Here is a 57,671-nt window from a genome sequence, read left to right on the forward strand (position 1 = left end):
ACGGGGCATTCCGGGCCCAGACACGTTGTCGCAGGTCAGGACGTTGGCGGGGAGAAACCCACGGCAGAGTGACGGGGTCTGCGGGTCTTGACAACCGGGGGGCCGCCGTGGTGGCGCCGGATGTCGGCGGTGCCCCGCGGCCGGCCGGGGAGCGCCGACATGCACTGTCGCGTGCGGGTTCTCGGGCCGCGTCGCGGACCGTTCCGGGACGCTGGCGTCACGTGCCGTCCACCGCGGGTCCACCCGCCGGGTCCCGGTCAACCCCCGGCCGGTCACCGCGGCTCCGCGACCGGGCGGGCGCACCACCGCCCACCGGCCGCAGTCCGGCCGCCGGACGACGGAGCCACCCGGTCCGACCGGTCGACCGTGGGTCCGTGTCGCGTCGGCCGGCGCGCCGACGGCCGCGCCGCCGGGATACCCTGCACAGGGTGGGCCGCACCGCTGTCCGGTGTCGCGTCCGTCGCGGGGCCGGTTCCAGCCGGAGCACCCGCCGCACCACCGGGGCACACCACTCCGCCGCACCATCCCTGCAGCACCGAGAACCGCACCGAACGCCCAGAAGGGGGACCGTCGTGGCCCGCAACGCACGGCTCGCGCGCCTGCGTCTGATTCCCGCCGTCGGCGTCGCCGGCGCCGTCCTGGCCCTGAGCGGCTGCGGCGCCGGTCAGATCGCCCAGACCGCCCAGCAGGTCGCCGCCATCGACGGCGCGAACGGCACCGCCGGCGAGGTGGCGGTCCGTGACGTCCGTCTCGCTCCGACCGAGTCGTACCGCTACGAGCCCGGCGCCGACATTCCGGTCAAGCTCTGGCTGAGCAACACCTCGCTCAACCCCGACGAGCTCACCGGAGTCACCACGGAAGCGGCCGAGGAGGTCGTCGTCGAAGGCGACACCGACATCCAGCCCCAGACCCTGCGCGAGGTCAACTCCGAGACCGACACGACCATCGTCGTCACCGGTCTGCGCGACGAGCTGCCCTACGGCAAATCGATCCCGATGACGTTCAGCTTCGCCTCCGGCGGCACCATCTCGGTCAACGTGCCGATCGAGATCCCGGAGCAGCGCAGCACCGAGCCGCGGGAGACCGTCAACATCCTCCCCGAGGAGCACAGCGACATCTGGTTCGGCGAGGGTCACGAAGGCGAAGCGGGCCACGAGGGCACCGAAGAGGGCCACTGAGCGTCTTCTTCCGTCAGGAGGAGCGTCATGACCACCGATCACGACGGGCCGGCTAGCCCCTATTCCGCGATGGCCGACACCTTGCGCGTCGCCACCGAGAACGCCGCCGCCCTGTGGCGTCTCGGCGCCGAGACCCTGGCCGTGCAGGCTGACGCGATCCGACGTCAGCAGGTGCCGGATCCGGTTCCCGGCGTGGAGCAGTACTTCGACCTGCTGCGGCAGGCCACCGAGGCCAACCAGCAGCTCGCCGCCCAGTGGGTGGCGGCTGTCCGGTCGATGACCGGGCTGCTGGTGCCGGGTGCAACGGTGATCCCTGGCGGTGCCGCGGGGCGGCACGTCCCCACCGCGCCGGACGGTGGCGCGGCGTACGGCAGTGCTGCCGCCCCTGGCGGCGCGGACGGTGCCGGCGACGCAGACCGTGTGAGTGGCGCGGGCGATGCCGACGGCGCGGGCGCTACCGGCGACGCAGACGCTGCCGGCGACACAGACGCTGCTCTCGGCGCAGGCGGTGCCGGCGGCGCAGACCGTGCCGGTCGGGACACCGCCGACGGGAACGCGAAGATTTCCGACGACGAACCCGCCACCACGGTGATGGTGCCCGAGGCACCCGCGCCGGCGGTCGTCGCCGCCGGGCAGAGCCTCGCACCGACCGGCACCTCCGGCGAGCTGGTGCCGGCCGCCCCGGCGACGGTCGACCTTCCGGCCCGCGGCACCGTCGACGTCCCCGCTCCCGGCACGATCGATCGCACCGCCGCTTCCACCGCCCCGGCGAAGCGCCGTCGGCGGGCACCGGCCCGCGCACCGCGGGCCGACGGCAATGCCGGGGACAGCGGTGAGCGCTCCGCCGCCGACGGCGGCACGGCCGACGCCGGTGCCGACGATCCCCGGACCGCGTACGTCCGGATGGGCAAGGCCGCGATCAGCGCCCGGTTGGCCGAGCGCGGACTGCCCCGGAGTGGCACGCTCGCCCAACTGGTCAACCGGCTGGTCGCCGCCGAGGCCTCCGATGCCGACTCAGCGCCGTCGGACCACTCAGGACCCGTGGGCCCCTCCACATCCTGAGGCCCGTCATCGCTCGGACTTCCCGATCCTGGGACGCCCCGGCCGGCCGCGGAATCCGGGCGGGCGACGCCACCGGCTGACAGGTGTGGTGGCGGTGATGCCCCGCCCTGCGGGGCGCGACCGACCGGCGGCCCGCCCGAACGTCTGTACCCATCCGCTCCGCGCGCCTGCGGAGACACTGTCGGTGCCGCCCTCTACCGTGCAGGACATGGCTACCAGCTCGACGAACCCCCGCGCCGCCCGACCCACGTTCCGCTGTTCCGAGTGCGGTGCGGCGGCGGCGAAATGGCACGGCCGCTGCCCCGAGTGTCAGGCCTGGGGCAGCCTCGCCGAGGCGTCCCCGGTGGCCGGCAGCCTGCGCAAGGTCAGCGCCGGACCGACCAGCGGCGCGGCGCAGTCGATGCCCGACATCGACGCGACCGCCGTGCAGATGCGCGCCAGCGGGATCCGGGAGCTCGACCGGGTCCTGGGCGGCGGGCTGGTGCCCGGTTCGGTGACGCTACTCGCCGGTGAGCCGGGCGTCGGCAAGTCCACACTGCTGCTCGCCGCCGCGCAGGCGTGGGCCGCGGCCGGCCACGGACGCGCCCTGATCATCACCGGCGAGGAATCCGCGGCCCAGGTCCGGCTCCGTGCCGAGCGGATCGGCGCGATGCACCCCGCGGTCTTCCTGGCCGCGGAGACGGAACTGTCGGCGGCGTTGTCCCACATCGAGACCGTGGCGCCGACGTTCCTCATCGTCGACTCCGTGCAGACGGTGGCGGCGGCCGAGGTCGACGGCAGCAGCGGCGGGGTGACACAGATCCGGGCGGTCGCGTCCGCGCTGATCGCCGTGGCCAAGGCCCGCGGCATCGCCACCTTCCTCGTCGGACACGTCACCAAGGAAGGTGGCATCGCCGGTCCCCGGGTGCTCGAGCACCTCGTCGACGTGGTGCTGCACTTCGAGGGCGACCGGCAGTCCAGCCTCCGGTTGGTCCGCGGGGTGAAGAACCGCTTCGGGCCGTCCGACGAGGTCGGCTGCTTCCAGATGGTCGGGGCCGGCATCCTGTCCCTCGACGATCCGTCCGGGTTGTTCCTGTCCGCCCGGCGGCCGCACATCCCCGGCACCTGTTCGACCATCGCGATGGAGGGCCGGCGACCGCTGCCGGTGGAGATCCAGACCCTGGTCACACCGCGGTCCAAGGACGGCTACGGCCAGCGTTCGGCCGTCGGGCTGGCCGCCCCCCGGGTGGATCTCGTGTTGGCGGTGCTGCAGCGCTGGGGCGGCGTCGCGGTCAACACCTACGACGTGATGGCCGCCACGGTCGGTGGTGCCAAGCTGATCGAACCGTCCGCCGACCTCGCCCTCGGGATGGCGGTGTGGTCCTCGGCCCGCGACATCCCGCTCTCCCCGGGGCTGGTGGTGCTGGGCGAACTCGGGCTCTCCGCCGACGTGCGGCCGGTGGCTGGCCTCGACCGGCGGCTGGTGGAGGCACGCCGGCTGGGCTTCGACCACGCCATCGTGCCCGCGGGTACGGCGGTCGAGCGTCCCCTCGGCATGCGGGTGGATCAGGTCTCCGACCTCGGGGAGGCGTTGCGCGCCCAGGGCAACGACGCCGGAGTGGTGCACTGGCTGCGGGAGAAACGCGCCCGCTGACCGGACGGGGTACGCCGACCATCGGACCCGCCGACCCCGGCACGGTGCGCCCGCCGCGGTGCGCCCCCGTACGGTGCGGCCTCAGCACGGTGCTTCCGCCGCCGCCGCAGGGCCCGCCCGACGCAGGCCGCACGAGCGGCGTCGCTCCGGTCGGCCCGGCGGCCGGGCGGCGTACGCGCGACGCCGGCCCCCGGCGTGACCACCCGGTGCACCTCGGCGCGGATCCGGCCGGGACCGTCCGGAGGCCGGCCGCCGGGGTGGGAGCCCCTAGACTGACACCGCGTCGGCCGGACCATCTCGGGGTGAGGTGGCACGGCACGCATGACCAGACACCGATCCGGCCGGTGTCTTTCCGCCGGAGGGACCGGCCGTGACCGCGGACGTGCCCGACGACCGGACCCGGCGCGGTGAGCAACCGTCGACCGGACCGCTGACGAGTGGACGAAAGGGGTGGGGGTGGCCGAGCGAGCGTCCAGCCCGGCGTTGCGATCGGTGCTGAGCCGGTTGGCACCCGGCACCGACCTGCGTGAAGGGCTGGAGCGGATCCTGCGGGGCCGCACCGGTGCGCTCATCGTGCTCGGCTTCGACAAGCCCGTCGAGGACATCTGCGACGGCGGCTTCCAGATCAACATCGACTTCTCGCCGACGCGCGTGCGGGAGCTGTCCAAGATGGACGGCGCCGTCATCCTCAACGACAGTGCCAGCCGCATCCTGCGTGCCAACGTCCAGCTGATGCCCGACCCCGCCATCCCGACGGCCGAGTCCGGCACCCGACACCGCACCGCCGAACGCACCGCACTGCAGACCGGTCTCCCGGTGATCTCGGTCAGCCACTCGATGTCGATCATCAGCCTGTACTACGACGGCATCCGTTACGTGCTGGCCGATCCGTCGACCATCCTGGCCCGGGCGAACCAGGCGCTGGCGACCCTGCAGCGTTACCGGGCCCGGCTCGACGAGGTGGCCCAGCAGCTCTCGGCGCTGGAGATCGAGGACTTCACCACATTGCGGGACGTCACCACCGTGGTGCAGCGGCTGTTGATGGTGCGCCGCATCGCCAACGAGATCGCCAGCGACGTCGCTGAACTCGGCACCGACGGGCGCCTCCCCGCACTGCAGCTGGACGAGTTGACCAGCACCATCGAGGACACCCGGGTGCTGCTGGTCCGCGACTACCTGCCCGACGGCCTCGACCGGTCGGAGACCGACGTGCTCGACGCCCTCGAGGAGATCGACGAGACCGCCCTGCTCGACCTGCACTCCATCGCCCGTGACCTCGGGTACGCCATCAACCCGGACGTCCTGGACATGCACGTCAGCCCGCGTGGGTACCGGCTGCTCGCCGCGATCCCCCGGGTGCCGCAGGCCATCCAGGACCGCCTCATCGCCCACTTCCACAACCTGCAGGGGCTGCTCGCTGCTACCGCCGGCGACCTGCAGGAGGTCGAGGGCGTCGGCGAGGCGCGGGCGCGGGTGGTCCGCGAGGGCCTGTCCCGGGTGGCCGAGTCCTCGATCGTCGACCGGTACGGCGCCACCCTCTGACAGTGCTCCGAGCGGCGTCGGGCGGCTGAACCCACGCCTTCGAACCTGACGCCCACGGTCGATTGAACCGTCGACGGCTCAGCGACGTGTCACCCGGTGGGTGCCACCGGCACCCGGACGGGACACAGCCGCCTCTGCATCTCCACAGCTGTTTCCCCGGACCACCACCACCACGACTGGATACCCTGGCTGTCCATGGTCGCCCTGGCCGGCCACCGAGTCGACCGCCGAACCATCCGCCAGGCAGCACCGCACCGCCGCAGTCCGCACCACCGGACATCCAGCATCGCCTCAGCACCGGGTCGTCAGACCACCCCGCCACCACCGCACCCGCACCACACCGCCGCACTACCAGCACCGCACCACCGCGCTCCCAGCAGCACCGGACCGCCGCAGTCCCACCACCGCACCAGCTCCGCACCGCCGCAGTCCGACCACCGCACCAGCTCCGCACCGCCGCGCCACCAGCACCGCACTTCCCGCACCACGAGCACCGCACGCCGCACCGTCCGCCTGCCGGGGCTCCGCTCCGTCCGCGGTCACCGCTCACCACCAGGCCCTGCTCGCACCGACCCCGTGTCCGCACCCCCGATGGGAATCCCGATGACCCAGACCGAACCCCGCCCCGCCACCGGCGCCGAGACCACCGACCACGGCTGCGCCTGCGCCGCTCCGTGCGGCTCCCGCGGCCGCTCCGTCACCCGCCGCACCGCGATCGGGGCGGGGGTCGTCGCCGGCGCCGCTTTCGTGACCGCCTGTGGCAGCAGCGACCCGGGCACGGCCACCCTCACCTCGAGCTCCAGCACCTCGTCCACCACCTCGTCCGCGACCGCGCCCGGAAGCTCGTCGCCGTCGAGCACCGCCGCCGGCACCACGGCCGGCACCACCGCGGAGGCGTCGAGCACCGGCAGCGCCGCCCCGGCCCCGTCGGGCACCGAGATCGCCAAGCTGGCCGACGTCCCCTCCGGCGGTTCGCTGATCGTGGAGAACGGTGGCGACAAGATCGCCCTGGCCCGCAACGCCGACGGCTCCGTGGTCGCGCACTCGGCCATCTGCACCCACCAGGGCTGCGCGGTGAACGCCGACGGCGCCGTCCTCGCCTGCCCGTGCCACGGGTCCACCTTCGACGCCTTCAGCGGCGCCGCCACCAAGGGTCCGGCCACCGCCGCGCTCGAAACGCTTTCCGTCGAGGTCAGCGGCGACGCCGTCTACCTCACCGCCTGAGCCCGCCCGCCCCCGGACCCGGCGTCGACGCCCGGGTCCGCGGCGGCGCTCCGCCCCGTGCCGGCGGTCTCCGCGGAGCTGCACGTCACGGTCGGCCCCGTACGGCGGCCCGGAGCCCGGCCGGCGGTGCCGCGCACACAGCCGACTCACAGCTCCCACCCAGCCCGCACCGTGGTGCCGGAGCGGAGGATTGCCCCATGAGCACTCCGGCGACGTCCAGCACCGCCACGCCCGGCCCCGGTTCGGCCCCCATCCGGGGCATCGACGGCCGCCCCGTCCGCGCCCTCGTCGTCGATGACGAGCCGACGTTGGCCGAGCTGGTCGGGATGGCCCTGCGTTACGAGGGCTGGGAGATCCGCACGGCGGCCAGCGGCACCGCCGCCGTCCAGGCCGCCCGCGAATTCCGGCCCGACGTCATCGTGCTCGACGTGATGCTGCCCGACTTCGACGGCATGGAGGTGCTGCGGCGCGTCCGGGCCGACGGGGAGCTGGCACCCGTGCTGTTCCTCACCGCCCGCGACGCGGTGGAGGACCGCATCGCCGGTCTCACCGCAGGCGGTGACGACTACGTGACCAAGCCGTTCTCGCTGGAGGAGCTGGTGCTGCGACTGCGTGCCCTGCTGCGGCGTGGCAAGAGCGCGGTGCCGACCGAGAACTCGATGATCGTCGTCGGCGATCTCACCCTCGACGAGGACAGCCGGGAGGTGCGCCGCGGCGACGACCTCATCCCGCTCACCGCCACCGAGTTCGAGCTGTTGCGGTTCCTGATGCGCAACGCCAAGCGGGTGCTGTCCAAGGCCCAGATCCTGGACCGGGTGTGGAACTACGACTTCGGCGGTCAGGCCAACATCGTCGAGCTCTACATCTCCTACCTGCGCAAGAAGATCGACTCCGGCCGCGAGCCGATGATCCACACGATGCGCGGGTTCGGATACGTCCTCAAGCCCGCCTCCTGAGCCACCCCGATGACCCCCGCCGCCACCGCCGCTCCCCCGCCCCCGGAGGCCCCGCCCGCCCCCGGCTCCCCCGCCGACGGGCCGCTCCCGGGGCGTCGCCGGCGGCCGCTCCGGCTGCGCACGAAGCTGATCGCGGCCGCCGTGCTGTTGGTACTGCTCGTCTGCGGGGTCACCGGGGTGGCCACCCAGCTCTCTCTGACGCACTACCTGACCTCACAGGTCGACCAGCGACTGCAGCCCTTCGCCCAGGACCGACCCCAGGACGGCGACGGGTCGGGACCCTTCGACTTCACCGGCAGCTGCACCGGCGTGGTCCCGCCCGACCGCACCCCCGGCCGTGGCGGGCCGGGCTTCACCGACACCCTCGGCGCCACGCTCCTCGACGGCCGGGTCGTGACGGCCGGGCTCCTCACCCGGGACGGGTGCGTCACGGTGAGCGCCGACGCCGCGGCGGGGTTGACCGACGTCGCGGACCAGACCCGGCCGGTCACGGTGACCATCGACGGCTACGGCGACTTCCGGGTGCTGGGCACCACGACGGGCGGCACCACCACCGTCGTCGGACTGCCGCTGGCACGGGAGCAGGCCACCGCCGGGCAACTCGTCCGGACGCTGCTCATCGTGATGGCCACGGCCCTGCTCGTCGCCGCCGCCGGCGCCTACGTCATCGTCCGGCGGACCCTGCGCCCGCTGGACCGGGTGGCCGCCACCGCGCACCTGGTCGCCACCATGCCGCTGCACCGCGGGGAGGTCGACCTGGGGATCCGGGTCCCGCCCGGCGACACCGACCCGCGCACCGAGGTGGGGCAGGTCGGGGCGGCCCTGAACCGGATGCTGGGCCACGTGTCCACGGCCCTCGAACGCAGGCAGGCCAGCGAGACCCAGGTCCGCCGCTTCGTCGCCGACGCCTCCCACGAGCTGCGGACCCCGCTGGCCGCGATCCGCGGTTACACCGAGCTCGCCCGGCGCGGTGACGTCGACCGCGACACCGTCGCCCACGCGCTGTCGCGGGTCGACTCGGAGTCGGTGCGGATGTCGGTGCTGGTCGATGACCTGCTGCTGCTGGCCCGGCTGGACGCGGGGCGACCGCCGGCCGCCGACGAGGTGGATCTGACGCTGCTGGCCCTGGACGTGGTCAGCGACGCCCGGGTGGCGGGGCCGGAGCACGTCTGGCGGTTGGACCTGCCCGCCGAGCCGGTCGCGGTCACCGGCGAGCAACTGCGGCTGCACCAGGTGCTGGCCAACCTGCTGACCAACGCCCGGACCCACACCCCACCCGGGACGACGGTCACGACCGGGGTGGCCCTCGTCGACGGCGAGGTCCAGCTGACCGTCACCGACGACGGACCGGGCATCGATCCGGCGTTGCTGCCGGGCGTCTTCGGCCGTTTCGTCCGGGGCGACTCGTCCCGGTCCCGGCAGGCCGGTTCCACCGGATTGGGTCTGGCCATCGTCCGCGCCGTGGTCACCGCGCACGGAGGCCGGGTGGAGGTCGACAGCCGCCCGGGACGCACCCGGTTCACGGTGTCCCTGCCGCCGCACGGCAGCGACCCGGTCAGCCCACCGGATGCGCGGCCAGCACCTCCTGCGCGAGGGTGAAGGTGGCCTGGTCGTACAGCACCAGCACCACCCGCTCGACAGCGGTGTCGGCGGCGCGCACCGCGGTCAGGGCCTGCAGCACGGCGTCGTCCTTCGGCCAGCCGTAGGCGCCCGCCGAGATCAACGGGAAGGCCACCGCCCCGGCGCCGACGCGGTCGGCGACGGCGAGGCTGCGCAGATAGCAGGACCGCAGGGTCGCGGACCGGTCGATGGCGGGATCGTGCACCGGGCCGACCGTGTGGATCACCCAGCGGCAGCCCAGCCGGCCGGCGGTGGTGGCGACGGCGTCACCGGCGGGCAACCCGTCCGGGTAGGTGGTCCGACGCAGTTCACGGCACTCCCGCAGGATCGCACCGCCGCCGGCCCGGTGGATGGCCCCGTCCACGCCGGCGCCGCCGAGCAGCGTCGAGTTCGCCGCGTTCACGATCGCGTCGACGGATTCACAGATCATCCCGGTGATGTCACCGGTGACCAGTTGCAGCTGCATGCTCAGCGGCTACGCAGGCAGACCCCGATGCGCGTCCCGTCGACCCGCATCTCGACCTCGGTGAGGTCGGCGACACTGGGCACCCCGAGATCGGAGTGCGTGGTGCGCAGGCCGAGGACCATGGCCCCGCTGGCCAGGCCGGAGGCGACGCCGGCGGGAGCGTCCTCGACGACGAGGCACCGCTTCGACTCGAACCCGAGTCGCTTCGCGGCCAGCACGTACGGAGCGGGGTCGGGTTTGCCCACGGCCACGTCGTCGGCGGTGATCAGCTCACCGGGCATGGGCAGACCGGCCGCGGCGATGCGCCCGGTGGCCAGCCGTCGGGTGCCGCTGGTGACGATCGCCCACCGGTCGCGTGGCAGCACACTGAGCACGGCCAGCGCGCCGGGGATCGGCACGACACCGTCGAAATCGGACGCCTCGATGTCACCGAGCCAGGTGTTGACCTCCTCCACCTCGGCCGCAGACGCGTCGGGCATCAACCGGGCGAGCGTCTGGCGGGCCGGGACACCGTGGTACATCCCCTGCAGCGAGCCGAAATCCAGGCCCAACCGGTCGGCCAGCAGACTCCAGCTCCGGTCCACGCTGCCGGTCGAATCGGCGAGGGTGCCGTCGAGGTCGAACAAGACAGCGTCGACGGTGATGTGCATCTTCGTAGTCTGCGGCATCGCTGCGGCGCTCCATTACCGTGACGGGCGCCCTGACGAAGATGACGACGCTCCGGAGCCGGATCGACACCCTGCGTGCCTCGGCCGGCTGATTATGCCTCTCGGACGATCCTCGCATCGCCGCGGACGCGCGCACAGGCGGCAGACGAGTGGAATCAACGACGCCGCCCGCGGGTTGACCCTGACGGCAGCGCCGAGCGCGGTCGCCGGCGTCCGCCGGACGGTCCCCGCGCCGGCCGAGCGGGAACGGATGTGGCGTCGATGATGCGAGCAGTGTGGAACGGGACGGTCCTCGCCGAGTCCCCCACGACGGTGCAGGTGGAGGGGAACCACTACTTCCCCGCCGACTCGATCCGGCGTGAGCACTTCACCGGCAGTGCGACCACGACGGTGTGTCCGTGGAAGGGCACCGCGAGCTACTACTCGGTCGTCGTGGACGGCGACACCAACCCCGACGCCGCCTGGTACTACCCCCAGCCCAAGGACGCGGCTGCGGAGATCAAGGACCACGTCGCGTTCTGGCGCGGCGTGACCGTCGAGAGCGTCCCGGCCCGATGACCGCCGCCGCGACCCCGGTCATCGACTTCCTGTGGCGTCCCGGCTGTGGCTTCTGCGCGGCGCTGCACCGGCGGCTGACCGCCGCGGGGGTCGAGATGCGGGAGTTCAACATCTGGGAGGACGACGACGCCGCGGCCCGGGTGCGGGCGGCGACCGGTGGCAACGAGACGGTGCCGACGGTCTACGTCGGTGACCACTCGATGGTCAACCCGAGCCTGGACGACGTCCTGGCGGCCATCGGCCGCACCAGCTGAGCCCCGGGCACCGGGTGCCGGCGGGGACGCGACCGTCCACCCGCCGGTTCCGGTGCCGCCGGAGTGCGCCGAGCCATTACCCTGGCTGTGCGCCTCCGTAGCTCAGGGGATAGAGCAACGCACTCCTAACGCGTTGGTCGCAGGTTCGAATCCTGCCGGGGGCACGCAGAACGTCGCGTGGCGGACGCTCACCGCGCCGGCACCCGGTGCGCCCAGCGCGCCGCGACCCGGGACAGCTCGTCGGCCGGCACGGCGGCGCTCCACAGCCAGCCCTGGCCCACCGAACACCCCAGCTCCAGCATCACCGCGGCGTTCTCGGCGGTCTCGATCCCCTCGGCCACCGTGTCCAGGCCCAGCGCATCGGCGAGCTGGACGATGGAGCGCACGATCGCCCGCGAGTCGGCGTCGGTGGTGACCTGGTCGATGAACGACCGGTCGATCTTGAGCGTGCTGACCGGCAGTCGTTTGAGGTAGGCCAGCGAGCTGTATCCGGTGCCGAAGTCGTCCACCGCGATGCGAACCCCCTGACCCTTGAGTTCCGTGAGCAGCGCGACCGCGCCCGGAGCGTCGGTCATGATCGCCGACTCGGTCACCTCCAGGGTGAGATCGGTGCTCGCCCAACCGGTCTCGACCGCGGACCGGGCGACGATGCCCTCCAGGCCGGGCGCGGCGAAGCTGCGTGCCGAGACGTTGACGCTGAGCTGGAAGCGCTCCAGGCCGTGGCGTCGCCGCAGCTCCACCATCTCCCGCGACGCCCGCTGGATCACCCAGCGGTCCAGTGCGAGCGACAGGCCCATCGCGTCGGCGGCGTCCACCACCTCCAGCGGCGAGACCCGGCCCAGGTCGTCGTCCTGCCAGCGCAGCAACGCCTCCACACCGGTCATCCGACCACCGGCGATGTCCACGATCGGCTGATAGTGCAACGTCAGCCGGTCCCCGTCCAACGCCTCGCGCAGCGCGTTCATCACCAGCAGCCGGCGCTCTCCGCTCTGCGCCAGCGTCGCGTCGAACACCCGGATCCGCCCGCGCCCGGACGCCTTCGCCTCGTACATCGCCACGTCGGCGAACCGCAGCAGCGTGTCCGCGTCGTGCGGCGGCGACAGCGCGATCCCGATGCTGGCGTCCACGTACACCCGGGGTCCGCCGAGCTCAACCGGCCGGCTCAACGCGTCCCTGAGCCGGTCCGCGATGTTCATCGCCAGCGCCTCGTCGACGTTCTCGCACAGCACCGCGAACTCGTCACCCCCGAGGCGGGCGACGGTGTCCTGCGGGCGGACGGCGTGCCGCAGCCGGTGGCCGATCTCGATCAGCAGCAGATCGCCCGCGTCGTGTCCCCGGGAGTCGTTCACCAGCTTGAAGTGGTCCAGGTCCAGGAAGAGCAACGCGATGGATCCGTCGGTGGCCGGTCGCCGCCGGGCCAGCGCCCGTTGGATGCGGTCCACCAGCAGGGCCCGGTTGGGCAGGTCGGTGAGCACGTCGTGGGCCGAGCGGTGCCGCAGCTCGTTCTCGGCGCGGCGCGCCTCCGTGACGTCGGAGACCATGGCCAGCGAACCCAGCTCGTCGGTGTCGGGCAGCGGGAGCGGCGCCACCGACATCGACAGCGTGTGCCAACTGCCGTCGGGGTGGCGGTAGGGCACCTCATAGGTCTCCGGGCCGGTCTCGACCCGCCGGGACAGCTTCTCCCGCAGCAGGTTCTCGGTGTCCGGATCGAACATCGGCACCCGGTCGACACCGATGAGGTCCTCGATGCCGTGCCCGAGCAGATCGGCGAGCTTCTGGTTGAGGAAGATGACCTCGCCGGCGGGCGTGAAGACGATGATGCCCTCCTGGGCCGTCTCCGCGATCGCCCGGTAGCGGGCCTCCGAACGGCGGAGCTCGTCCTTGGCCTGGACCTCCGCGGTGACCTCGCGCACGTTGAGCACCACCCCCCGGATCTCCGGTTCGGCCAGCGCGTTGGTCATCGACTCCTCCACCCACCGCCAGGCGCCCGAGCGGTCGACGACCCGCAGCGTGATCCGTTCGAAGCCCTCCCGGTCGGCGAGCACCCGGGCGACCGTGTCGCGCAGCGCGGGCAGGTCGTCGGGATGCACGAAGCTGTAGGTGGTGCGGCCGAGCACCTCGTCGGCGGTATAGCCGAAGACGTCGGTGGCCGACGAGGTGACGTAGCGCAGGGTCATGTCGGCGTCGGCGACCAGCGCGACGTCGGACGCCCGCTGGTTCAGCGCGGCGAACAGCGCCCGCTGCCGGTCGAGCTGCTGCTCGGCGCTGGACACCCGGCGCAGATCACGCAAAAAACTGGCCATGCCGTACGGGATGCCCCGGTCGTCGTGCAGCACGGTGACGTCCACCAGCACCGGGATCGCGTACCCGTCGCGGTGACGCAGCATCTTCTCGAAGGACGCCGCGCGCTGCCGGCCGCTCTGCAGCAGCTCGACGTGGGCGGTCCCCGCGCCGGAGTCGGACACGTGCGCGACGCTGAGGCGGTTCATCCGCAGCAGCTCGTCCCGGGTGTGCCCGAGCAGTGCGCAGAAGGCGTCGTTGACCGCCTCGAACTCCCCCGCCATGTTCATCAGGGTCTGCGGCGTGGCGGACTGCTCGAACCGGGCGCGCATGTCCTCGGCCTGCCGCTCGAGGTCGCGTCGGAGGGCGTTCTCGACCGTCAGGTCGCGGATGACCGCGCTGGCGCCGCAGACCTCGCCGTCCTCGTCCCGGACCACGGCCAACGCGAGGCTCACCTCGACGGGGGCGCCGTCCCGCCGGCGCCGGCGCTCGACCATCGGCGCCAGCGTCTCACCGGTGAGCACCCTGGCGAGGACGCCGTCCCGCCGGGGCCCGTCGGTCGCCTCCACCAGGACCGACAGCGGCTGTCCGACGAGCTCGTCCGACGGCCAGCCGTAAATGGCGGCGACCCGGTCGTTGGCCCAGGTGATGACACCGTCGACGTCGCAGGTGAGGATGCCGTCGTTGGAGTTCGCGACCACGCCGGCGAGGGTCTGCGCCGTCCGGTAGGCCTCCTTCTCGCTCGACACGTCCCGGGACACCCCGATGAAGTGACGCGGCCGCCCGTTCGCGTCGAGGATGGGACTGGTGGAGGCGAGCACCGGGAACTCCCGGCCGTTCTTGTCCCGCATCAGCCACTCACCGCGGAACACCTCACCGGCGGCGACATCGTCGAACACCGCGAAACCTCGCTGCCGCGCCGGCTCCGGCACCACCAGCTCCGAGATCCGCGACCCGAGCGCCTCGGCCGCGGTGTACCCGTAGAGCGACTCGGCCGCGGCGTTCCAGTAGATGACCCGCTCGAGGTGGTCGGTGATGACGACCGCTTCGGCCACGCTGTCCAGGGCACGCGCCATCAGGTCGGGCGGCAGGTCGGCGGGACCGGCCGGGCCGTTCGCACCGCTCACCCTGGCCCCCCGCCGCGAAGCTCGATGCGTCCGACCGGCCCGACTCCCCGGCGCGGCAGCGCGTGTCGGTCGAGCCTATCTTCGCTGCGCGAATCCACCAGCGCCATCGGACGAGTCGCCCACCGCCGGATCCACCGGCGGAGCGAACCCCGTCGACCGCGGCGCCCACGGAACCATCACCGGGGCGGGCGCACGACCGCCGGCGCTCTACAGTGCGGGGATGTCCAGGATCGCGGTCGCCGGCCGGAGGCTGCGCTCGAACTGGGTGCCGCTGCTGGAGTCCACGGTCGCCGCGACACTCGCCTGGATCATCGCCACGGTGGTGGTCGGGCACACCGCGCCGTTCTTCGCCCCGGCCGCGGCGATCATCGTGCTGGGTCAGGCCCGCGGCGTCCGGATCCGCAAGACGGTGGAGATCCTCATCGCCGTCGCCGGCGGTGTGCTGCTCGCCGACATCGTCGCCCAGCTCCTCGGATCGAACACGACGCTGACCATCTTCGTCCTGATCGTGCTCACGCTGACGATCACCACCGCGATCGGCGCGAACGGGGTCGCGGTGGTCCAGGCGGCGGTGTCGGCGCTGTACGTCGCGGTCATCGCACCACCGACCCAGACGCTGGTGCCGGTGCGGTTCTTCGACGCGCTCGTCGGCGGCACCGTCGCGGTGCTGGTCAACCAGTTGGTGGTGGTGCACGACCCGCTGGCCGGGTTGGTCCGCGAGATGCGTTCGATCACCGAGCGCATCTGCGACGTGGTGGACCGCACCGCAGCGGCGATCGACCGGCACGACGAGAGCCTGGCCAAGGAGGCCCTGGACCGCGCCCGTCAGGTCGACGCGGCGGTCGACACCCTGCGCACCGAGGTCGCCGCCGCGGCGGAGGTGCTCACGCTGGACGTGTGGCGCCGGCAGCGGCGCGCCGGAGTGCAGACGATCGAGACCGCGACCCGCCAGATCGACTACGCCGTCCGCGGGGTGCGCGTGCTGGCCCGGGCGTCACTGACCCTCACCCGCTGGCCGACCCCGACCGGCCCGGAACTCGGCGAGGCGTTGCGGCACCTGACCGCCGCGGTCGGTCACGCCGGTGAGGCGTTGGCGTCGGAGATCCTCGGCGACCACGACAAGGCGGTCGACTTCACCGCCCGGACCGAGCTGTCGGCGTTCGCCGCCATCGCCGACGCGCGCCCGCTGCTGTGGGGTGACCAGCCGCTGCCGGTGGTGATGATCGTCGGCCAGCTGCGCTCCATCACCATCGACCTGCTCCGTGGCGTCGGCGCCGACGACGCCACGGTGCTGGCCCGCGTCGACCACGCCCTGGGGTTCCCGAAGGGCTGATCCGCTCTCCGTCTGGACCGGCGGCCGTCCGGGTAGGGCTGAGGGCAGGCGACGCGCCCGGCCCCCGGGCCGCACGCCGCCAAAGGCGGTGTGCAGCAACGCATGCCGCGACGTATCGAGCCCGGAGGGGAACGTCATGGCAGACGAGAAGGACGGCGCCGCCAAGGTCGCGGAGCTGGCGAAGGACATCCGCATCGCGATGCTCACCACGATGGACAGCGCGGGGCACCACATCAGCCGGCCGATGGCCCAGCAGGAGGTGGAGTTCGACGGGGACCTGTGGTTCTTCGCCGAGCGCAACTCTCGCAAGGTCGCGCACGTGCGCGCCAACCCCGAGGTCGGCGTGACGCTGAGCTCCAACGACACCTGGATCTCCATCGAGGGCGAGGCCGAGATCGTCGACGATCTGGCCAAGAAGAAGGACCTCTGGAACCAGTGGGTCGAGGCGTGGTTCACCGACGGACCCGAGGATCCGAACGTCGTGCTCATCAAGATCAACGCGCACGGTGCCGAGTACTGGGACACCCCGGGCGGCCGCGTCTCGTCGGTGATCAGCTTCGTCAAGGCGAAGGTCACCGGCAAGGCCTACGACGGCGGCGAGAACGAGCGCGTCGACCTGTAGTTCTCGGCAGCGGCACCGACTCCTGGTGGCCCACTGCACAGACACCGACGGCCGGTGGGCGCGATGCCCACCGGCCGTCGGTGTTCCCGTCGGCGGTACGGCTCAGGTGCCGCGGCTCAGAACGAGAACGCCGGTGAGGTGAACTCGGCGTCGGTGATCAGCTCCATTCAGGCCAACGCCAGGGCCTACGACGGCGGCGAGAACGAGCGCGTCGACCTGTCGTTCTCGGCAGCGGCACCGACCCGCGGTGGCCCACTGCACAGACACCGACGGCCGGTGGGCGCGATGCCCACCGGCCGTCGGTGTTCATGCCGGCGGTACGGCTCGAGTACCGCGGCTCAGAACGAGAACGCCAGTGCGGCGAACACCGCGACGGTCCGCTCTCTCACGGCGAAGGTCACCGCCAAGGCCTGCGACGGCGGCGAACACGAGCGCGTCGACCTGTCGTCCTCGGCAGCAGCACCGACCCCTGGTGGCGTGCTGCACAGACACCGACGGCCGGTGGGCGCGATGCCCACCGGCCGTCGGTGTGTTCCTGCCGGCGGTACGGCTCAGGTGCCGCGGATCAGAACGACGACGCCAGTGCGGTGAACTCGGCGTCGGTCAGCTCGATGCCGGCCGCCGCGGTGTTCTCCTCGAGGTGCTTCACGCTCGAGGTGCCGGGGATCGGGAGCATCGCCGGGGACCGCTTGAGCAGCCAGGCCAGCGCGAGCTGCGACGGGGTGGCGCCGTGGTCGGCGGCGATCTTCTGCAGCGGCCCGTCGGTCTGCGCGAGCGGGCCGGAGCCCAGCGGTGCCCACGGGATGAAGGCGATGTTCTGCTCGGTGACGTGGTCCAACAGCGCCTCGGCGTCGGTGTAACCGGCGTTGTAGCGGTTCTGGACGGACACGATGGTCGCGTACCTCTGCGCCTCGCGCAGCTCGTCCACCGTCACCTCGGACAGACCGATGTGCTTGATCTTGCCCTCGTTCTGCAGGTCGACGAGTACACCGAGCTGGTCGGCCAGCGGCACCTCGGGGTCGATGCGGTGCAGCTGGAACAGGTCGATGCGCTCCAGACCCAGCCGGCGCAGGCTCATCTCGGCCTCCTGGCGCAGGTAGTCCGGGTGCCCGTGGACGGGCCAGACGTTCGGCCCGGTGCGCAGCAGACCGGCCTTGGTGGCGACCAGCACGTTCTCCGGGTACGGGTGCAGCGCCTCGCGGATGAGCTCCTCGGACACGTAGGGCCCGTAGGAGTTGGCGGTGTCGATGAAGGTGATGCCGAGCTCGACGGCGCGGCGCAGCACCCGGATGGCCTCGTCGTGGTCCTTCGGCGGGCCCCAGATGCCCTCGCCGGTCAGGCGCATGGCGCCAAAACCGAGACGGTGGACGGGGATGTCGCCACCGATGGCGAAAGTCCCGGAGGCGGCGGCGATCGGCTGTTCCGTGGTGGAGGTCATGAGTCCCTGCTTCCTGTGGCGGGTGATTCCCGCGGGGCGCGGCGCGGACGCCGCGGTCGTCCCGCTCTGTGGTCCAACCGCCGACGGGCGGGGTGGCATTCCCGATCGGGGCCGTCGATCCGTGGTTGCGCCGACAGGTGAACGGCTGCGGGCTGGGAGACTCAAGAGATGACCAGCCCCCTCGACAAGCGTCCCGCCGATCACCCGGACGCCCCTGCCGGTCCGCTCGACACGTGGCCCGCAGCCGATCCCGCGGAGATCGCTGCCGGCCCGCTCGACACGCGTCCCGCAGCCGACCCGGCGGTCGTCGCCGGACCGGTGGCCGGCGGCCTCGCCACCGTCGAGCGCCGGGCCGTGGAGGTCGTCGGACTCCTCGGTGGGCTGATCGCGCGGCTGCGGACCCCGCTGCTCGCGGTGACCCTGCTGCCGCTGCTGCCCGCGGTCGGTCTGCTGATCGCGGCGGTCGTCGTCGGGACGGCGACCCCGGCCGTCATCGCCATCGCCGGTCTCGTCGCGCCGGTGTGGCTGACCGTACGGCGCCGGCAGCTGGTGACCGCGTTGGTACCCGCGGACGCCGCGGTCGCCGACCTGAAGCGGACCTTCGACCTCGCGGCCATCGGCGGGCAGCTGCGGGACAACCTGCTCCGCCAGGACGGCCGTCGGTTGTCGCTGCGCCCACGGGCACTGGCCGGGTCGGTGTGGCGAGGCATCAGCACCACCGCGGCGCTGCACGGCCGGGTCACCGATGTCCCCCGGTTGGCGCCGTTCTTCCCCGGCCGGTTGCGTGGCCTCGCGTTCCTGTCGATCGCCTGTGTGGTCAGCGGGGTGGTGCTGACCGCGTGGCTGGTGCTGCACCTGGTGCTCGCCGCGCTCGTCGGCGCGGACGTGTGGTCGGGGTTCTGAAGGCCCGTCAGCTTCGCGGGACGTTGCGTTCGAGGTCGGCCAGCCACACCGCGGCGTTGCCGTCCGACGGCGCCCGCCAGTCACCGCGCGGGCTGAGCGACCCGCCCGCCGACACCTTCGGCCCGTTGGGCATCGCCGAGCGCTTGAACTGGCTGAAGCCGAAGAACCGCTTCACGAACACCTCCAGCCACTGCCGGATCGCGGGCAGGTCGTACTGCCGGCGACGCTCGTCGGGGAAGCCGACCGGCCAGTGCCCGGCGTGCGCGTCGCCCCACGCCTGCAGCGCGAGGAACGCGATCTTCGACGGGCGGAAGCCGTAGCGCAACGTGTAGAAGAGGGTGAAGTCCTGCAGCTCGTAGGGCCCGATCGACTTCTCGGTGCTCTGCGGCACCTCTCCCTCCTTGACCGGGATGAGTTCGGGGCTGATCTCGGTGCCGAGGATCGACAGCAGGATGGCGTCGACCTCGTCGGAGAAGTCGTCCAGGCCGCCGACCCAGCGGATGAGGTGCTGGATGAGCGTCTTGGGGACGCCGCCGTTGACGTTGTAGTGCGACATCTGGTCGCCGACGCCGTAGGTGCTCCAGCCCAGGGCCAGTTCGCTGAGATCGCCGGTCCCCAGGACGATCCCGTGGTGGTGGTTGGCCAGCCGGAACAGGTAGTCGGTCCGCAGACCGGCCTGGACGTTCTCGAAGGTGACGTCGTAGACCTCTTCGCCGCGGCCGAACGGGTGGTCCAGGTCGGACAGCATCTGCCGGGCCGCGGGGCGGATGTCGAGTTCGGCTGCGGTGACTCCCAAGGCGGTCATCAGCGCCCAGGCGTTGGCCTTCGTCGAAACGCCGGTGGCGAAGCCGGGCATCGTGAAGGCGAGGATGTTGGTCCGGGGCAGCCCGAGCAGGTCCATCGCGCGGGCCGCGACGATCAGCGCGTGGGTGGAATCCAGGCCGCCGGACACGCCGATGACCACCTTCTCGGTCCGGATGGCCCGCAGCCGCTGGACCAGGCCGTCGACCTGGATGTTGTAGGCCTCGAAGCAGTCCTGGTCCAGCCGCGCCGGGTCGGCGGGGACGAACGGGAAACGCTCGATCGGCCGGCGCAGCCCCAGGTCGGTGTCGGGCGCGCCGAGGGTGAAAGCGACGGTCCGGTGGACCGCCTCGCCGACCGCGCGCCGGTTGTCCTCGAAGGTGCCCTGCCGGGCGCGCTCCTGGCGGAGCAGATCGAGATCGACGTCGGCGACGGTGATCTGAGGTTCGCGGGCGAACCGCGGCCCCTCGCCGATGAGCACGCCGTTCTCGAAGATGCTGGTCTGGCCGTCCCACGAGAGGTCCGTGGTGGATTCCCCCTGGCCGGCGGCGGCGTAGAGGTAGGCGGCGAGGCAGCGCATCGACTGGGCGCGGCACAGTGCGGTGCGGGTGTCGGCCCGGCCGATGGTGATGGGGCTGCCGGAGAGATTCAGCAGCACGGTGGCGCCGGCCAGCGCGAGCCCGCTGGATGGCGGGACCGGGACGAACATGTCCTCGCAGATCTCCACACCGACGGTGAGACCACGGACGTCGACCGCGTCGAACAGCAGGTCGGTGCCGAACGGCGCGGTGCGGCCGGCGACGTCGATGGTCAGCCCGGTGATGCCGTCGCCGGCGGCGAACTGGCGGCGCTCGTAGAACTCCCGGTAGGTCGGCAGGTGCAACTTGGGGACGACGCCCAGGATCTCGCCGCGGTGGATGACGACCGCGGTGTTGAACGATCGCGCCCGGTGCCGCAGCGGGGCGCCCACCACCAGCACCGGCAGCAGGTCCCGCGACGCCTCGACCACGGCGGCCAGACCTTCGTGCACCGCGTCGAGCAGGACGTCGGCACCGAACAGGTCGTCCAGCGCGTACCCGGTCATCGCGAGCTCGGGGAAGACCGCGACCGCGACTCCCTGCTCGTGGCACCGGGTGGCCACCTCGACGATGCCGGCGGCGTTGCGCAGCGGGTCGGCAATGTGGACCCGGGTGGTGCAGGCGGCCACCCGGGCGAACCCGTGGGAGTACAGCGAGGAGAAGGTCATCCGGGCTTCCTGTCGGGACGGGCCCCGCCGTGGCCCTGGTGCGGACCGGCGACCGGGTGTCGGCCCGACCATCATCCCCCGTCGCCGGCGACGTCCCGGCGGTCCCCCGTTCCGCACCCCTCGCGCCCGGTCCCCGTCGATCGCACCCTGTCCCCCGGCCGGGGATGACGTCCGCCGCGACGTCGAGGTCGGTGGCGCTGCGCGGCCGGACGGCCGCACCCGCCGGGCCGGCCGCCCGGGGTCCACAGCCCCACCGGCCCGGGTGACGGCGCGAAGCCGGGCAGCGGCACCCGCCGGGTCGGCCGGCCGGGTCCCAGCGCCGCCGGGGCCGCGACCGGGCCCGGGGCCGGGACCGGGCCCGGGGCCGGGACCGGGGCCGGGGCCGGGGCCGGGGCCGGGCCCGGGGCCGGGACCGGGGCCGGGGCCGGGACCGGGGCCGGGGCCGGGCCCGGGGCCGGGACCGGGGCCGGGGCCGGGGCCGGGGCCGGGGCCGGGGCCGGGGTGACGCTGCACACCGGGCAGCCGCAGCCGCCAGGCCGCGGCCAGGAACAACCGGGCTGGAAGTCCGCAGCCCCGCCGGGCCGGGCCACGGCGCGAGGCCGGGCTGCCGCGCCCGCCGGGCGGCCGCGCGGGGTCCGCAGCGCCGGTACCGGTCGGCCCCGCTTCAGCCGCGGCGCAGGACCCGCGCCTCCCAGGGCCGCAGCGTCAGTCCGCCGCCGGCGTCGGGATAGTTGCCGATGACCAGCTCGGCGTCGCCCCAGGTGGCGTCGATCTCGTCCCCGACCGGCACCGTGACCTCGTCCCCCGAGAAGTTGGCGACGACGAGCAGGGTGGTGGCGTCCAGGCGGCGGGTGAAGGCGTAGATCGTCGGGTCGGTGGCCAGCAGCATCGTGAAGTCGCCGACCGCGACCGTCGGTTCGGTGTGCCGGAGCTCGATCAACTTCCGGTAGTGGTGGAACACCGAATCCGGGTTCGCGCGTTCCGCGGCGGCGTTGATCTCGGTGTGGTTGGGATTGACCCGGAACCACGGTGTACCGGTGGTGAAGCCGGCGTTGTCCCCGGCGGTCCACTGCACCGGGGTGCGGGCGTTGTCGCGGCTCATCGCGCGCATCCCGGGCAGGATGTCCTCCGGCGAGCGGCCCGCGGCGACCGCCTCCCGGTAGAAGTTCACCGACTCGATGTCGGCGAAGTCCTCGCCCGAGTCGAAGCCGATGTTGGTCATGCCGAGCTCTTCGCCCTGGTAGACGTACGGCGTGCCGCGGTGCAGGTGCAGCACGGTGGCCAGCAGCTTCGCCGACTCGACCCGGAATGCGCCGTCGTCGCCGAACCGGCTGACCGCGCGGGGCTGGTCGTGGTTGTCCCAGTAGAGACTGTTCCAGCCGACGTCGGCCAGGGCCGCCTGCCAGCGCCCGAAGCTGGCCTTGAGGTCGAGCAGGTCGAGCCCGGTGTAGTTCCACTTCGGTCCGTCGAAGTCCAGGCCGACGTGCTCGAACTGGAAGATCATGTCGACCTCGGGGTTGGCCGGGTCGGTGTAGACAACAGCGTGCTCGACGCTCGTGCCCGGGGTCTCGCCCACGGTCAGCAGCTTCGGCCGGCCCTCGAAGACCGCGCCGTGCATCTCCCGGAGGAACTCGTGGATGCGCGGCCCGTTCTGGTAGAGGAAGGACCCGTCTCCGTAGGGCGACCCGGGCGACGAGGGTCCGTCGGTCAGCGGCAGCGTCTTGGAGATCATGTTGATGACGTCCATCCGGAAGCCGTCGACCCCGCGGTCCAGCCACCAGTTCATCATCGCGTAGACGGCCTGCCGGACCTCCGGGTTCTCCCAGTTCAGGTCGGGCTGCTTCCTGGAGAACAGGTGCAGGTAGTACTCGCCGGTCGTCTCGTCGAGTTCCCAGGCCGGGCCGGAGAAGAACGACTCCCAGTTCGTCGGCTCGGCGCCGGGCGCGCCGGCCGCCATCCCGTCCCGGGCGGGACGCCACCAGTACCAGTCGCGCTTCGGGTTGTCCTTCGACGACCTGGATTCCACGAACCACGGGTGCTCGTCGGAGGTGTGGTTGACGACGAGGTCCATCACGATCTTGATGCCGCGTCCGTGGGCGGCGGCGAGCAGCTCGTCGAACTGGTCCAGCGTGCCGAACGTCGGGTCGATGTCGGTGTAGTCGCTGATGTCGTAGCCGTTGTCGTCCTGCGGGGACCGGTAGATCGGGGACAGCCAGACGACGTCGACCCCGAGTGCCTGCAGGTGGTCCAGGTGCGCGATGACACCGCCCAGATCGCCGATGCCGTCGCCGTCGGAGTCGGCGAAGCTGCGCGGGTAGATCTGGTAGACCACCGACGACTTCCACCAGGGTTCGATCGCGGCGTGATCGGCGGTGCGGTCGGTCGCGACCGGGTCGGTCATCGGGTCTCCTCGGGGAACGGCAGCTGGTCCGTCGGACCCTAACGGCAACGACCGACAGTCGCCCTGCGTGGGCGACCGTCGGTCGTGGACCGCCGTCGTCGGCGACGGCCCCGCGGCGTGCGGGAGACCCGGGGGAAGGCGGTCAGCCCAGCGGGATGACGCCCAGGAGGATGGCGACGACCAGCATCACGACCGAGCAGAGCGCGGCGCGCCACAGCACCTTCTTGTGGAACTCCGCCATGCCGACCCTGGCCAGCGAGATCAGCAGCAACATGGCCGGGACCAGCGGACTGGTCATGTGCACCGGCTGGCCGATGATCGACGCCTGGGCCATCTCGACCGGGGTGATGCCGTACTGGCCGGCCGCCTCGGACAGGATCGGCAGCACGCCGAAGTAGAAGGCGTCGTTGCTCATGAAGAACGTGAACGGCATGCTCAGCAGACCCGTGATGACGGCGAACCACGGGCCAAGCCCGGACGGCACCACGTCCACGATCGCGTCGGCCATCGCGGTGACCATGCCGGTGCCCTCGAGCACACCGACCAGGACCGCGGCGGCGAACACCATGGACACCACGCCGACGATGGAACCGGCGTGCGCCTTGATCCGCTCGGCCTGGTCGTCCTGCTTCGGGAAGTTGACGACCAGGGCGATCGCGGCGGCGATCATGAACAGCAGCGCCAGCGGGAACTCGTCCAGGCCGAGCAGCACCAGCAGGCTGACGGTCAGACCGAGGTTGACCCAGATCAGCTTCGGTCGCAGCGTGGGGCGGTCGGGGTCCAGACCCCCGACCAGATCGTCTGAGCCGTCGGAACCGTGGGTGTCGCGACCGTCGTCGGTGCCGCCGCCCACCGGGCCACCGGTGAGGCTGTCCAGGTCGAGGTCGGCGGAGCCACCGCCGGGGCGGGTGAGCAGGGCGACGGGGCCGTCACCACGGGTGCCCGCGGTGGCGCCGACCGAGGCCGCGACCAGCTCGAGGGTGTCGCCGGAGGCCTCGAGCCGCTTCTTCTCCGAGCGGCCCAGGAAGTACGCCAGGACGAACACGGTGCCGATCGCGGCGATCATGCCCGGCACCATCGGCAGGAACAGGTCGTTGGGCGAGACGTTCAGCACGGTGGCCGCGCGGACGGTCGGCCCACCCCACGGGACGATGTTGAGCACGCCGTTGGCCAGCACCGCGACCACGGTCAGCACGACGGGGCTCATCCCGAGCCGGCGGTAGATCGGCATCAGCGCCGAGACCGTGATGATGAAGGTGGTCGAGCCGTCACCGTCCAGCGAAACGAGCCCGGCGAGCACGGCGGTGCCCATCACCAGGCGTACCGGGCTGTTGCCGACCACGCGCAGGATGAGCCGGATCAGCGGGTCGAAGAGCCCGACGTCGATCATCAGGCCGAAGAAGATGATGGCGAAGAAGAGCAGGGCGGCGGTCGGGGCGAAGCTCTTGATCGCGGCCATGACGGTGTCCGCGACGCCCTCGTCCTCGGGGAGCCGGGCGGCACCGAACTGCACCGCGGCGATCCCGAAGGTCACCGGGACCAGGATGAGCGCGACGACCGGCGTCAGTCGCTTACTCAGAATCAGATACATGAAGACCGCGATCATCGCGAATCCCAGACCGATGAGCATCGGTGCTCCTTCTCGACGGTGAGTGTTGGCACGACCCTAGGAAGGGCTCGTGCCGACGGTCACGCTTGTGGACACAACCGTCGTTGAGGACGCAAGCGTCGTTGTGGTCGTTGTGGTCGTCGGCGTCCCGCCCGGCCGGTGGTGGCGCCCGGACCCGCCCGGCCGGCGGTGGCGCCCGGACCCGTCCGGTCGGCACGGGTCCCGGGACCGGTCCGACGCCGGTCGGGACGACCGCGTCCGCCCGACCCACAGCCCGGTGACGTCGGCTTCACGCGTTCCTCCCGTTCTGGCGGCGCACGATGCCCTTCGCGGTGGCGGCCACGACGACCACCGTCGGCGGTCACTGTTACCGTCCGGATCCCGGCGGGGCCGCCCACCGGAGTCGCTGCACCCGAGGAAAGGCTCGTCGCATGAGTGGGTCGAATGTCCTCGTCCGGTCGTGTCAGGTCCTGCAGCTGCCGGACGGAGGTCCCGGCACGGTGCTGCCCGACCACGACCTGCACCTCGCCGACGGCCGGATCGCCGCGATCGTCCCGACCGGCACCCTCCCGGTCCCCCCGGACGTCCGGATCGTCGACGGGCACGGTCTGCTCGCCATGCCGGGTCTCACCAACGGCCACTCCCACCTGCCGATGGTGCTGATGCGCGGCGCCGCCGAGGACGTCGGCATCGAGGAATGGTTCAACGACCTGATCTGGCCGATGGAGATGAACCTGACCCCGGACCGGGTCCATGCCGGCGCCCGGCTCGCGATCGCCGAGATGCTGCTGGGCGGGGTCACGGCCGTCGCCGACCACTACTTCGCCACCGACCGCATCGCCGAGGCCGCCGTCGAGCTGGGGATCCGCGCCAACCTGGCGCCGACGTTCTTCTCCAGCGACGGTCCGGACGGCCGGCGTGCGGCCGTCGCCGCCGCCGTCGCCGTGCGCGACGCCGGGTCGCCGCTGCTCACCGCCAGCCTGGGACCGCACGCGACCTACACGGTCGACGAGGACGATCTGCGCTGGTTCGCCGACGCCGCGGTGGCGGAGGGGCTGCCGATCCACATCCACACCTCGGAGACGATCGAGCAGACCCGGGCCTCGCAGGCGAAGCTGGGTGTCACCCCGATCGAGGTGCTGGCCCGGACAGGGGTGCTGGCGGCGGGCGCCCTGATCGCCCACGGCACCGGCATCGTGGCCGAAGACCTGCCGGTGCTGGCCGAACACCGCGACCGGGTGGGTGTCGCCAGCTGCCCCAAGGGCTATTTCAAGGTGGCCATGCAGACCATGACCCCGGTCCGCGGCCTGCTCGGGCACGGCATCCGGGTGGGTGTGGGGACCGACGGCGCCGCCAGCGGCAACACCCTCGACGTCCTGGAGCAGACCCGGCTGCTCGCGCTGTCGCAGAAACAGCAGGAGCACGATCCCGGGTTCCTGACGACGAGCGAGGCGTTGCGGCTGGCCACCCGGGGCGGCGCGTCGCTGGCGCCGTTCGGCACCACCGGATCGTTGGACGAGGGTGCCGCCGCCGACGTGGTGCTGATCGACCTTTCGGGGCCGCACTGCCAGCCGGTGCACGACCCGTTGGCCACGCTGCTGTACTCGGCGCGCGCGAGCGATGTCCGCACGGTCATCGTCGACGGCGAAGTGGTGGTCGAGGATCGTCGGCTCGTCCGCGGCGACCTCGCGGAGATCGTCCGGGACGCGGCGGCCGTCGCACCCGAGCTCCTCGCCCGGCGGCCCGGGGAAGCGGTGCAGCACTATGCGCCGTGACGCTACGTAGTAGCTCATTCACTCTTTGATGTAGAACCGCTGGTCCGAGCCGGTCCGGATGTCCCTCGGGCACCGACACGTCGGCCGGCTCTCCCTAGTCTGGGTCCGGGGGTGGAACGAAGTGGCGGAGTCGATCACGACCGGCGGTGTGCTCCCGGGGGCACCGGCGGTCGGATGCGACCGGGACGGCGAGCCGGTTAAACGTCGCGCACCCCGGACACGGTGGCCGCACCGGGTGCCCACCGATGCCGTCGGGACCGCCGCGATCTCACCGGCGCTGGCCCGCCGTCGGCGTGCCGTGCGCGCGGTCGTCGCGGTCGGGCTGGTGACGCTCGCCGGGTGCGCCGCCGGCGGGGTCGACCCCGCTCGCGGCGCCCCGGCCACCGTGGCCGCCGCACCCGACCCCGGACCGCCCGACCAGGAGGTCTCCCCCGGCACCGTCACCGACGCAACGGCCGGCCCCGACAGTGACCTCTTGATCGACTCGTGGCAACCACCCGCCGACCTCCCGGCCACCGGCCGGGTGACCGCGGCGCCGATCCCGGGCACGGTGTCCGGGTTCGACGCAGGCGACGCCTGGATCTACCTGCCGCCGGCGTACGCGACCGTGCCGCGGCCCCGCTTGCCCGTCCTGGTCCTGATGGCCGGGCAACCCGGCGAGCCCCGCAACTGGTTCGACGGCGGCGACGTCGCCGGGACGATGGACGCCTACGCCGCGACGCACGCCGGGCTCGCGCCGGTGGTCGTGGTCCCGGACTGGCTCGGCACGTCCGGCGGGAACCCGCTGTGCGTGGATTCGCCGGGCACCGGCAACGACTGGACCTATCTCACCGTCGACGTCCACGACTGGATCCTGGACCGGCTGCAGGTCGCTCCCGACCCGGCCCGCTGGGCGGTGGGCGGGTTGTCCGCCGGCGGCACCTGCGCGCTGCAGCTGGCGACCCGCGACCCGGCCGCCTACCCGACCGTGCTGGCCTTCTCCGCGCAGGACCATCCCGTGCTCGAGACCGGCGACGACACGCTGGACACCATGTTCGGTGGGGACCGGGCCGCCTACGACGCCGTCGATCCGATGGCGCTGCTGGCCGACGGCACCTACCCCGCCAGTGCCGGCTTCTTCGCCGCGGGCGCCGACGACGCCGTCTACGGACCGCAGACGGCGGCGGTCTACGCAGCGGCCCGGGACGCCGGGATGGACGCGCGATACGCGATCCTGCCCGGCGGCCACGACTTCTCGTTCTGGTCGGCCGCGCTGGCGCTGACCGTCCCGTGGCTCGGTGCCCGGTTGGGGATCAGCGCGTGACCGCGCCCCTCGTCCCGGCGGCGGCACCCGGAACCGGCGGCCCGGCGGGCCGGCTCCGGCGGGGGCTGCACCGCGACGTGCCCAGACTGCTGCAGGCGCCGGTCACCTGGGGCTTCGTCGCGGTGTTCTGGGTGCTGGCGATCGTCACCGGGTCGCTGGTCCACGGCCCCCGGGAACGTGTCCTGCGCGACGTCGGCGCGAGCGTGGAGTCGTTCGAGCGGCTCCGGCTGTTCACCTTCGTAACCTCCGGCGGGTGGGCGCCCGGCCTGCTCGAGTACCTGCTGGCCACGGTCGCCGTCGTGGGCGTGGGCCTGGTCGTCGAACGTCACTGGGGATCGGTCCGGTTGCTGTGGGTGGCGCTGCTGACCCAGTTTCTCGGGGTGGCGCTGGGGCTGGCCGCCGCCGACGTCCTCGACCGCTGGGGCAGCGACCTCGCGTCGGAGATGACGGCGGACGCGATCGTCGGGCCGTGGCCGATGCTGGTCGGTGTCCTGCTCGCGTTCAGTGCGACCACGACACCGCTGTGGCGGCGACGGATCCGGCTGGGCGTGCTCGCCGCGGTCGCCGTGCTGACCCTCTACAACGGCTCGCTCGACAACATGCTGCGGGTCGGGGCGGCGGTGGTCGGGCTGCTGCTGGGCCGTGTCGTGCTGACGCGGTCGCGGTACCCCCGGACGCTGCGGTCGGCCCGCCGGGAGACCCGGGCGACCGTCGCGGTGCTGATGGCCGCGTCGGCGATCGGTCCGGTGCTGGTGGCGCTGAACAACCGGGCCGCCGGGCCGTTCATCGTGCTGCGCTACACCCTGGTGTCACCGCAGGTCGGCCCGGACGAACTGGACCGCCTGTGCCGGCTCGGGGTCACCGCGCAGCGATGCGAGGAGTACACCCGCCAGCTGCGTTTCCACGGGGTCGGGCCGGTCGTTCTGTCGCTGCTGCCGTCCCTGTTGGTGCTGCTGCTGGCCTACGGACTGATGAAGGGCCGCCGCTTCGCCTGGTGGTCGATGGTGGCGGTGCAGACCCTGCTGGCCGGCCTCGGTCTGGTGATGTTCCTCCAGGCGCTCGCCCACCGGCGGCAGCCGGCACTCCGGGACGCACCGTTCATCCTGGGCGGCAACACCCTGGCCCAGATCACCCCGTTGCTGGTGCCGCTCATCCTGGTGACGGTGCTGCTGCTGACACGCTGGGCGTTCGACATCCCGGCGCCGCGCGGCACCTACCGGGGTCTGGCGCGGCTGCTGGCCGTCGCGGTGGCCTCGCTGTTCGTGCTCTTCGTCGGTGCGGGTCTGCTCATCGCCGGCCAGTTCACGCCGACCCCGTCGGTGGCCGACCTGATCAACGAGTTCCCGCACCGGCTCGCGCCCCCGGGGTACCTCGGGCTGATCGGCCTGGACTTCGTCCCGACCACCATCGCCGGCACCCTGCTGTTCGAATGGACGGGCATCGCGCTCTGGGGCATCGCCATCGCCGGGGTGCTGCGCAGCTTCAACGCCAACCGGGTCGACACCACCGCCCGCGACGCCGCCGACGCCCGCCGCATCCTTCAGATGCACGGCCGGCAGGCGCTCTCGTACCTGACGATGTGGCAGGGCAACACGTACTGGTTCACCCCCGCCCGGAGCAGCTTCGTCGCCTACCGGGTGCAGAGCGGGGTCGCGATCACCATGGGCGACGCCATCGGGCCGGCGGCGGAGACCGCGGACGCGATGCGCGGTTTCGCGGAGTTCTGTGCCTCGCGCAGCTGGACGTTCTGCTTCTACTCCACCACCGGCGGTGCCAGGGACATCGGTTCGTCGTTCGGCTGGCCGTCCGTGCAGGTGGCGGAGGAGGCGATGCTGCCGCTCGGGTCGCTGACGTTCAGCGGCAAGAAGTTCCAGGACATCCGGACCGCGGTCAGCCGCGCCGCCCGCGAGGGGATCAGCACCCGCTGGCTGAGCTTCCCGGAGGCGCCGTTGGACGTCAGCGAGCAGATCGCCGCCATCTCCGAGGAGTGGATGGACACCAAGGGGTTGCCGGAGATGGGCTTCACCCTGGGCGGTGTCGACGAGATCGACGATCCCGCGGTGCGTTGCCTGATCGCCGTCGACGAGGCCGGGCTGATCCACGGCATCACCTCGTGGCTGCCGGTGTACCGCGACGGCGCCCCGATCGGCTGGACGCTGGACTACATGCGGCGGCGGTCCGAGGGCTTCAAGGGCGGGATGGAGTTCCTGATCAGCCGGGCGGCGCTGCAGTTCCAGGAGGAGGGCGCGGAGTTCGTCAGTCTGTCGGGAGCGCCGCTGGCCCGGATGGAGCAGGGGCGGACGCCGACGGCGCTGCAGCGCCTGCTGGACGCCACCGGGCACCGGATGGAACCGGTGTACGGCTTCCGCTCGCTGCTGTCGTTCAAGGCGAAGTTCCAGCCGGTGTACCGGCCGATCCACATGATCTATCCGGAGGCGGCGGCGCTCCCCCGGATCGGCAACGCGATCAGCCGGGCGTACCTGCCGCACCTGTCGCTGGTGGACGCCGTGCGGCTGCTCCGCAAGCTCCGGCCGGCGACACCGGAACGGGCTCGACCGGCGACGGCGGCCGTCGACCCCGCGCGTCCGGCGGAACAGCTCGCGCCCCGGCCCTGACACCGCCGGCAGACGAGAAAGCCCCCGGCTGGTGGCCGGGGGCTTCTCGGATGACGGTCCTGCCAGTGCGCCTCACGGCGAGTGGCTGCTCACGGCAGCGAAAGGGTTGGGGCCCGGGGCATGTCCAGGACCGTCGATCATCACAACCACCGACGACCGCCGAACATTCCCGCGGCGGTCACGGATTCCCGCGGCGATCCCGGATCACCGCGGCGGTCACGGATTCCCGCGGCGATCACGGATGACCGCGCCGGTCACGGATTCCCGGGCAGCGGTTCCCTCGGCTCCGTACCGGCGACCGCTACCGGAAGGTCAGGGCCGCCTGGCTGGACACCAGACTGCCGATCCGGGCTTCGATCCGGTAGTCGCCGGCCGGCACCCGGGTCCGTTCGGCGGCGCAGCCCGGCTGCGAGGTCGTGCCCGACCACTTGATGTTGTACTGCAGCGACTCCCCCGGCTGCAGGAAGCGGACGTCGGTGCCCGAGCCGGGCAGGCAGTCGCTGGTCGACCACACCCGCGTTCCCGCCGCGTCGTAGGCGAGGTACTCCTGCAGCGACCCCGACACGTCGCGCACGCACGGCTCGGAGCCGACGTTGACGATGGTCACGCCGACGATGGGCTGCTGACCGACGGTGTAGGTGGGGCTGCCGACGGTTGCGGTCAGCTGGACGGCGGCGTCCGGGCAGATCAGCCGGCCCTCCGCGTCCCGGGGCCGGGCGGCGTCGGCGGCGGCCTGCGCGGCGGCGGCGTCGGCGGCGGCCTGCGCCGCGGCAGCGTCGGCGGCGGCCTGCGCGGCGGCGGCGTCGGCGGCGGCCTGCGCCGCGGCGGCGTCCGCGGCGGCCTGCGCGGCGGCGGCGTCGGCGGCGGCCTGCGCGGCCGCGGCGTCGGCGGCGGCCTGCGCGGCCGCGGACTCCGCGGCCGGATCGGCGGGGGGCGCCACCTCCGTGGCCGACGCCGTCGTGGTCTCCGCCGTGCCGCCGTCGGTCCCCGCTCCGCCGTCGGTCGGGGTGGCGTCCGACGGGGTGCCGGCGGTGTCCGACGGAACCGGGGAGCTGACCGCGGTCGAGGCGTCCGGGAAGAGGCTGCTGGTGAGGTCGGTGGGGGTGGTCGCCGACGGCGGCGTGGCGAGCTCGCCGGTCAGCGGGGCGCCGGACGTCGGGGTCGTCGCCGCGGTGCTGTCCGGCGTGCCGTTGCCACGGCCGGCGAACGCCCAGACCAGCAGGAGCACGGCCACCACGGCGATGCCGACGAGCGCCACCCGGCGGATCCAGTAGGTCTTGGGGCTCAGGGGTCCGACTGGTTCCAACACGGATCGACGGTAACGTCTGCGTCGTCCGGATCAGGGAAGCAACGCCGAGGAGCAGCTGTGGGAGCCATCGACGAACTACTCGAACGCAACCGGGGACTGGCCCTCTCGCACACGCAGGGGCTGGGACCGGAGCCGACCATGCACGTCGCGGTGGTGATGTGCATGGACGCCCGCGTGGACGCCCATGCCGCCTTCGCCATCACTCCCGGTGAGACGCATCTGCTCCGCAATGCGGGCGGCGTCGTCACCGACGACATCATCCGTTCGCTGTCGATCTCGCAGCACGCACTCGGCACCCGCGAGATCATGATCATGCACCACACCGACTGCGGTCTGGCCAAGATCACCGACGACGGCTTCCGCGAGACCGTCAGCGAACACGCCGGCTACCGCCCGACCTGGGCGGTGCAGGCGTTCAAGGATCCGCACGACTCGGTCCGCGAGTCGCTGCGGCGGGTCCGCGACTCGCCCTTCCTGATCCACACGCACGAGGTGCGCGGCTTCGTCTTCGACGTCGAGTCCGGCCTCCTCGAAGAGGTCTTCGCTGACTGACCTCGACGCCGGACTGGACCCGGTGGCCCTGCTGCGGTTCTTCGACGAACGCAGCCGGACCCTGCCGTGGCGCGACTCCGGCGCGACCCCGTGGCGGGTGCTCACCAGCGAGGTGATGCTGCAGCAGACGCCGGTGGTTAGGGTGGCGCCGGTGTTCGAGGCGTGGATGCTGCGCTGGCCCACGCCCGCGGCGCTGGCGGCCGAACCCTCGGGCGAACCGCTGCGCGCGTGGGGTCGGTTGGGCTATCCGCGGCGGGCGCTGCGGCTGTGGATGGCGGCCGGGGTGATCGTCGAACGGTTCGGCGGTGCCGTGCCGACGGCGGTCGACGACCTGTTGACGCTGCCCGGCGTCGGCCAGTACACCGCGCGGGCGGTGGCCGCGTTCGGCGCCGGCCGGCGGGTGCCGGTGGTGGACACCAACGTGCGCCGGGTGATGAACCGGGTGTTGCGCGGCACGGACGACGCCGGCGCCGCCACCCCCGCCGACCTCGTCCTGATGGAGCAGTGGCTCCCCGCCGCCCCGGCCGTGGCGGCGCGGTTCTCGGCCGCCGTGATGGAGCTGGGCGCCCTGGTGTGCACCGCCGCGGCGCCGAAGTGCCCGGAGTGCCCGCTGGTCGCCGGCTGCCGCTGGGTGCTGGCCGGCCGCCCGGCGTCACAGGTGAGACGCCGGACGCAGGCGTGGCACGGCACCGACCGGCAGGCACGCGGCCGGATCCTCGCGCTGCTGCGGGAGGCCGACGAGCCGCTGCCGGAACCGGTGCTCGCCGCCGCGTGGCCCGAGCCGATCCAGTTCGGCCGCTGCCTGGCGTCGTTGGTCGCCGACGGGCTGACCGAGCGCACCGACGACGGCAGGTACACCCTCCCCCGCTGAGTCGGTGCCGTGCGCCGGCGCGTTCCCCGGACCGGTGTGCCGGCGGTGGAGCGGCCGCTCGCGAGCCACCCCATCACATCTACGACGCCGGCGAACCCGCGTGCGCATCCGACCCTGCCTCAGGACACACGACGCCGGGACACGACGGAGGCCCGCCCCGCGGTGCGGGACGGGCCTCCAGAGGTGACAGCGCCGAGGTCAGGCGGATTCGATGCCCTTGACCAGGCCGACCGGAACGACGTCCGGGACCAGCGACGGCTTCTCGACACCGGTGAAGGTGAACTTCTTCCCTGCGACGGTGCCGGTCTCGTCGTCCTCGACCCCGACCAGCACGTGCTGGCCCGGCTTGAGCTCGTCGAACAGGATCCGCTCGGACAGCTGATCCTCGATCTCGCGCTGGATGGTGCGGCGCAGCGGCCGCGCACCCAGCACCGGATCGAAACCACGCTCGCCGAGCAGATCGCGTGCGGCGTCGGTGATCTCGATGGTCATGTCCTTGTTCTTCAACGCCGCCGACACCCGACCCATCATCAGGTCGACCATCTGGTGGATCTCGACGGTCGTCAGCTGGTGGAAGACGATGACGTCGTCGATGCGGTTGAGGAACTCGGGGCGGAAGTGGCGCTTCAGCTCGTCGTTGACCTTCGTCTTCATCCGCTCGTAGTTCGACTGGCTGTCGTTGCCCTGCTGGAATCCCAGCCCGACGGCCTTGGAGATGTCGGACGTACCGAGGTTGGAGGTGAAGACGATGACGGTGTTCTTGAAGTCCACCGTGCGGCCCTGACCGTCGGTGAGACGGCCGTCCTCCAGCACCTGCAGCAGCGTGTTGTAGATGTCCGGGTGGGCCTTCTCGATCTCGTCGAAGAGCACCACGGAGAACGGCTTGCGGCGCACCTTCTCGGTGAGCTGCCCGCCCTCTTCGTAGCCGACGTATCCGGGAGGGGCACCGAACAGCCGCGAGGCGGTGTACCTGTCGTGGAACTCGCCCATGTCGATCTGGATGAGCGCCTCCTCGTTGCCGAAGAGGAACTCCGCCAGCGCCTTGGTCAGTTCGGTCTTACCGACACCGGACGGGCCGGCGAAGATGAAGGAGCCCGACGGACGCTTCGGGTCCTTGAGGCCGGCACGCGTCCGACGGATGGCCTGGGAGACGGCCTTGACGGCTTCCTCCTGGCCGATGATGCGCTTGTGCAGCGCATCCTCCATCTTGAGCAGACGGGTGGTCTCCTCCTCGGTGAGCTTGAAGACGGGGATACCGGTCCAGTTGGCCAGCACCTCCGCGATCTGCTCGTCGTCGACCTCGCTGACGACATCGAGATCGCCTGCCTTCCAGGCCTTCTCACGCTCGGCCTTGCGGGCGAGCAGCTGCTTCTCGCTGTCGCGCAGCGAGGCGGCCTTCTCGAAGTCCTGGGAGTCGATGGCCGACTCCTTCTCGCGGCGCACCTGGGCGAGCTTCTCGTCGAAGTCGCGCAGGTCCGGCGGAGCGGTCATCCGGCGGATGCGCATCCGGGCGCCGGCCTCGTCGATCAGGTCGATCGCCTTGTCCGGCAGGAACCGGTCGCTGATGTACCGGTCGGCCAGGGTGGCCGCGGCGACCAGCGCGTCGTCGGTGATGGTGATGCGGTGGTGCGCCTCGTAGCGGTCCCGCAGGCCCTTGAGGATCTCGATGGTGTGCACCACCGTCGGCTCGCCGACCTGGATCGGCTGGAAGCGGCGCTCGAGGGCGGCGTCCTTCTCGACGTACTTGCGGTACTCGTCGAGGGTCGTGGCCCCGATGGTCTGCAGCTCGCCACGGGCCAGCTTCGGCTTGAGGATGGAGGCGGCGTCGATCGCGCCCTCGGCGGCACCCGCACCCACCAGGGTGTGGATCTCGTCGATGAACAGGATGATGTCGCCGCGGGTGCTGATCTCCTTGAGCACCTTCTTCAGGCGCTCCTCGAAGTCACCGCGGTACCGGGAGCCGGCCACCAGCGAACCGAGGTCGAGCGTGTAGAGCTGCTTGTCCTTCAGCGTGGTGGGGACGTCGCCGCGGACGATGGCCTGGGCCAGGCCCTCGACGACGGCGGTCTTGCCGACGCCGGGCTCGCCGATCAGCACCGGGTTGTTCTTGGTGCGGCGCGACAGCACCTGCATGACCCGCTCGATCTCCTTCTCGCGCCCGATGACCGGGTCGAGCTTGGATTCACGGGCGGCCTGCGTGAGGTTGCGGCCGAACTGGTCGAGCACCGTCGACGAGGACGGGGTGCCCTCGCTGCGGCCACCTTCGGCGGCGGCGGTCTCCTTGCCCTGGTAGCCGGAGAGGAGCTGCAGGACCTGCTGGCGGACCCGGTTGAGGTCGGCGCCCAGCTTGATCAGCACCTGGGCGGCCACGCCCTCGCCCTCGCGGATGAGGCCGAGCAGGATGTGCTCGGTGCCGATGTAGTTGTGGCCGAGCTGCAGCGCCTCGCGCAGGCTCAGCTCCAGCACCTTCTTGGCGCGCGGGGTGAAGGGGATGTGACCGGACGGGGCCTGCTGGCCCTGGCCGATGATCTCCTCGACCTGCGAACGCACGCCTTCCAGCGCGATCCCCAGCGATTCGAGGGCCTTGGCGGCGACACCCTCGCCCTCGTGGATGAGACCGAGCAGGATGTGCTCGGTGCCGATGTAGTTGTGGTTGAGCAGGCGCGCTTCTTCCTGCGCCAGCACGACCACACGTCGCGCTCTGTCAGTAAACCGTTCGAACATGTGCACTCCTCATGGCCGTGCGCTTTCAATGAGCCCCGACCCGTGCGCTGAGCTGGGCTTGAAACCTTCCCACCGCTCCGGCTGGCTCCACTCTAGACCGGCCGCGGTACTGGGTCCGCGAACGCTCACAAGTGAGGTGAGGACCACGCATGTCCCCCTCTGTCCTTGTCAACGCTGCCGGAGGCCGCCCCGTTCCGCCAGTTCCGCGGCTACGCCGAGGGCGAAACGGGGCCCGCACGCCCCCGGAGCCGAGTCCACGAACGACTCCTGAGAACGACTCCGCCCCCGTCCTCGGGTCGAGGACGGGGGCGGGGCGGGGGCGGGGGCGGCCGGGACGGTGCGGCGCCTGCTGTCCCCGGTGCAGGTCCGGGACAGCCGACGCGATCAGCTGTCGTCGGAGGCGGCGAATTGCGGTCGACGGTGGTCGTGGCGGTCGGTGGCGGTCGGCGATAGTCGGACCGATCCGACTCCGGTCACCGGAACCCGCGGACGAACGGTTGCCGGCGGCACCCGTCACTCAGCCGCCGGACACCCGGCGGCGAGCGCTCAGTGCGCCGCTTCGAACTGGTCGATGATCGACTGCGACAGCCGACCGCGGTCGGAGACCGTCAGACCCTGGCTGCGGGCCCAGTTGCGGATCGCTGTGGTCTGCTCACGGTCGGGCGCCATCCGGCCCGCGGGGCGGCCGGCCTTCGCCTGTCGGGTACGGGCACGGGCGCTGCGTCGGCCCGCTTCACCACGACGCCCGGCCTCGACGAACACCGAAAGCGCGTCGGTCAGCTTCTTCGCGTTCTTTTCATTCAGATCGATCTCGTACCAGGTGCCGTCGATGCCGAATACGTAGGTATCCGTGGCGGCCGAGCCGTCGATGTCGTCGATCAGTGTGGTGGTGGTCTGCGTGGCCATTTCAATCCTCCTGCACGGGACAGCGGGAATCCGTTGTTGTGTTTCCAGCATAGGTCAATCCGGCAATTGCTTCGACCTGCCGTGCTGATCCTCAACGCGTTTCACCGACGACCGGGACCACCGGCATCACACAATGCCGTCCCCGAGGCAACGCCGGGCTCCACGGCGGAGTTCCCGGAGCGACTTATTCGCCGGGCCGGACGAACGGAAACAGAATGGTTTCGCGGATGCCCGACCCGGTGAGGGCCATCATCAGCCGGTCCACCCCCATACCCATACCCCCCGACGGCGGCATTCCGTACTCCATGGCCCGCAGGAAGTCCTCGTCCAGCTTCATCGCCTCGACGTCACCGAGACCGGCATAGCGGGCCTGCTCGACGAAGCGCTCGCGCTGCACCACCGGATCCACCAGTTCGGAATAGGCGGTGGCCGTCTCGTAGGTGTTGATGTAGAGGTCCCACTTCTCGGCCAGTCCCGGGGTCCGGCGGTGCGCACGCGTCAGCGGCGAGGTGTCGATCGGAAAATCGCGGACGTAGGTGGGTTGTACGAGGCTCGGCACGACGAGATGGTCGAACAATTCCTCGGCCAGTTTGCCCGGCCCGTAGTGCGGCGCCACGCCCACGCCGAGCCGTCCCGCCAACGACACCAGGTCCGCCATCGGGGTCTGGGCGGTGATCTCCTCACCCGCGGCGTCGGAGAGCGCGCCGTACAGCGTGATCTCGCGCCAGGTGCCGCCGAGCTCGATCTCGGTGCCGTCCGGGTGGACGGCGGTCGTCGTGCCCAGGGCGGCCATCGCCGCGTTCTGGATCAGCGTCGTCACCAGTTCGGCCATGCCGTTGTAATCCGAGTAGGCCTCGTACGACTCGACGGAGGAGAATTCCGGCGAATGGGATGAGTCGACGCCTTCGTTACGGAAATTCCGATTGATCTCGAACACCCGGTCGATACCACCGACCACGGCCCTCTTGAGGAACAGTTCCGGGGCGATGCGCAGGTAGACGTCCATGTCCATGGCGTTGAGATGCGTCACGAATGGCCGGGCGGCCGCGCCGCCGTGGATGACCTGCAGCATCGGGGTCTCGATCTCCAGGTAATCCCGCGCGTGGAACGTCTCGCGCAGCGACCGCATGACCTTCGACCGCAACTCGACGGTCCGCCGAGCCTCCGGCCGCACGATCAGATCGACGTAGCGCTGCCGGACCCGGCTTTCCTCCGACATCGGCCGGTGGGCCACCGGCAGCGGCCGCAATGATTTCGCCGAGATGGACCACCGGTCCGCCATCACGGACAACTCCCCGCGCCGCGAGGTGATGACCTGACCGTGCACGAATACGTGGTCACCGAGATCGACCGACGCCTTCCAGGCCGCGAGCTCGTCCGCGCCGACTCCGGCCAGGGAAATCATCACCTGGAGTTCGGACCCCGATTCACCCGCACCACCCTCGCGGAGCGTGGCGAAACACAGTTTGCCGGTATTGCGGAGGAACAGCACCCGACCGGTCACGCCCACCCATTCACCCGTTTCGGTGTCGGCGGGGAGATCGGGGTACTTGGCGCGGATCTCGGCCAGCGAATGGGTGCGCGCCACACCCACCGGATACGGCTCACGACCGGCGGCGAGGAGGCGTTCCCGCTTCTCCCGCCGAATCTTCATCTGCTCCGGCAGGTCGTCACCCTCGCCAGGGACGTCGCGCTGCGCGGCGGCGGCGGCGGGTGCGGGGGGCGTCACGGCCGGTGCGGGGGGCGTCGCAGCCGGTGCGGCGGCGGTGGCCCGGTCGTCGACCGGCGCGGCGTGCGTCCCGGCCGGAATGCTCGGTGCTGCGGGGTCCGGGTTCGGCAGTTCTGGCGCGGTCACACGCGAGAACTCTACTGGCCGGGGACGCACGTCCCGGCCGGTGCGGCGACGGCACAATGGTCGGCATGACCCGCGCCGACGCTCCCGACACCGACGCCGCGGGGGTCCAGCTGTGGGAACCGGCCCGCTGGCGGGACGCGCAGGAGCGCCACCGGGCCCGGGTGGACGAGATCACCGCCGCCGCCCGCGCCCGCAGCGCCGCCGGGGTGGCCCATCCCGTCGAGGATTTTCTCTTCACCTACTACCGGATGAAGCCAGGCCAGCTGCGGCACTGGCACCCCGGCGCGGGCGTCGGCCTGCGCGATGCCCCCGACCACGCCGCCGCCCGCTTCTACCGGACCTCAGGCGGCGTGAGCACCCTCGACCCGGCGGCGTTCTGCGCCGACCGGGGGGCGACGCTGTCCCTGGTGCGCTCGTTGCTCACCGCGACGGCGGCCGCGACGCCGCAGTTCGGCTGCTTCGGTCTGCACGAGTGGGCGATGGTCCACCGGCAGACCGACGACCGGCGCCGGCACACGGCGTGGCCGTTGCGGCTGGGACAGGCCGGTACCGACGAGGTGGTGGCCGGGGCGCAACTGCGGTGCACCCACTTCGACGCCTTCCGCTTCTTCACTCCCGCCGCGCGGCCACTGAACCTGCTGCAGCCGACGGTGGACAGCCGCGTCGGACTGGAGCAGCCGGGGTGCCTGCACGCCTCGATGGACCTGTACAAGTGGGCGTACAAGATGCTGCCGGCGGTGTCGTCGGAGTTCGTGCTGACCTGCTTCCGGTTGGCGCGCGACGTCCGGGAACTCGACATGCGGGCGTCACCCTACGATCTGCGCGACCTGGGCTACGTTCCGGTACCGATCGAGACCGCCGCCGGCAAGGCGGAGTACGTCGCCGGGCAGCGCGCGTTCGCCGCCCGCGCCGCCGTGCTGCGCGCCGAGTTGCTGACCGCCCTGTCCCGGCTGGACTGACCGCCGGACCGGTGAGCCCGATCCGCTCAGGCGGCCCCGAGCCCCGATCCACCCGGGCCGCCGCGCCCGGGTCCGGGTCCGTCGCGGTCGTCGTCGTCGTCGGGCTGTACGCAACAGCGTTCCAGCCACAGCGCCCCGCCGGTGAGGACCAGCGCGCAGACGATGCCGATGGCCGCGGTGAGGCTGTCACGTCCCGCGGCCGTCACCGACCCCGCCAACGGTGCGGTGTAGAGGAGCAGACCGGCCCACAGTCCGCCGAGGCCGGCACCGGCCAGGCTGCTGGCCTTGGCGACCATCAGCGAGCGGGCCCCCACCAGCGGCGGCAGCGGCTTCAACTCCCCCCACACGCTGCTGCGCGGATGCTCGGCACCGCCGCGCGGGATGCGGCGGGCCCGCAGCCGCGCCCGGATGTGGAATCCGGCGACGACCTCACCGACGCCGAGCAGCGCCGCCGAGACACCCGCGAAACGGGGGAACACCGGCAGCGAACCGTAGGCGATGCGCACGGCGACGTAGCCGAGCACCAACGCGATCCACGCCACCACCAGCAGGTCACGGGCCCGGGTGAAGCCGAGGCGGCGGTCGTCGTCAGCCATCGGTCACCTTCCGGAGTCCCCCGGTGTCCAACGCCGCGACCAGACCGGCCACGGCGCCGTGGCCGGGCAGCACGGCGTCCGGCTCGATCTCCAGCCACGGCAGCAACACGAACGCCCGCTCCGCGGCCCGCGGATGCGGCAGCACCAACTCGGGGTCGTCGCTCGTCACCGGGACACCGTCGGCCCAGACGGCGATGACGTCGACGTCGAGCGTGCGGGGGCCCCAGCGGACCGGACGCTCGCGGGCGGCGGCGGTCTCGAGCCGGCGACACACGTCGAGCCAGCCGCGGGCGTCGCGGTCGGGATCGTCGACGACGACCGTCCGGTTGAGGAAGTCGTCCTGGGCGACGGGACCCCACGGCGGGGTCGACCACACCGCGGACGCGGCGACCACGACCGCTCCCAGGGCGTGCACGGCTTCGGCCAGCTGCGCTGCGGGATCACCGAGATTGGACCCCAGGCTCAGCACCGCGCGGGTCACGGTGCGCTCCCGGCGCCCGGCGCCGCGGTCCGGCGCACGGTCACGGACACGTCGGCGAAAGTCAGCGGGATGGGTGCGGTCGGCTTGTGCAGCGTCACCTCGACGGCCGTGACGGGCCAGCGGCCGAGCACCCCCTCGGCGATCTCGACGGCGACCGTCTCGATGAGATCCCGGGGCGGACCGGCGATGACGCCCGCGGCGTACTCGGCCAGCTCGCCATAGTGCAGGGTGTCGGCGACGTCGTCGGTGCGGGCGGCGGGCGTCAGGTCGAGCCAGGTGGTGATGTCGACGACGAAATGCTGTCCCTGCTCCTTCTCGACGGCGAAGACCCCGTGGTGACCGACGACGTCCAGCCCGGTGAGCGTGATCCGGTCGGTCACGCCGGCGCTCCGTGCCGGTCGGTCGGCGCGGCGCCGCGCAACTCCGCGGCCACCGCCGCCGCCTGCAGGTTCCCCTCCACGTCGTGCACCCGTACCCCCCAGACGTCGGAGGCGGCGACCGAGGTGGTCACCGCCGCGGTGGCGATGTCCCGCGCCCGGACATCGGCCGGGGATCCGGCCGGGTGCCCGCTGGGCGGGAGGAAACGCTTGCGGGACGCCCCGACGAGCAGCGGCAGCCCCAGGCTGTGCAGGTCGGGCAGGCGCCGCAGCAGGGCCCAGTTGTGTTCCGCCCGCTTCGCGAAGCCCAGACCGGGGTCCAGCAGCAGCTTGTCGGCGGCGACGCCGGCGGCCAGGGCCGCGTCGACCCGGGCGGACAGCTCGTCGCGCACTTCGGCGACGACGTCGCCGTAGACGGCGTGGTCGGTCATCGTCGCGCTGTGCGCCCGCCAGTGCATCAGCACCCACGGTGCCCCCGTGTCGGCGACGACGGACGCCATCGCCGGGTCGGCGAGACCACCGGACACGTCGTTGACCAGCACCGCACCGGCGGCCACGGCCGCGGCGGCGACCGACGCCCGGGTGGTGTCGACCGAACACGGCACCCCGGCGCGGCTGAGGGCCTCGATGACCGGCAGCACCCGGGCCGTCTCGACGTCGGGTGCGACCCGGGCGGCGCCCGGGCGGGTCGACTCGCCGCCGACGTCGACGAGATCGGCCCCGGCCGCCCGGAGCGCCACGCCGTGCGCGATGGCGGCGTCGGTCGCCGCGAACAGGCCGCCGTCGGAGAACGAGTCGGGGGTGACGTTGAGGATGCCCATGACCCGGATCCGGCCGGACGTCGACGGCGCGGTCAGGGCCGGGGTGGGCGCCGGCGCGTCCGTGTGGCTGCCCGTCACCGTCGGACGATGAGGGCCATCGCCTCCGCCCTGGTGGGCTGTGAGGTCTGGAAGACGCCGCGGACCGCGGACGTCGAGGTCACCGCACCGGCTTTGCGGACGCCGCGGACGGCCATGCACATGTGTTCGGCCTCGAGCACCACGATCACCCCGGCCGGCTGCAGCCGGCGCACCAGCGCCTCGGCGATCTGGGTGGTGAGCCGCTCCTGGACCTGGGGTCGCCGGGCGTAGCCCTCGACGACCCGCGCGAGCTTCGACAACCCAGTGACCCGCCCGTCCCGGCCGGGGATGTAGCCGACGTGGGCCTTGCCGAAGAACGGCAGCAGGTGGTGCTCGCAGGTGGAGTAGAAGTCGATGTCGCGGACCAGGATCATCTCCGCGTGGTTCTCGTCGAACACGGTGTCCAGCACCGCGTCCGGGTTGCCCTGCAGACCGGCGAACTGCTCCGCGAACGCCCGGGCGACCCGGGTGGGGGTGCTGACGAGGCCGTCGCGGTCGGGGTCCTCACCGACGGCGTACAGCAGCTCACGGATGGCGGCGACGGCGCGCGCCTCGTCGAAGGGTGGGTGCCCGGCGGCCCCGTCCAGCAGGCTGTCCGCCCGCCGGTCGGGTGCCGTCACCGCGGGTCCCGCGGCGGTGCCCACGGGTCGTCGGGAGCGTCCGACGGCCGGTCGTCGTGCGGCTGCGGGGCCTGGGCCCAGCCGTTGCCGGACTGCGGACGACCGTCCTGCGCGGGGGTCTGCCCCCAGGCCTGACCGCTCGCCGGCCGGCCCTCCTTGGACAGGTCCGGTCGGCCCGACTCGGTGCCGCCCGGGCCGCGCTGCGGGAGCGGACCCAGCGGGCCCGAGACGACACCGCCGGTCCAGTTCGGCGGCGTCGGGAACGGACCTGGGACCTGGTACTGGGGCTGCTGGCCGTACCCGGCCGGCGGGTACTGGCCGTTCACCGGCGGCTGTCCGTGCGGGTGCGAGCCGTTCTGCGGGTAGCTCCCGTGCGGGGGCTGGCCGTTGCCGTGCTGGCCGTTGCCGTTGGCCGATCCGTTGCCGTTGTAGCCGTTCACCCCGGCCCCGACCTGCGACGGCTCACCCGGGGGAAGGATGTAGCCGCCCTCGTTGGGGCTCTGCAGCGGTCGCGCGAACGACGGGGCCGGCGGGTGCCACTCCTCGCCACGCTCGAGCGCGAGCTCCTTCGGCGTCTTGATCGGCGGCCGGTCCGAGGGCACGCGGGAGCCGAACTCGTCGAACGAGGTGATCTTGGGCCGTTTGACCACGGCGGAGAAGATGCGGACCAGATCGCTGCGGTCCAGCGTCTCCTTCTCCAGCAGCTCCAGGGCCAGCGCGTCCAGGATGTCGCGGTTCTCGTTGAGCACCGCCCACGCCTCGGTGTGCGCGGCCTCGATGAGCGCCCGGATCTCGTCGTCGATCTCCCCCGCGGTCTCGTGCGAGTAGTTCGGGGTGTTGCCGTAGGTCCGGCCGAGGAACGGCTCGTCGTCGCCGGTGCCGTACTTGACCGCACCGAGCTTGGCGCTCATGCCGTACTCGGTGACCATCGCGCGGGCCACCTTGGTCGCCATCGCGATGTCGCTGGAGGCGCCGGTGGTCGGCTCCGCGAAGACCAACTCCTCTGCGGCGCGGCCGCCCATGGCCATCACCAGCCGGGCGATCATCTCCGAGCGGGTCATCAGGCCCTTGTCGTCCTCGGGGACGACCAGCGCGTGCCCGCCGGTGCGGCCGCGCGGCATGATCGTCACCTTGTAGACCGGTTCGAGGTCCTCCATCGCCCAGGCCGCCAGGGTGTGGCCGCCCTCGTGGTAGGCGGTGATCTTGCGTTCCTTCTCCGAGATGACCTTGCCCTTGCGGGCCGGGCCACTGGTGACCCGGTCGACGGACTCCTCGAGCGCGGCGTTGGTGATGACGGTGCCGTTGATGCGGGCGGTCAGCAGCGCCGACTCGTTGATGACGTTGGCCAGGTCGGCGCCGCTCATGCCGACGGTGCGCTTGCTCAGGCCCACGAAGTCGACGTCGGGCGCGAACGGCTTGCCCTTGGCGTGCACCGCGAGGATGGCCTGGCGGCCCTTGAGATCGGGGGCGCCCACCGGGATCTGACGGTCGAAGCGGCCGGGGCGCAGCAGCGCCGGATCGAGGATGTCGGGGCGGTTGGTGGCGGCGATGAGGATGATGCCGCCCTTGGCCTCGAAGCCGTCCATCTCGACGAGGAGCTGGTTGAGGGTCTGCTCACGCTCGTCGTGACCGCCGCCCATGCCGGCACCGCGGTGCCGGCCGACGGCGTCGATCTCGTCGACGAAGATGATGGCCGGTGCGTTCGCCTTGGCCTGTTCGAACAGGTCACGGACCCGGCTGGCGCCGACGCCGACGAACATCTCGACGAAGTCGGAACCGGAGATGGTGTAGAACGGCACCCCGGCCTCGCCGGCGACGGCTCGCGCCAGCAGGGTCTTGCCGGTGCCGGGCGGGCCGTACAGCAGCACACCCTTGGGGATCTTCGCGCCGAGCGCCTGGTAGCGGGCCGGGTTCTGCAGGAAGTCCTTGATCTCGTTGAGTTCCTCGACGGCCTCGTCGGCGCCGGCGACGTCGGTGAACTTCGTGGACGGCATGTCCTTGGTGAGCAGCTTGGCCTTGGACTTGCCGAAGCCCATGACCTTGTTGCCGCCTCCCTGCGCGTTGTTCATCATCCACATCAGGAAGATGATGATGATCGCGATCGGCAGCAGGTAGATGAGGAACGAGAAGATCGACGAGTCGCTGGACACCTGGGTGTCGTAGCCGCCGGACAGCTTGGCGTCCTGCACGGCCTGGAAGATCTGGTCGGTCGCACCGGCCGGGTACTGCGTGTAGATCTGCGTGCTCTCGTCGACCGGCGAGTTCAGCGTGAGCCGGACCCGCTGCTCCTTGTCGTCGATGACCGCCTTGGACACGTTGCCGCTGGACAGCTGCTGCAGGGCGACCGACGTCGGTTGCGGGGTGTAGCCACGGGTGTCGTCGGACAGCACCGAGTAGCCGACGAGGACGAGAAGGACGACGGCGACCCACACGAGCGGCGAGCGCAGCAACTTTTTGCGATCCATATGGCGTCCGGCCGCGGGGCGGCCTAACCCTCCTGAACTCTCAAGGCGAATCCGGCGGCACGCGGGGCGGACCCGGTGCACCGGACGGGGGTGGTTCACAGATGGAGCGTGTCGGTCGTCCGCATCCCCCGGCGACGTCGACGACGTCCTCGGGTGGGGTCCAGACTACCGCCGGCCCCGACACCGGCGGTCGACTGCGTTCCGCCTGATCGGGGCGTCGCGAACGTCCGTCGGCGCCGGTTTCCCGGGCGACCGGGGAGCGGCGGCGGGCCGGACGTTCATCGGCACCGACAGTCGAACGAATCCGGGGCCGGCTTCGTTCCCGGCGGGCACCACGGCGTCCGGAGGCCGGCCGGACGTCCGCCGGCGGGCGCCCGACGCGGTGGCCGACGCGGCGCCGGCCCGGCCGGCGGCAGCCCGGCCGGCGGCGGCCCGGGGCGGTCAGCCGTTGCGGATCATCTTCGGGTCGAGCAACCCCACGAACGGCAGGTCGCGGTAGCGCTCGGCGTAGTCCAGGCCGTAGCCGACCACGAACTCGTTGGGGATGTCGAAGCCGACGTAGCGCACGTCGACGTCCACCTTGACCGCTTCGGGCTTGCGCAGCAGGGCGACGACCTCGATGGAACCCGGGTTGCGCGTGTGCAGGTTCTTGAGCAGCCACGACAGGGTCAGACCGGAGTCGATGATGTCCTCGACGATGATGACCCGGCGTCCCGTGATGTCCTTGTCGAGGTCCTTCAGGATCCGCACCACACCCGACGAGGAGGTCGCCGAGCCATACGACGACACCGCCATGAACTCCAGCTCGGCCGGGATGGGCAGCGCCTGCGCGAAGTCGGTGACGAACATGACCGCTCCCTTGAGCACGCAGATCAGCAGCGGCGGCTCGTCGGCGGTGTGATCGGCCGCGACCACGGCGGCCAGCTCGGCGATCTTGGCCTGCAGGCGCTCGGCGGTGATCAGAGTGGCCTCGATCTCGCCGCCGTAGCCGTGCGGACGGCCCGGGTCCCCGCCCTCGATCCGGTCGGACGCGGTCAGAACGGTGGTGTGGTCAAGGCCGGACACGGGTCTCCCAGGGGTGTTTCGAGCAAGCGCGAGCGCGGTACGGATCCGGACCCAGACTAGTGGCCGCCGGTGGAGGCCTCCGCACCCCCGGCGCGGGCCGCAACGTCAGGCGGCAGGCCCCGGCGTCAGGCGGCGGGTCGCAGCTTCAGCAGGCTCCCGTCGGCCACGGCGTCCCACCGCCCGGGCAGCCGGACGGCCGCCACGCCACCGGGGTCGGTCACCAGCTGGTCCACCCGCGACAGGTGGTCGGCGGTCAGGCCGGACACCCCGGCGGCGATGAGCCACCAGCGGATCGCCCGGCGGCGCAGCGCCGCGGGGGCCGGCTGCAGCTCGTCCAGGCGCAGCGCCGCTCCGGTCAGCGCGCGCCGGGCCAGGTCGACGGCGAGCCCGTCGAGCACCTCGGCGTCCTCCTGCAGCTGTCGCCCGGTGCGGGCCAGCGCTGCGGCCACGCCGCCACCGAGGACGTCCTCCATCAGCGGCAGCACTTCGTGCCGCAGCCGCACCCGGGTGAACGCGGGATCGTCGTTGTGCGGGTCCTGCCAGACCTCCAGCCCGGCCTCGGCGCACGCCGCCTCGGTGTCGGCCCGGCGCAGGTCGAGCAGCGGCCGTCCCCAGGGCGCGTTGAACGGCGCCATTCCGGCGATCGACCGGGGCCCGGACCCCCGCGACAGTCCGAGCAGTACCGTCTCGGCCTGGTCGTCGAGCGTGTGCCCGAGGAGCACCGCACCGTCGCCGGCCAGCGGGAACAACGCGTCGTAGCGGGCCCGCCGGGCGGCGGCCTCGGGCCCCCCGCTACCGGCGACCCGGACGGGGAGCACTGTGATCGACGGGAAGCCGAGACCGCGGAGCTGGTCGGCGACGCGCGCGGCCTGTCGGGCGGACCCGGCCTGCAGTCCGTGGTCGACAGTGGCGGCGGCCACCGGGTGCCCTTGCCGGACGGCCTCGACCACAGTGGCGGCGGCGAGGGCGAGGGAGTCGGCGCCGCCGGAGACGGCGACGGTGATGCGGGCGCCGCGGGCGGCGTGGGCGTCGAGCCAGTGCCCGACCGCCCGGGTGATCCGGCGCAGCGCCGGCCCGGGCGCGGCCGGCGGGGGTGCCGTCACAGGACCCGGGCGATCCAGGCGGCCGGATCGGCGATCTCGGCGCGGGTCGGCAGCGCCGCCGGCGACGACCACACCGCGTTGAAACCGAACATGCCGACCTGCTCCACGACGGCGTGCACGAACGCCCCACCCTGGACGTACTGCTTCATCTTCAGGTCCATCCCGAGCAGCGACCGGACGATCCGGTCCACGGGTCCGCCGCCCCGGGCGCGACGGCGGGTGAACCGGGCGCGGATCTGCGCGACGCTGGGCACCACCTGCGGGCCGACGGCGTCCATCACGTGGTCGGCGTGTCCCTCGAGCAGCGTCATGAGGGCCAGGAGCTGGTCGAAGACCACGCGTTGCGCGTCGGTCTGGGTGGCCTCGATCCAGCTGACGCCGCCGTTCCCGCGGCTGCGGATCACCGCCGCGAGCCGGTCGACGAGCGCGGCCGGATCGAGATCGGCCTCGGCGGCGAACCGGGCGACGAGACCCTGGAAGTGGTCGCGGAGCCACGGCACCGCGGAGAACTGCAGCCGGTGGGTGCTCTCGTGCAGGCACACCCACATCCGGAAGTCCTGTGGGTCCGCGCCCAGCTCGCGCTCGACCTTGATGATGTTCGGCGCGACCAGCAGCAGCCGCCCGGGCCGGCCAGGGTGCGCCGGGTCCCCGACGAAGGGATCGAACTGGCCGAGCACCTTGCCGGAGAGGAAGCCCAGCACGGTGCCGACGGGGGCGGCGGCGACGGTGCTCGGGGCGGCGACCCGGTGGGCACCGCCCCTGCTCCGGGTGTCCTTGTCGTCCCTGCGGGCGAGCTGCTCGGCGAACCGTGCGGTGATGGGTGCGGTCAGCACGGCCATCCCCTCCGCGGTCGCGGCGATCCAGCCGGGCCGGTCGACCACGACTCCGTCCAGGACGGGCAGCCCGTCCCCGAGGTGGGTGACACCGCGGACCGCGAGTTCGGCCCGGCGGGAGAACGCCCGCAGCTCGGCGACCGCGGTGGCGGCCTCGATCCGGCCGATCCGCGGACCGGTCGGTGCGGCCCGACGACCGAACGCCACCGCGGCGTCCCAGTCGATGTCGGTGGCGCCGGCCATCAGCGGGCGCCGTCCGGGATCGCCGTCATGCGCAGCCGCAGTTGCGCAGCACGGTGGCCAGGGCGTCCTGGGCCGGTCGCGTCGTCTGGCTGTTGACCCCGTTGGACACGAAGGCGAACGTCAGCACCCGGCCGTCGACGTCGAGGACCACCCCGGCCAGCGCGTAGGTCGATTCCAGCGATCCGGTCTTGGCCCGGACCCAGCCACGGCCACCGACCGACGCCGGGTCGCTCGGCTTGAACCGGGGGGCCAGCGTGCCGGACGCGCCCGCGATGGGAAGCCCGACGGTGAGGTCCCGCAAGCCGCCGGTGGAGGTCACCGATGCGGCCAGGACCTGTGCCAGCAACCGCGTCGGCACCTTGTCCAGGACCGACAGGCCCGAGGCGTCGGCGATGACGATGCCGGTGGTGTCGAAGCCGAGGTCCTCGAGGTTGATCTGCAGGGCGGCGGCGACCCCCTCAAACGAAGGCGCGGCCCCCATGGCGCGGGCCACCTCCCGGCCCAGCGCCTCGGCGAGGATGTTGTCGGAGTTCTCCAGGGCCTGCGCCAGCAGCACCGAGATGGGCTGAGAGGACACCTGGCCCAGGACCTCGGCGTCCTGCGGCGCCTGTCCGTCCTCGACGATCTCCACATCGGGCACACCCAGCGCCAGCGCCAACGCCTTGCCCGCGGTGAGCGCCGGGGTGCCGGTGCGACCGGAGTTCTCCAGTGCCGGCCGGAGCCGGTCACCGTCGACCATCAGCGGCGACATCCGGGTGATGAAGCCCTGGCCGTTCTGGTCGTTGATGTCGTTGGTCAGCCAGCCGTCGGCGAAGTCGGACCCCGACCAGGCGCTGGTGTCCAGCACGATCCTGGTGACGGGGACGCCCTTGGCGAGGACCTGGGCGGCGAGCTCGGTCACGGTGGGCGCCCCGGGATAGACCGTGTCGTCGCCGACGGCGCGGGCCGACAGGGTCACGTCGCCCCCGCCGACGAAGACGACCGTGCCGGGCTCGTCCCCCTGGACGACCTTGGTGACGAGACGGCTCTGCGGATCGAGGTGGGTCAGCACCGCCGCCCCCGTGATCAGCTTCATCGTCGACGCCGGGGACTGGGGTGCGGCCGAGTTCTGGTCGAACAGCACGGTGCCCGTCGCCGGGTCGATCACGTACCCGCTCAGGCTGGCGACCGCCGGGCTGGCCAGCACCCCGGCCAGCGCGCTCGACACACCCGCCGGGCTGGGCGACGGTGCGGCGGTGTCCAGGCTGCCGATGGACAACGGCCGCATCGCCACCGGCGGATCGACCACGCCCGCAGCGTTCGCACCGGTCCCGGCACCACTGCCGTCGGCGGTGGTGTCGGCGGCGCCCCCGGGGCGCAGGACCAGGAAGCCGACGACGCCCAGGACGACGACGAGGACCGCGACCAGACCGATCACCAGCCCCTGGCGGGGCAGACGGGACTTCGTGGCCACAGCAGCCTGCTCCTTCTGACGAGGGTGACGTCCGGGACCTGTCCGCGGCTCCGGGAGCGGGCGTCCACGCACAGGATCACAGTCCGTGTTCCGCATTCCACCCTAGAGTCTGGCGCAACGGTGGCAGAGTTCCGTTCATGCCGGACCGGTGGGCGTCGCCACCGGCCGCCCGGTCGCTCGCGCCCTCGTCACACCCGCAGTGGTGAGCGACGGCCCCGGAGGACTGACATAATCTGCGACGGAATCAAGCGAAAGGCGGCAGTGGTGGATTTTGACGTGACCATCGAGATTCCCAAAGGCAGCCGGAACAAGTACGAGATCGATCACCACACCGGCCGGATCATGCTCGACAGGACGCTGTTCACCGCGACCCAGTATCCGGCGGACTACGGGTTCATCGACGACACCCTCGGTCAGGACGGTGACCCGCTGGACGCACTCGTCCTGCTGGCCGAGCCGACCTTCCCCGGCTGTCTGGTGCGTGCCCGCGCGATCGGCATGTTCCGGATGACCGACGAGGCGGGTCCCGACGACAAGGTGCTGTGTGTGGCGGCGAACGACCCCCGCCAGAACCACCTGCAGGACATCGGCGACGTGAACGAGTTCTGGCGGCTGGAGATCGAGCACTTCTTCAGCGTCTACAAGGACCTCGAGCCCGGTAAGTCCGTCGAGGGTGCGATGTGGGTCGGTCGCGGCGACGCCGAGACCGAGATCCGCATCTCCTACAACCGGGAGAAGAAGCGGCTGGCCGCCGAGGCGGCGGCGGGCGACGGTCACGGCGATGCGGCCGACGACCTGCACGCCCACCCGTTGACCCCCGGCGCCTCGCACACCCCGGAGAAGCCGGCGGCACCGAAGCCGACCTCGCACAAGCCGTACTCGGTGACCACCGACGCGCAGGCCCAGGCGCTGGCGGAGCAGTTCATCGCCGACTCCGAGAAGGCCGACCAGGCCATCGCCGCGAAGCTCGAGCGCGGCTGACCGACCGCCGCACGACAGAGGCTCCCCGACCGTCAGGTCGGGGAGCCTCTGTCGTGCGGCGGGTCTGTCTCGTACCGGGGGCTGGCCGTGAACGGGTCCGTGGTGCTCAGGACCGCTCCGGCGCCGCGGGCGACCGGTCAGTCGCTGCCGGGACCGGGTTCAGACGCCGTCGGAACCGGGTTCAGACGCCGTCGGGACCGGTTCGGCCGGCCGTCGGCGGGGCGCCGCGGTCACCAGCGGGTACCGCGCTGGATGTCCTTGAGCTTGGGGCGGACGTCGACCAGGTACACCAGTGACGCCACGGTGGCGGCGCACCACAACAGGCTCGGTGCGGACAGGAAGCCGCTGCCGGACGCCGAGAGCACCAGCAGCAGGGCCGACACCGCCGTGATGGCGAGCCACACGGTCTTGGTCTGCCGGTCGGCGGCGACGAAGGCGTCGGACCGACGCATCACCGCATCGACGAGTACGAACGCGCCCAGCACCCCGCCACCGATCTCGATGACCTGGGTCACCCACCTGATCACCCACGCTGCGATCTCCACCCCCACAGCCTACGGAAACCCGCGAGCCGCCGGACCACCGGCGGGCGGACCCGTCGGTCAGCCGGCGTCGGGCCCGCCACCGCTGCGGCCGGCGCTCCGCGGGGACGGCGCGGGGGCCTTCCGGGGCGCCCCGGCCGCTCTGGTGGCACGACCCTCGGACGGCTTATCGACCGCCGGCACGACGGTCGGCTTACGGGTCCGCGCCGGCTTGGGTGCGGAGGTGGTGGCCTTGATGCGGGCGGTGGCGCGGGGACGCACGACCGGCGGGGTGGTGCCGACGACGGCGGTCACCGTCTCCGTCGAGGCGTCGGCCACCGCGTCGGCCGTGACCGCGGCGGCGGCCGCGCGGCGGGCGGCGGCCTTCTCGGACCGGGCGGCGGCGGCCTCGGCCACCGAGGCGTCGCGATCGACGGCGGCCACGGTGTCAGCCGCTCCGGCGGCGGTGTCGGCGGCCCGCCCGGCCACCCGGCCCACCGTCTCCGCGGCTCGGTGTGCGGTCTCGGAGGTGCGGCCGGCGGCACGACCGGCGGTGTCCGCGGCCTTCGCGGCGGCCTTGCCTGCGCTGTCGGCGGCGAACGACACGACGGTCCGGGCCGTGCTGGTGGCAGTCCTGGTCGCCGCGGCAGCCGCCCGCTCGGCCGCGGCGGCCTCGTGTCCGGTGGTGGCGACGACGGTGGCAACCTTCTTGTCCCCGCGCTCGGCCAGACTGCCGTAGATGACCGCGGCGAGCTGGGCGTAGCCGTCCACCGCGCCCTTGAGCTGCTCGGGCGACAGCGACTCACGGATCTCGGCCACCCGGCCCGGCAGCTGGTCGACGAGGTGCTGGGTGCGCGCCGGGACGTCGGCGGCGACCTTCTGCACCGACTCCATCACGTCGGTGGCGGCCTCCTGCACCCGGTGCGGGAGGTCGGTCGCGAAGTCCCGCGCCTCCGTGGTGGTCTCGATCGCCCGCTTCTCGACGGTGGCGGCCAGCGCCTCGCGCAGCTCGGCCAGTCGCTCGACGGCGAAGTCGCCGGCGCCGATGGCCGCGAGCAGCGGGCGGGGCAAATCACCGAAGCGGTCGGTGAGCTGGTTGACCGCGGCCTCGCTCATGCCGCGGAGGTCGGTGAGGAACGACATCGGGATCTCTCCTTCTCAGGTGGTGCCCGATCGGGGCACGCGGGACGGCGTCAGGGACGCCGCGGTGTGGGTGTCGATGGTCATGGACGGTGCGACCGGGTCGGGCGCCGTGGTGCGGGGGCCGATGGTCATGGACGGTGCGACCGGGTCGGGCGCCGTGGTCCGGTGGTCGGTGTCGTGGCCGGACGCCGAGGTGCGGAGGCCGGTGGTCATGGTCGGCGTGCTCGGGTCGGACGCCGTGGTCCGGTGGCCGGTGTCATGGCCGGACGCCGAGGTGCGGAGGCCGGTGTCATGGTCGGCGTGCTCGGGTCGGACGCCGTGGTGCGGTGGCCGGTGTCGTGGCCGGACGCCGAGGTGCGGAGGCCGGTGTCATGGTCGGCGTGCTCGGGTCGGACGCCGTGGTGCGGTGGCCGGTGTCATGGTCGGCGCGCTCGGGTCGGACGCCGAGGTGCGGAGGCCGGTGTCATGGTCGGCCCGGCCTGGTGGGACGCCGCGGCGTGAGGGCCGAAGGTCGACGCGGTCGTGGTCGTGGGACCGACGGCGACCGGCACCGCAGCCAGGGTGGGCGCGTCACGAGCCGACGGCCCGGCAGTGTCAGGCGGCGGCACGGCGGACACGGCAGGCCCGGCGGGCACCGGTGGCACGGCAGGCCCGCCGGGTGCAGGCGGCACGGCAGGCCCGCCGGGTACAGGCGGCACGGCAGGCCCGCCGGGTACAGGCGACACGGTGGGCCGGGCGGGTGCAGGCGAGGCGACAGGACCGACCGCAGGCGAGCCGGCCGGCTCGGAAGCCCGTTCGGCTTCCCGGCGGTACAGCTGATAGATGTCCAGCAGGGACGCTTTCTGGCGGTCGCTGAGCACCGGGTCGGCCTGGATGGCGGCCTGCACTCCGACGGGCTCAGGTCCGCCCCCGGGCTCGTCGAGGATCCCCGCCATGGTCAACAGGCTCTCCACGGAGATCTGCAGCCCATGCGCGATCTGGGCGAGGATCTCCGCGCTGGGCCGACGGAGTCCCCGCTCGACCTGACTGAGATAGGGATTGGAGACCCCCGCCTGCTTGGCCAGCTGGCGCAGCGAGATCTGCGCGGACTCGCGCTGTTGCCGGATGAAGCCGCCGAGGTCGCGCACCGGGGCGAGGACCTCGGAGATGTCCACGCCACCCACCTCCACCACGCTCGTCGGCCACGGTCCACGCTACCGCGAGGTGCTAGCTACGGCAAGCACCTGCTTGCTGTGGAACGCACCGACGTCAGCGGGGCAGGCCCCGGACCGCCGGCGTCGCCGGATGGTCGTAGCTGAGCACCACCTCGGGTTCGTCCCAGCCCCGGTCGTAGGCGGCGAAAGCCTCGACCTCCCACTGCCGGTCGTCGGGCAGCACCCGGCGCAGCCGGCCCTGGCTGACCCCCACCTTGAGCCGCTGATCGAGGTCCAGCGCGTGGGTCGCGAGCATCGGACCGTCCAGCAGCAGCACGGCGCCATCGGGCGCCTGGCGGTAGGCCTCCCGGACCGCGCGGTCCCGGTCCGGGTCGCGGAGCCTCGTCAGGTACCGGCCACTGCCCGCCGGGTGCAGCGGATCGACGACCTCCCGGGACAACGCCCCCGCGTCCACCCACCCTGACAGCCGGGATTCGACGTCCCGTCGCCCGTGCTCGAGCCGCAGCGACGCGGCCCGCCACCACCACCGCGTGCTGACCCGGATCGCCGGCCGTCCGAGATCGAGCAGCGCTCCGGAGATCGCGTCGGCGAGGTCGGCGGCCCCCACCGTCTCGTCGCCGTCGATCCCGATCCGGACGCGGCTGGGCCCGACCCGGTCGATCCAGCGGGCCAGCCGGCGCGCCAGCTCGTCGGGACCCAGCGGCACGAACGCCGGCCCGCCACGCGCCGCGGGCCGGGCGGCCGTCCGGGAACGGTCGGCGGACATCGTCAGGCCGCGGTTTCCTGGCGTTCGAACTGGGTGCGGTACAGCTCCGCGTAGAGCCCGCCGGCGGCGATCAGTTCGGCGTGGGTGCCGCGTTCGGCGATCCGGCCCGCCTCGACCACGAGGATCTGATCGGCGTTGCGCACGGTGGACAGCCGGTGGGCGATGACGAGGGAGGTCCGCCCCGCCAGCGCGACGTTGAGGGCCCGCTGGACCGCGACCTCGGACTCGCTGTCCAGGTGCGCCGTCGCCTCGTCGAGGACCACGATCGCCGGTGCCTTCAGCAGCACCCGGGCGATCGCCAGCCGCTGCTTCTCCCCGCCGGAGAGGCGGTAGCCACGGTCCCCCACCACGGTGTCCAGACCCTGCGGGAGGCTGTCGACCAATGCGCCGATCTGCGCATCGGCAAGGGCCCGGTGGACCTCGGCGTCGGTCGCCCCCGGCCGCGCGTAGACGAGGTTCGCGCGGATGGTGTCGTGGAACAGGTGCGCGTCCTGCGCGACGACGCCGATGGCGTCGCGGACGGACTGCAGGGTGACGTCGCGGATGTCGTGACCGCCGATCCGCACGGCGCCGCTGTCCACGTCGTAGATCCGCGGCAGCAGCTGCGAGATGGTGGTCTTGCCGGCACCGGACGGACCGACCAGCGCGACCAGCTGACCGGGCTCGGCTCGGAACGACACACCGTGCAACACCGGCGTTCTCGGACTGGTGTCGGGCACGGCGACGTCCTGCAGCGACGACAGCGACACCTCGTCGGCGCCCGGGTAGGCGAAGTGCACGTCGTCGAACTCCACGGCGCCGACACCCGGACGGTCGCCGCCGGGCCCGGTCCGGGGCAGGTCGGCCGCGCCCGGCTTGTCGGTGACCAGCGGGGCGAGATCGAGCACCTCGAAGACCCGCTCGAAGCTGACCAGCGCGCTCATCACGTCGACCCTGACGTTGGACAGCGCGGTCAGCGGGCCGTACAGCCGGGTCAGCAGCAGGGCCAGGGCCACCACGTCGCCGGCGTTGAGCGACCCGCCGATGGCCAGCGCGCCGCCCAGACCGTAGGTCAACGCCTGCGCAAGGGCCGCGACGAGGGTGAGGGCGGCGATGAACACCCGGCCGTACATGGCCGAGGTGATGCCGATGTCGCGGACCCGGCCGGCCCGCTCCCGGAACGACGCCGCCTCCTCCGCGGGGCGGCCGAACAGCGACACCAGCAGCGCGCCCGACACGTTGAAGCGCTCGGTGGTGGTCGAGTTCATCGACGCGTTGAGCGTGTAGCTCTCCCGGGTCAGCGCCTGCAGCCGGCGGCCGAACCACCGCGCCGGCAACACGAACACCGGCAGCAGGATCAGCGACAGCAGGGTGACCTGCCAGGACAGCGTGAACATCACGACGGCGGTCAGCACCAGCCCGATGACGTTGCTCACCACCCCGGACAGCGTCGAGGTGAACGCCTGCTGCGCACCGATCACGTCGTTGTTCAGCCGGCTGACCAGCGCACCCGTCTGGGTGCGGGTGAAGAAGGCGAGCGACATCCGCTGGACGTGCTCGAAGACGCGGGTACGCATCGTGAAGATGAGGCCCTCGCCGATCCGCGAGGAGAACCAGCGGCCCACCAACCCGAGTGCGGTGTCGACCACCGCGAGACCGGCGATGACCACCGCGAGCCAGACGACCGCCGACACGGTGCCGCCCCCGGAGATCTCGTTCACCACCCCACCGGCGAGCAGCGGCGTGGCCACGCCGATCACCGCCGAGATCACCGTGAGCACCAGGAAGACGATGATCTCGCGGCGGAACGGGCGCGCGAAGCCGAGCACCCGAGGGATCGTGCCGGGCGCGAAGGAATGGTCCTTGAGCCGGTCGGTCTGGTGCGAGGCGCCCCGCATCGCCCACATCGCCTGGTGGGCAGACGTCATCGTGATCCTCCTGAACCGATCGTCGTCCCCGGGCTGCGGCGGGCCCGGGCGTCGACGACCCCCCCACTGTGCCCCCGGGCACCGACAATGCCCACGGTGCGACGGCCGGGTTCGCGTTCGGTGAACACCACCGGCGGCACGGAAGGACGCTGCGGCCCTGGTGACCGAGGTCATCCCGACCCGCGCGGGCCCGGGGGCTGCACTACGGTCAGACTGGTCTCGCTGCTGGTCGAGCCCGAATCCGGCGTTCGACGGGTCGCATGCCACACCCATCACGCTCGCGGCGCTGCCCGGCCCGATCACCGGCACGCCCCACCTGGATTGACGAGGACTGACATGACGACGACGTCTGGACCGGTGTACCAACTCCGCGAACGCAACCTCGGACTCGACCTGATGCGGGTCACCGAGGCCGCCGCGCTGGCCGCGGGCCGCTGGGCCGGCCGGGGCGACAAGGAGGCCGGCGACAAGGCCGCCGTCGATCAGATGCGTCAGATGCTCGCCACCGTGTCGATGCGCGGCGTGATCGTCATCGGTGAGGGCGAGAAGGACGAAGCCCCGATGCTCCACAACGACGAGGTCGTCGGCGACGGCACCGGCGCCGAGTGGGACGTCGCGGTCGATCCGGTCGACGGCACGACCCTGTTGGCCAAGGGCATGCCCAACGCCATCGCGGTCATCGCCATCGCCGAGCGCGGCACCATGTTCAACCCCAAGGACGTCTTCTACATGGACAAGATCGCCGTCGGCCCCGAGGCCGTCGACGCGATCGACATCGAGGCGCCCCCGGGCGTCAACGTCCGTACGGTCGCCCGGGCGCTCGGCAAGAACCCCGAGGACATCACCGTCTGCATCCTGGACCGGCCGCGGCACTCCGAGCTGGTCCGCAAGGTCCGCGCGACGGGGGCCCGGATCAAGTTCATCTCCGACGGCGACGTGGCCGGCGCGATCATGGCGGCGCGGCCGAACATCGGCGTCGACCTGATGATGGGTGTCGGCGGCACCCCCGAGGGCGTCATCACCGCGTGCGCGATGCGGGCGCTGGGCGGGGCGATCCAGACCAAGCTGTGGTTCGCCGACGACGCGCAGCAGCAGCGCGCCATCGACGCCGGCCACGATCTGGACCGGGTGCTGGTCACCGAGGATCTCGTCCGTACCGACAACGTGTTCATGGTCGCCACCGGCATCACCGAGGGCGAGCTGCTCAACGGCGTCCGCTACACCGCGGGCGGGGCACTCACCGATTCGCTGGTGATGCGCGGCAAGTCCGGCAC

General features: G+C 72.3%; 46 protein-coding genes, 1 tRNA gene and 1 pseudogene (1 of these 48 cut by a window edge). 21 read left to right on the plus strand and 27 right to left on the minus strand.

All coding sequences use genetic code 11. The annotated features are described in order from the left end of the window. The first annotated feature begins 572 nt into the window (after positions 1-572). The 7 genes from DB033_RS10510 (at position 573) to DB033_RS10540 (ending at position 9,194) form a co-directional block, all read left to right on the plus strand. Positions 573-1,178, plus strand: a complete 606-nt coding sequence (locus tag DB033_RS10510) for a copper chaperone PCu(A)C domain-containing protein (protein ID WP_111766633.1) — start codon at positions 573-575, stop codon at positions 1,176-1,178. A gap of 27 nt (positions 1,179-1,205) precedes the next feature. Continuing rightward, positions 1,206-2,240 carry a hypothetical protein gene (locus tag DB033_RS10515; protein WP_157970623.1) on the plus strand — a complete coding sequence of 345 codons (1,035 nt, stop codon included), beginning with the start codon at positions 1,206-1,208 and terminating at the stop codon, positions 2,238-2,240. A gap of 208 nt (positions 2,241-2,448) precedes the next feature. Continuing rightward, positions 2,449-3,873, plus strand: a complete 1,425-nt coding sequence (radA, locus tag DB033_RS10520; RefSeq protein ID WP_111766635.1) for a DNA repair protein RadA — start codon at positions 2,449-2,451, stop codon at positions 3,871-3,873. Between the two features lie 450 nt (positions 3,874-4,323). After that, positions 4,324-5,415 carry a DNA integrity scanning diadenylate cyclase DisA gene (gene disA / locus DB033_RS10525; RefSeq protein ID WP_420814031.1) on the plus strand — a complete coding sequence of 364 codons (1,092 nt, stop codon included), beginning with the start codon at positions 4,324-4,326 and terminating at the stop codon, positions 5,413-5,415. 603 nt (positions 5,416-6,018) lie between these two features. Further along, on the plus strand, positions 6,019-6,639 hold the full coding sequence (locus tag DB033_RS10530; RefSeq protein ID WP_111766636.1) for a QcrA and Rieske domain-containing protein: 621 nt from the start codon (positions 6,019-6,021) through the stop codon (positions 6,637-6,639). A 197-nt stretch (positions 6,640-6,836) separates the two neighbouring features. Further along, the gene (locus DB033_RS10535; protein ID WP_111766637.1) at positions 6,837-7,595 is read left to right on the plus strand and encodes a response regulator transcription factor; all 759 of its coding nucleotides are present in this window, start codon (positions 6,837-6,839) and stop codon (positions 7,593-7,595) included. Between the two features lie 9 nt (positions 7,596-7,604). Then, positions 7,605-9,194, plus strand: a complete 1,590-nt coding sequence (locus DB033_RS10540; RefSeq protein ID WP_111766638.1) for a sensor histidine kinase — start codon at positions 7,605-7,607, stop codon at positions 9,192-9,194. Here the strand turns inward: DB033_RS10540 and DB033_RS10545 are convergent. Next, the gene (locus tag DB033_RS10545) at positions 9,151-9,681 is read right to left on the minus strand and encodes an O-acetyl-ADP-ribose deacetylase (RefSeq protein WP_111766639.1); all 531 of its coding nucleotides are present in this window, start codon (positions 9,679-9,681) and stop codon (positions 9,151-9,153) included. The two genes, DB033_RS10540 and DB033_RS10545, sit on opposite strands and share 44 nt — an antisense overlap. A gap of 2 nt (positions 9,682-9,683) precedes the next feature. Then, complete coding sequence (locus DB033_RS10550) at positions 9,684-10,331, minus strand: HAD-IA family hydrolase (protein WP_157970624.1); 648 nt, start codon at positions 10,329-10,331, stop codon at positions 9,684-9,686. A 279-nt stretch (positions 10,332-10,610) separates the two neighbouring features. On the opposite strand from DB033_RS10550, the gene DB033_RS10555 reads away from it, so the two are divergent. The 3 genes from DB033_RS10555 to DB033_RS10565 all read left to right on the plus strand — a co-directional run bounded on the left by DB033_RS10555 (position 10,611) and on the right by DB033_RS10565 (position 11,325). Beyond that, entirely contained in the window at positions 10,611-10,907 is a 297-nt protein-coding gene (locus DB033_RS10555) for a DUF427 domain-containing protein (RefSeq protein ID WP_111767403.1), read from the plus strand. Beyond that, the gene (locus DB033_RS10560) at positions 10,904-11,161 is read left to right on the plus strand and encodes a glutaredoxin domain-containing protein (protein ID WP_111766641.1); all 258 of its coding nucleotides are present in this window, start codon (positions 10,904-10,906) and stop codon (positions 11,159-11,161) included. Before DB033_RS10555 ends, DB033_RS10560 begins: the two co-directional genes overlap by 4 nt. A gap of 91 nt (positions 11,162-11,252) precedes the next feature. Beyond that, positions 11,253-11,325: transfer RNA gene (locus tag DB033_RS10565), tRNA-Arg, on the plus strand. Positions 11,326-11,349: 24 nt separating this feature from the next. Here DB033_RS10565 and DB033_RS10570 read toward each other — a convergent pair. Next, positions 11,350-14,568 (minus strand): sensor domain-containing protein, encoded by a 3,219-nt coding sequence (locus DB033_RS10570; RefSeq protein ID WP_111766642.1) that lies wholly within the window; start codon positions 14,566-14,568, stop codon positions 11,350-11,352. A 220-nt stretch (positions 14,569-14,788) separates the two neighbouring features. Here DB033_RS10570 and DB033_RS10575 point away from each other — a divergent pair, with 220 nt between their 5' ends. Together DB033_RS10575 and DB033_RS10580 are read left to right on the plus strand one after the other, a co-directional pair. Further along, positions 14,789-15,901 (plus strand): FUSC family protein, encoded by a 1,113-nt coding sequence (locus DB033_RS10575; protein WP_111766643.1) that lies wholly within the window; start codon positions 14,789-14,791, stop codon positions 15,899-15,901. 136 nt (positions 15,902-16,037) lie between these two features. Next, complete coding sequence (locus DB033_RS10580; protein WP_111766644.1) at positions 16,038-16,523, plus strand: pyridoxamine 5'-phosphate oxidase family protein; 486 nt, start codon at positions 16,038-16,040, stop codon at positions 16,521-16,523. A gap of 565 nt (positions 16,524-17,088) precedes the next feature. Here DB033_RS10580 and DB033_RS10585 read toward each other — a convergent pair. Further along, positions 17,089-17,961, minus strand: coding sequence for an aldo/keto reductase (locus DB033_RS10585; RefSeq protein WP_111766645.1), 873 nt, complete (start codon positions 17,959-17,961; stop codon positions 17,089-17,091). Positions 17,962-18,129: 168 nt separating this feature from the next. Here DB033_RS10585 and DB033_RS10590 point away from each other — a divergent pair, with 168 nt between their 5' ends. Then, complete coding sequence (locus DB033_RS10590; RefSeq protein ID WP_111766646.1) at positions 18,130-18,864, plus strand: hypothetical protein; 735 nt, start codon at positions 18,130-18,132, stop codon at positions 18,862-18,864. A 7-nt stretch (positions 18,865-18,871) separates the two neighbouring features. Here the strand turns inward: DB033_RS10590 and DB033_RS10595 are convergent, their stop codons facing one another. The 3 genes from DB033_RS10595 to DB033_RS10610 all read right to left on the minus strand — a co-directional run bounded on the left by DB033_RS10595 (position 18,872) and on the right by DB033_RS10610 (position 24,942). Then, entirely contained in the window at positions 18,872-20,911 is a 2,040-nt protein-coding gene (locus tag DB033_RS10595; protein ID WP_111766647.1) for an NAD(+) synthase, read from the minus strand. A 664-nt stretch (positions 20,912-21,575) separates the two neighbouring features. Further along, positions 21,576-23,312, minus strand: a complete 1,737-nt coding sequence (locus DB033_RS10605; protein WP_111766648.1) for a glycoside hydrolase family 13 protein — start codon at positions 23,310-23,312, stop codon at positions 21,576-21,578. A 142-nt stretch (positions 23,313-23,454) separates the two neighbouring features. Beyond that, a complete protein-coding gene (locus DB033_RS10610) occupies positions 23,455-24,942 on the minus strand; it encodes a CitMHS family transporter (protein ID WP_111766649.1) in 1,488 nt (495 codons plus the stop codon). Between the two features lie 410 nt (positions 24,943-25,352). On the opposite strand from DB033_RS10610, the gene DB033_RS10615 reads away from it, so the two are divergent. From DB033_RS10615 to DB033_RS10625, 3 genes are all read left to right on the plus strand, one after another. Beyond that, a complete protein-coding gene (locus DB033_RS10615) occupies positions 25,353-26,696 on the plus strand; it encodes an amidohydrolase (RefSeq protein WP_111766650.1) in 1,344 nt (447 codons plus the stop codon). 235 nt (positions 26,697-26,931) lie between these two features. Next, entirely contained in the window at positions 26,932-27,999 is a 1,068-nt protein-coding gene (locus DB033_RS10620) for an alpha/beta hydrolase (RefSeq protein WP_111766651.1), read from the plus strand. Further along, positions 27,996-30,614, plus strand: a complete 2,619-nt coding sequence (locus DB033_RS10625; RefSeq protein WP_111766652.1) for a DUF2156 domain-containing protein — start codon at positions 27,996-27,998, stop codon at positions 30,612-30,614. Before DB033_RS10620 ends, DB033_RS10625 begins: the two co-directional genes overlap by 4 nt. Before the next feature lie 301 nt (positions 30,615-30,915). Here the strand turns inward: DB033_RS10625 and DB033_RS10630 are convergent, their stop codons facing one another. After that, on the minus strand, positions 30,916-31,923 hold the full coding sequence (locus DB033_RS10630; RefSeq protein WP_111766653.1) for a hypothetical protein: 1,008 nt from the start codon (positions 31,921-31,923) through the stop codon (positions 30,916-30,918). 57 nt (positions 31,924-31,980) lie between these two features. Here DB033_RS10630 and DB033_RS10635 point away from each other — a divergent pair, with 57 nt between their 5' ends. Continuing rightward, positions 31,981-32,475: a beta-class carbonic anhydrase gene (locus DB033_RS10635; RefSeq protein ID WP_205843750.1), complete on the plus strand. Its 495-nt coding sequence runs from the start codon at positions 31,981-31,983 to the stop codon at positions 32,473-32,475. Between the two features lie 22 nt (positions 32,476-32,497). Continuing rightward, positions 32,498-33,346: an HhH-GPD family protein gene (locus tag DB033_RS10640; protein ID WP_240615828.1), complete on the plus strand. Its 849-nt coding sequence runs from the start codon at positions 32,498-32,500 to the stop codon at positions 33,344-33,346. Positions 33,347-33,544: 198 nt separating this feature from the next. Here DB033_RS10640 and DB033_RS10645 read toward each other — a convergent pair whose 3' ends face one another. The 3 genes from DB033_RS10645 to lysS form a co-directional block, all read right to left on the minus strand. Beyond that, complete coding sequence (locus tag DB033_RS10645; RefSeq protein ID WP_111766654.1) at positions 33,545-36,070, minus strand: ATP-dependent Clp protease ATP-binding subunit; 2,526 nt, start codon at positions 36,068-36,070, stop codon at positions 33,545-33,547. A gap of 546 nt (positions 36,071-36,616) precedes the next feature. Continuing rightward, entirely contained in the window at positions 36,617-36,976 is a 360-nt protein-coding gene (locus DB033_RS10650) for a histone-like nucleoid-structuring protein Lsr2 (protein ID WP_111766655.1), read from the minus strand. A gap of 184 nt (positions 36,977-37,160) precedes the next feature. Continuing rightward, entirely contained in the window at positions 37,161-38,630 is a 1,470-nt protein-coding gene (gene lysS, locus DB033_RS10655) for a lysine--tRNA ligase (protein ID WP_111767406.1), read from the minus strand. A gap of 266 nt (positions 38,631-38,896) precedes the next feature. On the opposite strand from lysS, the gene DB033_RS10660 reads away from it, so the two are divergent. Next, positions 38,897-39,790 (plus strand): 3-methyladenine DNA glycosylase, encoded by an 894-nt coding sequence (locus tag DB033_RS10660; RefSeq protein WP_205843751.1) that lies wholly within the window; start codon positions 38,897-38,899, stop codon positions 39,788-39,790. A 26-nt stretch (positions 39,791-39,816) separates the two neighbouring features. Here the strand turns inward: DB033_RS10660 and DB033_RS10665 are convergent, their stop codons facing one another. The 10 genes from DB033_RS10665 to dacB all read right to left on the minus strand — a co-directional run bounded on the left by DB033_RS10665 (position 39,817) and on the right by dacB (position 49,925). Then, positions 39,817-40,386, minus strand: coding sequence for a DUF3180 domain-containing protein (locus tag DB033_RS10665; protein WP_111766656.1), 570 nt, complete (start codon positions 40,384-40,386; stop codon positions 39,817-39,819). Continuing rightward, entirely contained in the window at positions 40,379-40,867 is a 489-nt protein-coding gene (folK, locus tag DB033_RS10670; protein WP_111766657.1) for a 2-amino-4-hydroxy-6-hydroxymethyldihydropteridine diphosphokinase, read from the minus strand. Before folK ends, DB033_RS10665 begins: the two co-directional genes overlap by 8 nt. Beyond that, complete coding sequence (gene folB, locus DB033_RS10675; RefSeq protein WP_111766658.1) at positions 40,864-41,247, minus strand: dihydroneopterin aldolase; 384 nt, start codon at positions 41,245-41,247, stop codon at positions 40,864-40,866. The genes folK and folB overlap by 4 nt, the downstream gene beginning before the upstream one ends. Further along, entirely contained in the window at positions 41,244-42,065 is an 822-nt protein-coding gene (folP, locus tag DB033_RS10680; RefSeq protein WP_111767408.1) for a dihydropteroate synthase, read from the minus strand. The genes folB and folP overlap by 4 nt, the downstream gene beginning before the upstream one ends. Positions 42,066-42,139: 74 nt before the next feature. Then, on the minus strand, positions 42,140-42,763 hold the full coding sequence (gene folE / locus DB033_RS10685) for a GTP cyclohydrolase I FolE (RefSeq protein ID WP_240615831.1): 624 nt from the start codon (positions 42,761-42,763) through the stop codon (positions 42,140-42,142). Beyond that, the gene (ftsH, locus tag DB033_RS10690; protein ID WP_111766659.1) at positions 42,760-45,228 is read right to left on the minus strand and encodes an ATP-dependent zinc metalloprotease FtsH; all 2,469 of its coding nucleotides are present in this window, start codon (positions 45,226-45,228) and stop codon (positions 42,760-42,762) included. The genes folE and ftsH overlap by 4 nt, the downstream gene beginning before the upstream one ends. 441 nt (positions 45,229-45,669) lie before the next feature. Continuing rightward, positions 45,670-46,248 (minus strand): hypoxanthine phosphoribosyltransferase, encoded by a 579-nt coding sequence (gene hpt / locus DB033_RS10695; protein WP_111767410.1) that lies wholly within the window; start codon positions 46,246-46,248, stop codon positions 45,670-45,672. A 170-nt stretch (positions 46,249-46,418) separates the two neighbouring features. Then, a complete protein-coding gene (tilS, locus tag DB033_RS10700; protein WP_205843752.1) occupies positions 46,419-47,396 on the minus strand; it encodes a tRNA lysidine(34) synthetase TilS in 978 nt (325 codons plus the stop codon). Beyond that, positions 47,393-48,472, minus strand: coding sequence for a zinc-dependent metalloprotease (locus DB033_RS10705; protein WP_111766660.1), 1,080 nt, complete (start codon positions 48,470-48,472; stop codon positions 47,393-47,395). The genes tilS and DB033_RS10705 overlap by 4 nt, the downstream gene beginning before the upstream one ends. Positions 48,473-48,497: 25 nt before the next feature. After that, on the minus strand, positions 48,498-49,925 hold the full coding sequence (dacB, locus tag DB033_RS10710) for a D-alanyl-D-alanine carboxypeptidase/D-alanyl-D-alanine endopeptidase (RefSeq protein WP_157970625.1): 1,428 nt from the start codon (positions 49,923-49,925) through the stop codon (positions 48,498-48,500). A gap of 264 nt (positions 49,926-50,189) precedes the next feature. Here dacB and DB033_RS21735 point away from each other — a divergent pair. After that, positions 50,190-50,702, plus strand: a pseudogene (locus tag DB033_RS21735) (inorganic diphosphatase); the annotation flags it as partial. Positions 50,703-51,136: 434 nt separating this feature from the next. On the opposite strand, the gene DB033_RS10720 reads toward DB033_RS21735, so the two are convergent. From DB033_RS10720 to DB033_RS10745, 6 genes are all read right to left on the minus strand, one after another. Further along, a complete protein-coding gene (locus DB033_RS10720; protein WP_205843753.1) occupies positions 51,137-51,451 on the minus strand; it encodes a DUF2516 family protein in 315 nt (104 codons plus the stop codon). A 57-nt stretch (positions 51,452-51,508) separates the two neighbouring features. Next, positions 51,509-52,570, minus strand: coding sequence for a hypothetical protein (locus DB033_RS10725; protein WP_111766662.1), 1,062 nt, complete (start codon positions 52,568-52,570; stop codon positions 51,509-51,511). Between the two features lie 15 nt (positions 52,571-52,585). Then, positions 52,586-52,783 (minus strand): hypothetical protein, encoded by a 198-nt coding sequence (locus tag DB033_RS10730; RefSeq protein ID WP_111766663.1) that lies wholly within the window; start codon positions 52,781-52,783, stop codon positions 52,586-52,588. 203 nt (positions 52,784-52,986) lie between these two features. Further along, entirely contained in the window at positions 52,987-53,724 is a 738-nt protein-coding gene (locus DB033_RS10735) for a helix-turn-helix domain-containing protein (protein WP_240615832.1), read from the minus strand. A 94-nt stretch (positions 53,725-53,818) separates the two neighbouring features. After that, a complete protein-coding gene (locus DB033_RS10740; protein ID WP_111766664.1) occupies positions 53,819-54,490 on the minus strand; it encodes a nucleoside/nucleotide kinase family protein in 672 nt (223 codons plus the stop codon). Between the two features lie 2 nt (positions 54,491-54,492). Next, positions 54,493-56,397: an ABC transporter ATP-binding protein gene (locus DB033_RS10745; protein WP_111766665.1), complete on the minus strand. Its 1,905-nt coding sequence runs from the start codon at positions 56,395-56,397 to the stop codon at positions 54,493-54,495. Between the two features lie 336 nt (positions 56,398-56,733). On the opposite strand from DB033_RS10745, the gene glpX reads away from it, so the two are divergent. After that, positions 56,734-57,671 carry the 5' portion of a class II fructose-bisphosphatase gene (glpX, locus tag DB033_RS10750; protein ID WP_111766666.1) on the plus strand. The gene runs 61 nt beyond the window's last position, so the window shows 938 of its 999 coding nt (coding positions 1-938); the start codon lies at positions 56,734-56,736; the stop codon falls past the right edge of the window.

The organism is Nakamurella deserti, from assembly GCF_003260015.1.
GTDB classification, from domain to species: Bacteria; Actinomycetota; Actinomycetes; order Mycobacteriales; family Nakamurellaceae; genus Nakamurella; species Nakamurella deserti.

What these genes read in the sequence shown, in the direction of transcription:
- DB033_RS10515 (WP_157970623.1), top strand. Translation starts at nt 1,206, where the DNA reads ATGACCACCGATCACGACGGGCCGGCTAGCCCCTATTCCGCGATGGCC.
- radA (WP_111766635.1), top strand. Translation starts at nt 2,449, where the DNA reads ATGGCTACCAGCTCGACGAACCCCCGCGCCGCCCGACCCACGTTCCGC.
- DB033_RS10530 (WP_111766636.1), top strand. Translation starts at nt 6,019, where the DNA reads ATGACCCAGACCGAACCCCGCCCCGCCACCGGCGCCGAGACCACCGAC.
- DB033_RS10535 (WP_111766637.1), top strand. Translation starts at nt 6,837, where the DNA reads ATGAGCACTCCGGCGACGTCCAGCACCGCCACGCCCGGCCCCGGTTCG.
- DB033_RS10540 (WP_111766638.1), top strand. Translation starts at nt 7,605, where the DNA reads ATGACCCCCGCCGCCACCGCCGCTCCCCCGCCCCCGGAGGCCCCGCCC.
- DB033_RS10545 (WP_111766639.1), bottom strand. Translation starts at nt 9,681, where the DNA reads ATGCAGCTGCAACTGGTCACCGGTGACATCACCGGGATGATCTGTGAA.
- DB033_RS10550 (WP_157970624.1), bottom strand. Translation starts at nt 10,331, where the DNA reads ATGCACATCACCGTCGACGCTGTCTTGTTCGACCTCGACGGCACCCTC.
- DB033_RS10555 (WP_111767403.1), top strand. Translation starts at nt 10,611, where the DNA reads ATGATGCGAGCAGTGTGGAACGGGACGGTCCTCGCCGAGTCCCCCACG.
- DB033_RS10560 (WP_111766641.1), top strand. Translation starts at nt 10,904, where the DNA reads ATGACCGCCGCCGCGACCCCGGTCATCGACTTCCTGTGGCGTCCCGGC.
- DB033_RS10575 (WP_111766643.1), top strand. Translation starts at nt 14,789, where the DNA reads ATGTCCAGGATCGCGGTCGCCGGCCGGAGGCTGCGCTCGAACTGGGTG.
- DB033_RS10580 (WP_111766644.1), top strand. Translation starts at nt 16,038, where the DNA reads ATGGCAGACGAGAAGGACGGCGCCGCCAAGGTCGCGGAGCTGGCGAAG.
- DB033_RS10585 (WP_111766645.1), bottom strand. Translation starts at nt 17,961, where the DNA reads ATGACCTCCACCACGGAACAGCCGATCGCCGCCGCCTCCGGGACTTTC.
- DB033_RS10590 (WP_111766646.1), top strand. Translation starts at nt 18,130, where the DNA reads ATGACCAGCCCCCTCGACAAGCGTCCCGCCGATCACCCGGACGCCCCT.
- DB033_RS10595 (WP_111766647.1), bottom strand. Translation starts at nt 20,911, where the DNA reads ATGACCTTCTCCTCGCTGTACTCCCACGGGTTCGCCCGGGTGGCCGCC.
- DB033_RS10605 (WP_111766648.1), bottom strand. Translation starts at nt 23,312, where the DNA reads ATGACCGACCCGGTCGCGACCGACCGCACCGCCGATCACGCCGCGATC.
- DB033_RS10610 (WP_111766649.1), bottom strand. Translation starts at nt 24,942, where the DNA reads ATGCTCATCGGTCTGGGATTCGCGATGATCGCGGTCTTCATGTATCTG.
- DB033_RS10615 (WP_111766650.1), top strand. Translation starts at nt 25,353, where the DNA reads ATGAGTGGGTCGAATGTCCTCGTCCGGTCGTGTCAGGTCCTGCAGCTG.
- DB033_RS10645 (WP_111766654.1), bottom strand. Translation starts at nt 36,070, where the DNA reads ATGTTCGAACGGTTTACTGACAGAGCGCGACGTGTGGTCGTGCTGGCG.
- DB033_RS10650 (WP_111766655.1), bottom strand. Translation starts at nt 36,976, where the DNA reads ATGGCCACGCAGACCACCACCACACTGATCGACGACATCGACGGCTCG.
- lysS (WP_111767406.1), bottom strand. Translation starts at nt 38,630, where the DNA reads ATGAAGATTCGGCGGGAGAAGCGGGAACGCCTCCTCGCCGCCGGTCGT.
- DB033_RS10660 (WP_205843751.1), top strand. Translation starts at nt 38,897, where the DNA reads ATGACCCGCGCCGACGCTCCCGACACCGACGCCGCGGGGGTCCAGCTG.
- DB033_RS10665 (WP_111766656.1), bottom strand. Translation starts at nt 40,386, where the DNA reads ATGGCTGACGACGACCGCCGCCTCGGCTTCACCCGGGCCCGTGACCTG.
- folP (WP_111767408.1), bottom strand. Translation starts at nt 42,065, where the DNA reads ATGGGCATCCTCAACGTCACCCCCGACTCGTTCTCCGACGGCGGCCTG.
- ftsH (WP_111766659.1), bottom strand. Translation starts at nt 45,228, where the DNA reads ATGGATCGCAAAAAGTTGCTGCGCTCGCCGCTCGTGTGGGTCGCCGTC.
- DB033_RS10705 (WP_111766660.1), bottom strand. Translation starts at nt 48,472, where the DNA reads ATGGCCGGCGCCACCGACATCGACTGGGACGCCGCGGTGGCGTTCGGT.
- DB033_RS10725 (WP_111766662.1), bottom strand. Translation starts at nt 52,570, where the DNA reads ATGTCGTTCCTCACCGACCTCCGCGGCATGAGCGAGGCCGCGGTCAAC.
- DB033_RS10730 (WP_111766663.1), bottom strand. Translation starts at nt 52,783, where the DNA reads ATGACCACCGGCCTCCGCACCTCGGCGTCCGGCCACGACACCGACCAC.
- DB033_RS10740 (WP_111766664.1), bottom strand. Translation starts at nt 54,490, where the DNA reads ATGTCCGCCGACCGTTCCCGGACGGCCGCCCGGCCCGCGGCGCGTGGC.
- DB033_RS10745 (WP_111766665.1), bottom strand. Translation starts at nt 56,397, where the DNA reads ATGACGTCTGCCCACCAGGCGATGTGGGCGATGCGGGGCGCCTCGCAC.